46 protein-coding genes and 1 tRNA gene (1 of these 47 cut by a window edge) are annotated in these 49,239 nt (G+C 32.1%); 17 read left to right on the top strand and 30 right to left on the bottom strand.

Translation table 11 applies throughout. The annotated features are described in order from the left end of the window. From ACJJVO_RS00940 to ACJJVO_RS00905, 8 genes are all read left to right on the top strand, one after another. Positions 1-3,491: gliding motility-associated C-terminal domain-containing protein (locus ACJJVO_RS00940; protein WP_405569314.1), on the top strand; the 3,491-nt coding region annotated here is incomplete at its 5' end. A 28-nt stretch (positions 3,492-3,519) separates the two neighbouring features. Continuing rightward, positions 3,520-4,446, top strand: coding sequence for a type IX secretion system membrane protein PorP/SprF (locus ACJJVO_RS00935; RefSeq protein ID WP_405569311.1), 927 nt, complete (start codon positions 3,520-3,522; stop codon positions 4,444-4,446). 10 nt (positions 4,447-4,456) lie between these two features. After that, positions 4,457-6,442 (top strand): OmpA family protein, encoded by a 1,986-nt coding sequence (locus tag ACJJVO_RS00930; RefSeq protein WP_405569309.1) that lies wholly within the window; start codon positions 4,457-4,459, stop codon positions 6,440-6,442. Positions 6,443-6,547: 105 nt separating this feature from the next. Next, positions 6,548-7,072 (top strand): isopentenyl-diphosphate Delta-isomerase, encoded by a 525-nt coding sequence (gene idi / locus ACJJVO_RS00925; RefSeq protein ID WP_405569307.1) that lies wholly within the window; start codon positions 6,548-6,550, stop codon positions 7,070-7,072. Further along, entirely contained in the window at positions 7,072-7,482 is a 411-nt protein-coding gene (locus ACJJVO_RS00920) for a 6-pyruvoyl trahydropterin synthase family protein (RefSeq protein WP_405569304.1), read from the top strand. Before idi ends, ACJJVO_RS00920 begins: the two co-directional genes overlap by 1 nt. A 4-nt stretch (positions 7,483-7,486) precedes the next feature. Beyond that, complete coding sequence (locus ACJJVO_RS00915; RefSeq protein ID WP_405569318.1) at positions 7,487-8,458, top strand: type I phosphomannose isomerase catalytic subunit; 972 nt, start codon at positions 7,487-7,489, stop codon at positions 8,456-8,458. An 83-nt stretch (positions 8,459-8,541) separates the two neighbouring features. After that, positions 8,542-8,811: a hypothetical protein gene (locus tag ACJJVO_RS00910; protein ID WP_405569302.1), complete on the top strand. Its 270-nt coding sequence runs from the start codon at positions 8,542-8,544 to the stop codon at positions 8,809-8,811. Between the two features lie 71 nt (positions 8,812-8,882). Then, positions 8,883-8,956: transfer RNA gene (locus ACJJVO_RS00905), tRNA-Thr, on the top strand. Positions 8,957-9,039: 83 nt separating this feature from the next. Here the strand turns inward: ACJJVO_RS00905 and ACJJVO_RS00900 are convergent. The 8 genes from ACJJVO_RS00900 to ACJJVO_RS00865 all read right to left on the bottom strand — a co-directional run bounded on the left by ACJJVO_RS00900 (position 9,040) and on the right by ACJJVO_RS00865 (position 14,730). Next, on the bottom strand, positions 9,040-9,747 hold the full coding sequence (locus ACJJVO_RS00900; RefSeq protein WP_405569300.1) for a DUF4369 domain-containing protein: 708 nt from the start codon (positions 9,745-9,747) through the stop codon (positions 9,040-9,042). A gap of 51 nt (positions 9,748-9,798) precedes the next feature. After that, the gene (locus tag ACJJVO_RS00895; protein WP_405569315.1) at positions 9,799-11,013 is read right to left on the bottom strand and encodes a DUF819 domain-containing protein; all 1,215 of its coding nucleotides are present in this window, start codon (positions 11,011-11,013) and stop codon (positions 9,799-9,801) included. A 560-nt stretch (positions 11,014-11,573) separates the two neighbouring features. After that, a complete protein-coding gene (locus ACJJVO_RS00890; RefSeq protein ID WP_405569297.1) occupies positions 11,574-11,753 on the bottom strand; it encodes an Arc family DNA-binding protein in 180 nt (59 codons plus the stop codon). Continuing rightward, the gene (locus ACJJVO_RS00885) at positions 11,746-12,255 is read right to left on the bottom strand and encodes a hypothetical protein (RefSeq protein ID WP_405569294.1); all 510 of its coding nucleotides are present in this window, start codon (positions 12,253-12,255) and stop codon (positions 11,746-11,748) included. Before ACJJVO_RS00885 ends, ACJJVO_RS00890 begins: the two co-directional genes overlap by 8 nt. Further along, positions 12,255-12,413, bottom strand: coding sequence for a DUF4177 domain-containing protein (locus tag ACJJVO_RS00880; protein ID WP_405569291.1), 159 nt, complete (start codon positions 12,411-12,413; stop codon positions 12,255-12,257). Before ACJJVO_RS00880 ends, ACJJVO_RS00885 begins: the two co-directional genes overlap by 1 nt. Continuing rightward, a complete protein-coding gene (locus ACJJVO_RS00875) occupies positions 12,413-12,586 on the bottom strand; it encodes a hypothetical protein (RefSeq protein ID WP_405569289.1) in 174 nt (57 codons plus the stop codon). Before ACJJVO_RS00875 ends, ACJJVO_RS00880 begins: the two co-directional genes overlap by 1 nt. Position 12,587: 1 nt before the next feature. Beyond that, the gene (locus tag ACJJVO_RS00870) at positions 12,588-13,448 is read right to left on the bottom strand and encodes an SPFH domain-containing protein (protein ID WP_405569287.1); all 861 of its coding nucleotides are present in this window, start codon (positions 13,446-13,448) and stop codon (positions 12,588-12,590) included. A gap of 355 nt (positions 13,449-13,803) precedes the next feature. Next, entirely contained in the window at positions 13,804-14,730 is a 927-nt protein-coding gene (locus tag ACJJVO_RS00865) for an alpha/beta hydrolase family protein (protein ID WP_405569284.1), read from the bottom strand. 530 nt (positions 14,731-15,260) lie between these two features. On the opposite strand from ACJJVO_RS00865, the gene ACJJVO_RS00860 reads away from it, so the two are divergent. Then, positions 15,261-15,941, top strand: coding sequence for a M15 family metallopeptidase (locus ACJJVO_RS00860; RefSeq protein ID WP_405569282.1), 681 nt, complete (start codon positions 15,261-15,263; stop codon positions 15,939-15,941). Between the two features lies 1 nt (position 15,942). Here ACJJVO_RS00860 and ACJJVO_RS00855 read toward each other — a convergent pair whose 3' ends face one another. The 4 genes from ACJJVO_RS00855 to ACJJVO_RS00840 form a co-directional block, all read right to left on the bottom strand. After that, entirely contained in the window at positions 15,943-17,112 is a 1,170-nt protein-coding gene (locus ACJJVO_RS00855; RefSeq protein WP_405569280.1) for a nitrate/nitrite transporter, read from the bottom strand. Between the two features lie 7 nt (positions 17,113-17,119). Further along, a complete protein-coding gene (locus ACJJVO_RS00850; protein ID WP_405569277.1) occupies positions 17,120-17,470 on the bottom strand; it encodes a MauE/DoxX family redox-associated membrane protein in 351 nt (116 codons plus the stop codon). Continuing rightward, entirely contained in the window at positions 17,463-18,440 is a 978-nt protein-coding gene (locus ACJJVO_RS00845; RefSeq protein ID WP_405569275.1) for a hypothetical protein, read from the bottom strand. Before ACJJVO_RS00845 ends, ACJJVO_RS00850 begins: the two co-directional genes overlap by 8 nt. A 106-nt stretch (positions 18,441-18,546) precedes the next feature. Beyond that, positions 18,547-18,891 carry a DUF6249 domain-containing protein gene (locus ACJJVO_RS00840; RefSeq protein ID WP_405569273.1) on the bottom strand — a complete coding sequence of 115 codons (345 nt, stop codon included), beginning with the start codon at positions 18,889-18,891 and terminating at the stop codon, positions 18,547-18,549. A gap of 140 nt (positions 18,892-19,031) precedes the next feature. On the opposite strand from ACJJVO_RS00840, the gene ACJJVO_RS00835 reads away from it, so the two are divergent. Together ACJJVO_RS00835 and ACJJVO_RS00830 are read left to right on the top strand one after the other, a co-directional pair. Continuing rightward, a complete protein-coding gene (locus ACJJVO_RS00835; RefSeq protein ID WP_405569270.1) occupies positions 19,032-19,619 on the top strand; it encodes an RNA polymerase sigma factor in 588 nt (195 codons plus the stop codon). Next, positions 19,603-20,007 carry a hypothetical protein gene (locus ACJJVO_RS00830; protein WP_405569267.1) on the top strand — a complete coding sequence of 135 codons (405 nt, stop codon included), beginning with the start codon at positions 19,603-19,605 and terminating at the stop codon, positions 20,005-20,007. Before ACJJVO_RS00835 ends, ACJJVO_RS00830 begins: the two co-directional genes overlap by 17 nt. Here ACJJVO_RS00830 and ACJJVO_RS00825 read toward each other — a convergent pair. After that, entirely contained in the window at positions 20,004-21,320 is a 1,317-nt protein-coding gene (locus tag ACJJVO_RS00825) for a hypothetical protein (RefSeq protein WP_405569266.1), read from the bottom strand. The genes ACJJVO_RS00830 and ACJJVO_RS00825 overlap by 4 nt on opposite strands. Before the next feature lie 129 nt (positions 21,321-21,449). Here ACJJVO_RS00825 and ACJJVO_RS00820 point away from each other — a divergent pair, with 129 nt between their 5' ends. Genes ACJJVO_RS00820 through ACJJVO_RS00810 form a run of 3 tightly spaced genes read left to right on the top strand, consistent with a single transcriptional unit; the run spans position 21,450 to position 23,632 of the window. After that, on the top strand, positions 21,450-21,995 hold the full coding sequence (locus ACJJVO_RS00820) for an RNA polymerase sigma factor (protein WP_405569263.1): 546 nt from the start codon (positions 21,450-21,452) through the stop codon (positions 21,993-21,995). Next, positions 21,979-22,491 carry a hypothetical protein gene (locus ACJJVO_RS00815; protein ID WP_405569260.1) on the top strand — a complete coding sequence of 171 codons (513 nt, stop codon included), beginning with the start codon at positions 21,979-21,981 and terminating at the stop codon, positions 22,489-22,491. Before ACJJVO_RS00820 ends, ACJJVO_RS00815 begins: the two co-directional genes overlap by 17 nt. Continuing rightward, positions 22,475-23,632, top strand: a complete 1,158-nt coding sequence (locus tag ACJJVO_RS00810; RefSeq protein WP_405569258.1) for a hypothetical protein — start codon at positions 22,475-22,477, stop codon at positions 23,630-23,632. Before ACJJVO_RS00815 ends, ACJJVO_RS00810 begins: the two co-directional genes overlap by 17 nt. Before the next feature lie 72 nt (positions 23,633-23,704). On the opposite strand, the gene ACJJVO_RS00805 is transcribed toward ACJJVO_RS00810, so the two are convergent. The 9 genes from ACJJVO_RS00805 to htpG all read right to left on the bottom strand — a co-directional run bounded on the left by ACJJVO_RS00805 (position 23,705) and on the right by htpG (position 36,592). Beyond that, entirely contained in the window at positions 23,705-24,940 is a 1,236-nt protein-coding gene (locus tag ACJJVO_RS00805; RefSeq protein WP_405569255.1) for a DEAD/DEAH box helicase, read from the bottom strand. Between the two features lie 192 nt (positions 24,941-25,132). Further along, complete coding sequence (gene rlmF, locus ACJJVO_RS00800; protein ID WP_405569254.1) at positions 25,133-26,089, bottom strand: 23S rRNA (adenine(1618)-N(6))-methyltransferase RlmF; 957 nt, start codon at positions 26,087-26,089, stop codon at positions 25,133-25,135. Between the two features lie 204 nt (positions 26,090-26,293). Beyond that, complete coding sequence (locus ACJJVO_RS00795; protein WP_405569251.1) at positions 26,294-29,746, bottom strand: pyruvate carboxylase; 3,453 nt, start codon at positions 29,744-29,746, stop codon at positions 26,294-26,296. Between the two features lie 230 nt (positions 29,747-29,976). Beyond that, on the bottom strand, positions 29,977-30,612 hold the full coding sequence (locus tag ACJJVO_RS00790) for an MOSC domain-containing protein (protein WP_405569245.1): 636 nt from the start codon (positions 30,610-30,612) through the stop codon (positions 29,977-29,979). Between the two features lie 3 nt (positions 30,613-30,615). After that, positions 30,616-31,164 (bottom strand): hypothetical protein, encoded by a 549-nt coding sequence (locus tag ACJJVO_RS00785; protein ID WP_405569243.1) that lies wholly within the window; start codon positions 31,162-31,164, stop codon positions 30,616-30,618. Between the two features lie 148 nt (positions 31,165-31,312). Next, positions 31,313-31,894 carry a Crp/Fnr family transcriptional regulator gene (locus ACJJVO_RS00780; protein WP_405569241.1) on the bottom strand — a complete coding sequence of 194 codons (582 nt, stop codon included), beginning with the start codon at positions 31,892-31,894 and terminating at the stop codon, positions 31,313-31,315. A gap of 144 nt (positions 31,895-32,038) precedes the next feature. Then, positions 32,039-32,773 (bottom strand): hypothetical protein, encoded by a 735-nt coding sequence (locus tag ACJJVO_RS00775; protein WP_405569239.1) that lies wholly within the window; start codon positions 32,771-32,773, stop codon positions 32,039-32,041. A gap of 85 nt (positions 32,774-32,858) precedes the next feature. Continuing rightward, positions 32,859-34,514 carry a serine hydrolase gene (locus ACJJVO_RS00770; RefSeq protein WP_405569236.1) on the bottom strand — a complete coding sequence of 552 codons (1,656 nt, stop codon included), beginning with the start codon at positions 34,512-34,514 and terminating at the stop codon, positions 32,859-32,861. A gap of 167 nt (positions 34,515-34,681) precedes the next feature. Beyond that, on the bottom strand, positions 34,682-36,592 hold the full coding sequence (gene htpG, locus ACJJVO_RS00765) for a molecular chaperone HtpG (RefSeq protein WP_405569233.1): 1,911 nt from the start codon (positions 36,590-36,592) through the stop codon (positions 34,682-34,684). Between the two features lie 206 nt (positions 36,593-36,798). Here htpG and ACJJVO_RS00760 point away from each other — a divergent pair, with 206 nt between their 5' ends. The 3 genes from ACJJVO_RS00760 (at position 36,799) to ACJJVO_RS00750 (ending at position 39,580) form a co-directional block, all read left to right on the top strand. After that, complete coding sequence (locus ACJJVO_RS00760; RefSeq protein WP_405569230.1) at positions 36,799-37,809, top strand: 3-oxoacyl-ACP synthase III family protein; 1,011 nt, start codon at positions 36,799-36,801, stop codon at positions 37,807-37,809. A gap of 127 nt (positions 37,810-37,936) precedes the next feature. After that, on the top strand, positions 37,937-39,235 hold the full coding sequence (locus tag ACJJVO_RS00755) for an amidohydrolase family protein (protein WP_405569227.1): 1,299 nt from the start codon (positions 37,937-37,939) through the stop codon (positions 39,233-39,235). Positions 39,236-39,271: 36 nt separating this feature from the next. Beyond that, the gene (locus ACJJVO_RS00750; protein WP_405569224.1) at positions 39,272-39,580 is read left to right on the top strand and encodes a hypothetical protein; all 309 of its coding nucleotides are present in this window, start codon (positions 39,272-39,274) and stop codon (positions 39,578-39,580) included. Positions 39,581-39,698: 118 nt separating this feature from the next. Here the strand turns inward: ACJJVO_RS00750 and ACJJVO_RS00745 are convergent, their stop codons facing one another. From ACJJVO_RS00745 to ACJJVO_RS00710, 8 genes are all read right to left on the bottom strand, one after another. After that, entirely contained in the window at positions 39,699-41,684 is a 1,986-nt protein-coding gene (locus ACJJVO_RS00745; RefSeq protein ID WP_405569222.1) for a DUF349 domain-containing protein, read from the bottom strand. An 81-nt stretch (positions 41,685-41,765) separates the two neighbouring features. After that, positions 41,766-42,527: a shikimate dehydrogenase family protein gene (locus ACJJVO_RS00740; protein WP_405569220.1), complete on the bottom strand. Its 762-nt coding sequence runs from the start codon at positions 42,525-42,527 to the stop codon at positions 41,766-41,768. Continuing rightward, positions 42,496-43,515, bottom strand: coding sequence for a DUF368 domain-containing protein (locus ACJJVO_RS00735; protein WP_405569218.1), 1,020 nt, complete (start codon positions 43,513-43,515; stop codon positions 42,496-42,498). The genes ACJJVO_RS00740 and ACJJVO_RS00735 overlap by 32 nt, the downstream gene beginning before the upstream one ends. Next, the gene (locus ACJJVO_RS00730) at positions 43,515-44,483 is read right to left on the bottom strand and encodes a DUF368 domain-containing protein (protein ID WP_405569216.1); all 969 of its coding nucleotides are present in this window, start codon (positions 44,481-44,483) and stop codon (positions 43,515-43,517) included. Before ACJJVO_RS00730 ends, ACJJVO_RS00735 begins: the two co-directional genes overlap by 1 nt. Positions 44,484-44,520: 37 nt before the next feature. Further along, a complete protein-coding gene (locus ACJJVO_RS00725) occupies positions 44,521-45,927 on the bottom strand; it encodes a tetratricopeptide repeat protein (RefSeq protein ID WP_405569213.1) in 1,407 nt (468 codons plus the stop codon). Positions 45,928-46,088: 161 nt separating this feature from the next. Further along, a complete protein-coding gene (locus tag ACJJVO_RS00720; protein WP_405569211.1) occupies positions 46,089-47,264 on the bottom strand; it encodes an aspartate aminotransferase family protein in 1,176 nt (391 codons plus the stop codon). Continuing rightward, complete coding sequence (locus ACJJVO_RS00715; protein ID WP_405569209.1) at positions 47,265-49,067, bottom strand: OstA-like protein; 1,803 nt, start codon at positions 49,065-49,067, stop codon at positions 47,265-47,267. 79 nt (positions 49,068-49,146) lie between these two features. Then, positions 49,147-49,239: the end of an outer membrane protein gene (locus tag ACJJVO_RS00710; protein WP_405569207.1), read on the bottom strand. Its footprint extends 489 nt past the window's final position; 93 of the gene's 582 nt are visible here — the last part of the coding sequence; its start codon lies beyond the right edge, outside the window; it ends in the stop codon at positions 49,147-49,149.

Raw genomic sequence — 49,239 nt, 5'->3', positions numbered from 1 at the left:
TAACGTTATTAAGTGGACCAACATTAACAAGTTCGAGTTCAGGTAGTAGTGCAGCCAGTTTATTAGTTGGAGGTAGCTTAACGTATACGGCGACATATGTATTAGATCAAGACGATATTGATGCAGGTGGAGTAAGTAACACAGCGACAGCCACAGGAGACAGTCCAACAGGAACAGATGATGTAACTGATGTGAGTGATGATGGAGATGATGCTGATGGTAACACGACAGACGATCCAACAGAAACCACTATAACAGAAGCACCAAGTATCGAAGCCGTTAAGACCGTAGTGATTACGAACGATGTTTTACCAGTAGGTGTAAGTTTAGGAGATACAATGACGTATACAATTACCGTAATTAATACAGGAAATGTAACGTTAGACAATGTGGTTCTTACTGATACATTCTTAGACGCTGAAGGGAATGCTTTAACATTATTAACAGGTCCAACCTTTGATAGTGCAGACCAAGGTAGTTCGGTAGGTTCTTTATTAGTGGGAGAAACGGCAACTTACACAGCAACTTATATTATAGAGCAAGATGCCATAGACGCAGGAGGCTTTAGCAACAGTGTTGTAGCTAGTGGAGACAGTCCAGACGATACAACTGTAAGTGATACTAGTGATGATGATGATGATACAGATGGTAACACAGAAGATGATGCAACTGAAACGACTATTTCTGAAGACCCAAGTATTGAAGCAGTAAAAACAGTAGCGATTACAAATGATGTTCTACCAACGGGAGCAAGTTTAGGTGATACAATGACCTATACTATAACTGTAGAGAACACTGGTAATGTAACTTTAGATGGAGTCGCAATAGTAGATACGTTCTTAGATGCCAATGGTAATGCTTTAACATTATTAACAGGTCCAACTTTTGATAGTGCAGACCAAGGTAGTTCGGTCGGTTCTTTAATAGCAGGAGAAACGGCAACTTACACAGCAACTTATGTTATAGAGCAAGATGCCATAGATGCAGGAGGCTTTAGTAATAGTGTTGTAGCGAGTGGAGACAGTCCAGACGATACAACTGTAAATGATACCAGTGATGATGGTGATGATACAGATGGTAACACAGAAGATGATGCAACTGAAACGACTATTTCTGAAGACCCAAGTATTGAAACAGTAAAAACAGTAGCGATTACAAATGATGTTCTGCCAACGGGAGCAAGTTTAGGTGATACAATGACCTATACTATAACTGTAGAGAACACTGGTAATGTAACTTTAGATGGAGTCGCAATAGTAGATACGTTCTTAGATGCCAATGGTAATGCTTTAACATTATTAACAGGTCCAACTTTTGATAGTGCAGACCAAGGTAGTTCGGTCGGTTCTTTAATAGCAGGAGAAACGGCAACTTACACAGCAACTTATGTTATAGAGCAAGATGCCATAGATGCAGGAGGCTTTAGTAATAGTGTTGTAGCGAGTGGAGACAGTCCAGACGATACAACTGTAAGTGATACCAGTGATGATGATGATGATACAGATGGTAACACAGAAGATGATGCAACTGAAACGACTATTTCTGAAGACCCAAGTATCGAAGCCGTTAAGACCGTAGTGATTACGAACGATGTTTTACCAGCAGGTGTAAGTTTAGGAGATACGATGATCTATACTATAACTGTAGAGAATACCGGAAATGTAACTCTAGATGGAGTCTCTATAGCAGATACATTCTTAGACGCTGATGGGAATGCTTTAACATTATTAACAGGTCCAACCTTTGATAGTGCAGACCAAGGTAGTTTGGTCGGTTCTTTATTAGTAGGAGAAACGGCAACTTACACAGCAACTTATGTTATAGAGCAAGATGCCATAGATGCAGGAGGCTTTAGTAATAGTGTTGTAGCGAGTGGAGACAGTCCAGACGATACAACTGTAAGTGATACCAGTGATGATGATGATGATACAGATGGTAACACAGAAGATGATGCAACTGAAACGACTATTTCTGAAGACCCAAGTATTGAAACAGTAAAAACAGTAGCGATTACAAGTGATGTTCTACCAGCAGGAGCAAGTTTAGGTGATACAATGACGTATACTATTACTGTAATTAATACAGGAAATGTAACGTTAGACAATGTGGTTCTTACAGACACATTCTTAGACGCTGATGGTAATGTGCTAACTTTATTAACAGGTCCAACCTTTGATAGTGCAGACCAAGGTAGCTCAGAAGGATTGTTATTAGTTGGAGAGACAGCAACATACTTAGCAACTTATGTTATAGAGCAAGATGCCATTGACGCAGGAGGCTTTAGCAATAGTGTTGTAGCGAGTGGAGACAGTCCAGATGACACTACAGTAGTTGATACAAGTGACGACGGAGATGATGCAGATGGTGACACAGAAGATGATGCAACAGTAACAACAATTGATCCAGATCCTAGAATTAGTTTAATTAAAACAATATTGCCTTTAGAAGACACAAATGGTGACGGTATTGTTGGTGGAATTGATGATGTTATTACATATGTTTTTGATGTAGAGAATATTGGTAATTTAACATTAACAGATATTGTAGTGCAAGATGACCTTCCAGGTTTAAACTTAACAGGAGGTCCAATTTCACTGCTTATTCCAGGGGACTCAGATAACATAACTTATTCTGCGACATATCTAATTACTCAAGCAGATATAGATTTAGGTTTTGTTGTAAATTCTGCTTCTGTTAGTAGTGAGAAACTTGATGGAGATCCTAATGATACTTCAGATGATATTACTGATATTAGTGATGATCCAAATGATAATGAAGATGTAGATGACAATGGTGATGGAAACCCAGATGATCCAACAATAGTTTATGTGACTTCAATTTTTGATTTAGAAATAACTAAAGTAGTAGATGAACTTAATCCAGTTATTGGTGATCAGGTTACATTTACTATTGAAGTGGCAAATATTGGTAATGTTACGGCAACAGATATTATTGTCGATGAGCAAATACCAAGTGGTTATTCATTTATTTCAGCTCTTACAACGGTGGGAATATATTCTGATATTAACGGAGAATGGACAATACCTCAATTGAATCCAGATCAAGTTGAGATTCTTGAAATTACGGTTGAAGTTTTAGGGTTTGGTGATTATTTAAATACAGCATATATTGATAATTCAGTTGGAGGAACAGATATTGATACAAGTAATAACGAAGATGATGCCACGGTTGAACCAATATGTTTAACTATTTATAACGAGTTCTCACCAGATGGAAATGGTGTTAATGAAACTTTTATGATTGATTGTATAGAACAATATCCAAACAATAAATTAGAAGTTTATAATAGATGGGGAAATATTGTTTACAGTACCAAAGGATATCTTAATAATTGGAATGGCACGTCTAATGGAAGAGCAGTTATTAATCAATCTGATGATTTACCAGTTGGAACCTATTATTATGTTTTAGACTTAGGTGATGGATCAGACCCATTAGTAGGATGGTTATATATAAATAGAAATAACTAATAAATACTGAATTATAAAATATATTAAAATGATACATAAATCATCACTAATAAAAGGATTAATAGTTATAGTATTTATACTGGTTAGTACTATTAGTTTCGCACAACAAGATCCTCAATACACACACTACATGTTTAATACATTAAGTGTCAATCCTGCTTATGCTGGTCAGAGAGAGACTTTGAGTGTTGTTGGTCTACATAGATCACAGTGGGTTGGTATTAATGGAGCACCACAAACACAATCTTTAAGTATTCATGGTCCATTACGTAACGAACGTATAGGTCTAGGGCTAAATATTGTAAATGATGCTTTAGGGCCAGCAAGTGAATCATTTGTGGACGCTAACTTTTCATATACCATACCTTTAAATGCAGATGATTTAAAATTGTCATTTGGTGCAAAAGGAGGATTTCATATGTTAGATACCGATTGGAGCAAAGGTCGTTTTAGAGATACAGATCCAGCCTTTGAAAATGATTTGAATTTAATATCACCAATGGTAGGAGCAGGTTTATACATGCATACTAGAAAATGGTATTTAGGATTAGCTGTGCCTAATTTTATAGAGACCAAACATTATGATGATTATGAAGAATCTGTGGCTACAGAACGTATGCACTTTTATCTAATTGGTGGTTATGTATTCAACATTAGTGAAACAACAGAAGTAAAACCTGCTTTTTTACTTAAAGGAGTTTCTGGAGCGCCAATAATAGCAGATGTATCAGCTAATTTTTGGTTTCAGAAGAAAGTAACGTTAGGTTTGGCTTGGAGATGGGATGACTCTGTTAGTGCTTTGGCTGGTTTTCAAATAACACCAGGCATGTTTGTTGGTTATAGTTATGATATGACAACAACAGGTTTAAGTAACTATAATAATGGCTCACACGAATTAACATTAAGATTTGAAGTTAAAAGATTAGGTAGAATATTATCACCTCGTTTCTTCTAAAACTAGAATTATGAAAACACTATCGAAATACATATTATTAACAATCGTACTTGTATTTTCTGCAAATTCATTTGCTCAGAACGGAAAAATTCAAAGTGTAAAAAATGACTATAGAAATTTTGCTTATGTAAAAACAAGTGAGGTTTTATTAGAAGTCGCTAACAAAGGTTATAAATCGGCAGATTTATTTCAAAAATTAGCGAATTCATTTTACTTTCAGAATAAAATGGAAGAGGCTGCCAAGTGGTATGGTGAATTAATGGAACTCAATGAGGTTATAGATCCAGAATACTATTTTAGATACGCGTTGGCGCTGAAGGGGATTAAAGACTATGAGAATTCTGATAAATGGATGGAGAAATTCAATACTTTAAAGCCAAATGACTTAAGAGGAAAGGCTTTTTTATCTAAAGTAGATTACAAGTCTGCGATTGATGAATTAAGTAGAGAAGATATAGAAATTGTTAATTTAGATATCAATACCGAATTGTCTGATTTTGGTACTACAGAATATGAAAATGGAATTGTCTTTGCCTCAGCCAGAAGTGGAGGACGTAAATACAGATGGAATGAAGAGCCTTATTTAGACTTGTTTTCGGCTGAAAAAATAGATAGTGTGTCTTTCGGTGACGTTAAAAGTATAGGTGAAAAGGTAAATACAAAATTTCACGAATCTAGCGCTGTATTTTCACCAAATGGAAAATATATGTTCTTTACTAGAAATAATTATTTTAAGGCGAGATATAAGGAAGATGAAACAGGTATTAATAGATTACAATTATATAGAGCTACTTTAAATGAAGATGGCGAATGGGACGATTTACATAAAATTCACTTTAATAGTATAGACTATAGTGTAGCACACCCAGCACTTAACTTAACAGGTACAAAACTTTATTTTGCATCAGATATGCCAGGAACATTTGGTCAATCAGATATTTTTGTAGTAGATGTAAATGATGACGGAACTTTAGGTGAACCAGAAAACTTAGGCAGTTCAATTAACACAGAAGGTCAAGAGTCATTCCCATTTGTTAATACAAATGGTGATTTATATTATTCTTCTACAGGGTTTCCTGGTTTAGGTGGTTTAGATGTCTTTGTCTCAAAAGAATTAGATCCTAAAGTAACAACTGGTTCTAGTCGTAATTTTCCTATTGAAAATATTGGTAAACCTGTTAATAGTGAATGGGACGACTTTGGATATTATGAAAATTTAGTGACCAAAAGAGTTTATTTCAGCTCAAATAGAGAAGGCGGTAAAGGCAGTGATGATATCTATACTTTTGAAATTACAGAATTAAAATTATTGGTAGAAGGTATTGTTCAAGATAAGAATACATTAGAATTAATGCCAGATTCAACCGTTATTTTATTCGATAAAGACGGTAATGAGATCGAACGAGTTACAGTAGGTGAAGATGGTTATTTTAAATTTGATGTAGAACCTAAGAAAGAATACTTAATAAGAGTTATAAAGGATAAGTATACATCAGATGAAATACGTATAACAACTCCTAACAAAAAACAAGAGCTTAAGGTTGAACTATTAATAGAGCAAGATGAGCAGCAAATAGAACCTTGTGATGATTTAGCAAAAGTATTAGATATTCCTATTATCTATTTCGATTTTGATAAATCTCAAATTAGATATGATGCTGAAATAGAATTACAAAAAGTATTGGCTGTATTAACAAAATACCCAACAATGCATATTGATATTCGTAGTCATACAGATTGTAGAGGTACAGCGTCTTATAACGAAAAGCTTTCAGAGAGAAGAGCGCAGTCTACTCGTAAGTACTTAATTAATAAAGGTGTTGCTGCAGAGCGTTTAACAGCTAAAGGATACGGAGAATCAAGATTGGTAAACGATTGTGGTTGTGAACCATCTAATGAATCCAGTTGTTCAGAAGAAGAGCATCAATTAAACAGACGTAGCGAATTTATTATTACAAGCATAAATGGTAAAACTTGTGATGAAGATAAAGAGTAATCACAAACATTACATATAACCCTAAATAGCCGTTTGATTTTTAAACGGCTATTTTTTTATGAAATCATTCACTTTTTTTTAAGCATAAGGTGTTAATTTAGCAAAATGACAGAAGAACAAGTTATCTTAGTAGATGAAAACGATAACCAAATAGGTTTAATGCCTAAAATGGAAGCGCACGAGAAAGCACTTTTGCATCGCGCATTTTCCGTATTTGTTTTTAATGATAGTAACGAACTAATGTTACAGCAACGTGCAGCACATAAGTACCATTCGCCAAAATTGTGGACCAATACATGTTGCAGTCATCAACGAGATGGTGAAACTAATTTGCAAGCCGGTAAGCGACGTTTGCAAGAAGAAATGGGCTTTGTTACGGATTTGATTGAAAAGACAGCATTTATTTATAAAGCTCCTTTTGATAATGGATTAACTGAGCACGAGTACGACCATATTATGGTTGGTTATTATAACGATGTTCCTAAGATTAATGAAGAAGAAGTAGCTGATTGGAAGTGGATGAATTTAGAAGATGTAAAATCTGATATTGCCCAGAATCCTCAGTTGTATACAGCATGGTTTAAAATAATTTTTGAAAAATTTTACGAATTTATAAACGTTAATAAGTAATGAAAGTTACCGTCCATAGAAAAGCACATTTTAACGCAGCACATAGGCTTTACAAAAAAGACTGGAGTTTTGAGAAGAATGAGGCCGTTTTCGGACTGTGTAATAATCCCAATTTTCATGGTCATAATTATGAGTTAATTGCAAGTGTTACTGGTGAAATTGATCCTGAAACAGGTTATGTAATTGATGTAAAAATTTTAAAAGACATTATTAAAGCCGAAGTTGAAGATGCCTTTGATCATAAGAATTTAAATGTGGAAGTTCCCGAGTTTAAAGATCTAAATCCTACTGCAGAAAATATTGCGGTCGTTATCTATAATAAGATAAAACCAAAGTTAGATCCAAAATTTCAACTCGAAATCACACTTTACGAAACGCCACGAAACTTTGTAACTTATTCTGGAGATTAATATGATGAAAAAAGCTCTATATCCTTTAGTGTTTCAACCTATTTTAAAAGAAAAAATTTGGGGAGGTGAGAAGCTAAATAAACACTTCAATAAACCATCTCATTCTAAAAAACTTGGTGAGAGTTGGGAGGTTAGTACAGTGCCTAATGATGTTTCTATAGTTGCTAATGGTGACTTAAAAGGTGAATCGTTACAAGATTTAGTTAATGATTATTCATCGGAACTTTTAGGTGAAAAAAATTGGAAACGTTTTGGTAATGCATTTCCTTTGCTTATTAAATTTATTGATGCTAAAGAAGATTTGAGCATTCAGTTACATCCTAATGATGAGTTGGCGAAAAAACGCCATAATTCATTTGGTAAAACTGAAATGTGGTATGTAATGCAAGCAGACAAGGATGCTAATTTAATTGTAGGGTTTAATGGCGACATAGACAAAGCAACTTATTTAAAGCATTTAGAAAATAATACACTTACAGAAATTTTAAATTTTGATAAGGTAAAGGAAGGAGATACCTATTTTATTGAAGCAGGAAGAGTGCATGCTATTGGTGCTGGTGTATTATTAGCAGAAATTCAGCAAACCAGTGATGTAACATATCGTGTTTATGATTGGGATAGGACAGATGCCGATGGTAACATGCGAGAGTTACATAACGATATTGCAATTGATGCTTTTAATTTTGAAATGCCAAATGATTTTAAAATTGACTATAAAAAGCAGAAGAATGCATCTAACAAAATAGTAAGTTGTCCTTTTTTTACTACAAATTTTATCGAAATTAATTCTGAAATACATAAAGAGAACACATACGATTCATTTATAATCTATATGTGTGTGGATGGAAATGTTGAAATATTAACAAATGGTTCAAGTACAATGATCTCTAAAGGTGAGACTATTTTGATTCCTGCTAATATTAAAGATTTTAAATTAAAATCTAGTTACGGAAGGCTGCTAGAGGTCTATGTTTAGAGCTAGAAATAAAAAGTCAATAAGACAGCGTTATATAACTAAAAGGATTTAGTACTTTTGCGGTTATTAAAAACATAATTATCATGTCAAATAAAAGAGAATTAAAAAAGGATATTAACTACGTATTAGGAGATATCATTGAAGCGGTTTACGTTTGGGAATTAGCAAATGCTGAAAAACCAACAAAAGAGAGTGAAGCTATTATTGATGAAGCTATCACAACGTTTGATGAGTTAATTACTCGTGTTAATGATAGAGGTGCAGAAAATAAGAAAGCGCACTTTAAAGCTATTAACAGTGATCTTGAATCTAAAGGTAGAGGTCTTATTGAAAAAATCAACAAATTAAAATAAATTGATTTGCAAATTTAAAAATCTATTTTAAATTTGCAGCTGCTTACCAAAATTAGGTAAGCTTCTTTTTTGCCGATGTAGCTCAGCTGGCTAGAGCAGCTGATTTGTAATCAGCAGGTCGTGGGTTCGAGTCCCTCCATCGGCTCTTAAAAAATAAAAATCCAATCATTGATATGATTGGATTTTTTTGTTTTTAAAATTAACTTAATCAGTCAAAATTATTATGGTTTAATTCTTATTTCTATTAGCTACAACTTCACCTAATTTTTTACCATAAAAAGACTCCTTAATTTCAGCAGTTAGACTATTATAAATAGAATCAATATATACTGTATTTGCATATCGCGCTTCATACATGGCTAAATATGGTGCCACTTCACTGTCCTTGTTATTTATTGCAAATTGAATGGTGTAAGCATATTTACGTTTTATAAGTTGATCTGAAATTTTACCTAAAGAATCAACAGCAATACTATCGTTATCTCTTTGAGCTAAATAACGTTCTTCAATTACATCTAGACTCTTATTGTTGTATTGCGACATGATTTCTAAATATTCATCTAATAACGCTTGTTGTTTAGAGCCTTTAATTTCTGAATCAAAATTAAAGTTTTTTAATGTTGTATTAATTTCAGTTACGCCTTTATCAGCAAAAAACGGAATGTAATGTTCCTCTCCATCATTTTTAAAGAGTTTTAAATAGAGAAGAATAGGTTCGTCTAAATTGGTATGTAAATTAAAATCGGATTGACCAGTAATAGCCATAGAGTCTAAATCTATAATACTAGAATCTCCATCCTTTTGCAGATATACTACTCCTTTTTTTAAACCTTTAACTGTACCTTTTAAAGTAAAGTTGGTATCGTTGTCTTTGCCACAAGAAACCACAATTAATAAAAGAATAATTAGGCTTAAAGCTTTGTTTAATTTTGTCATGAGTTGCTTAATAATTAGGTGCGCAAATATCTTATAATAGTTTTAAAAATACTAACCTCCTGCAGCTATTTTCATGAGCTCAGTACAAAGAATTGCTCCGTATGTCCCAACCACATATCCAAATACTGCTAATAAAGCACCTACGGTAGCTAAAGATGGGTGAAAGGCAGCTGCAACTACAGGTGCTGATGCTGCACCACCAACATTGGCTTGACTTCCCACTGCTAAAAAGAAGAATGGCGCTTTTATTAGTTTGGCGATTAATATTAATAAAATAGCATGAATAGTCATCCATACCAAACCGATTAATATAAGGCCTGGATTTTCAAATATTTTACCTAAATCCATTTTCATACCAATTGTAGCTACAAGCATATATATAAATACGCTTCCAATTTTACTTGCTCCAGCTCCTTCATAATTTTTTGCTTTAGTAAACGATAATAGGACACCTATTAGTGTTGCAATGGAAATAAGCCAAAAGAAACCACTTCCAAAAGAAGACAAGGGACTTTTAGGGTTACTTACAGCTTCAAAATTGTTGGTTAAAAATACTGAAATATTATCTGCTCCATAATGGGCAATTCCGACAGCACCAAAAGCAATAGCTAGAATTACTATAATATCTGTTAAGCTTGGGTTTCTTGTTATTTTATCACTAAAAGCTTGTACTTTATTTTGAAGTTGGTCAATCGCAGTGTTATCTGCTTTTAACCATTTATCTATCTTTTTGCGTTTACCAATCCCTAATAATATTATAGCCATCCAAATATTTGCTACTACAATATCAACTAAAACCATTCCTCCATAAAGCTCTTGGTTGAATTCATAAATTTCTAACATAGCTGCTTGATTTGCACCTCCACCAATCCAACTACCTGCTAGAGTTGCTAATCCTCTCCAAGTGGCATCAAATCCTGCTCCTCCTACCGTTTCTGGTGAAAAAGATGAAATTAGTAGAATTGCAATTGGACCTCCAATTACAATTCCTATTGTGCCCGTAAAGAACATAACTAGTGCTTTCCATCCTAAATTAAAAATTGCCTTTAAGTCGATGCTTAAAGTTAAAAGTACAAGTGAAGCTGGTAATAAATAACGACTAGCAATAAAATAGGTTTCTGAAATTTTGTCAGAAATTAAGCCAAATGAATTAAATATAGCAGGAATTAAATAGCACATTAATAAAGCAGGAACTATACGATAGAATTTATTCCAAAATCCAGTTTTTTTAGATTCCGTAAAAAATACAAACCCTAAAGCTATCATAAGCAAACCAAATACAATTGCGTCATTTTTAAATAAAACCCATTGATTGGCTGTTGCTTTTTCAATTTTCTGCTTTTTTAAGAGTTGTGCTTTACCTTCTAAAAAAAAATCTGTAGTGATTAGCTTAAATATCTTTTTGTCTTTAAAACGAATGTCAGTATTCATTTTTATATCGAACAACGAAGCTTTTTTTTCAAAACTAATTTCTGAATCGCTCTGGTATTCAATGCTATGAATATTATTGTTTTCGGAATAATTGAAAGTTCCTATTGCTATTTTTTTATTCGGTATAAATTGGACAACTTGTGCTAAATCGTCTGTGATACTGAATTGAATTTTAAAAGTATTAAAGCTAATAGAATCAATTTTTACTGGAATCGTAAACTCTTCAGAATGACTTGAATTTGGTTTTTCAAAAGTTAATGTTTGTGAAAAGGAAAAATTGATACATAATAAGAACAAGATAAGTACAAGAGATTTTTTTAAAATTGATTTCATATTCTAACTTTATTTAATCGCAAAATACAAAAATTATAAACTAAAAAAGTGACCGTTTCCGATCACTTTTTATCTATGGGTTTGTCCTTTGGTTTTGGTTGCCTATTGTGTTCTTTAAGATATTGCATAAGCATCCATTCTATCTGGCCATTGGTACTGCGAAATTCATCTGAAGCCCATTTTTCAATGGCTTTCAGCATATCTTCATTCATTCGTAATGCAAAGGCTTTCTTTTTAGACATTAGCAATAATTTTTGTTTTATAAGTTGCTATAATATTTTTTGCTTCTTCTTGTTTTTGTGTTCCTATTAAAAGCTTTTTACCGTTTTTTAAGATCAGTTGAATGCCAATATCACCAGATACGTTTATTGCTTTTCCTTTAGCTTTATTCCAGAGTAAACCACCTTTTAATCCCCAACCACCATATTCACCAAGTGGATCATAAGTTCTTACGTAAGCGTTGTTAATTTCATTCCATTTTATGATTTTTAAGCTCCAATGAAAAGGGAAAAACTGGTAATGAATCCCTTTTTCATCAATACGTGTTGTAAGTTTAAAGAGAAAGATAAAACTAGAAGCAAATAGAATAAGAAAAATTAAACCTATTAATTCTAATCTCGAAAAGCCATCAGGATTTTCTGTGTATTCTTTTACATAAATACTTATAGGAACAATTGCACTTACTACCATAAGCAAAATTAGCCATACTTGGTTAAAACGTTGTTCTTCTTTAAAAATTCTCATTATCTATTTTTATCGCGTTCAAGAACTACAGTTGCCCAATTCACAGCAATTTGATTTACAGTCCATCCTTCTCGTGCGTATTGATTGAGTAAATCTTCAAAATTTTGAACCCGGTTTCTAAACCCTAATTTAGGGATGATTACTTTGTATTCCTTCATTATTTATCTGTCTTAAAAATTGAAAAAGCTAAAACAACACCGATTAATGTCCCTGTAATTGAACCATATATTAGACTTGTTGCTATAGTATTTGTTATGGCGCCAATTGTAGTACCTATACTACTGCCTATCGCTGTTGCAATTGCAATACTAGAAATTTGTTTTTGATTCATTTTAATGATTTAAAGTCCCTGCGTTTAAAACAGGTGATGCATCTTTATCACCACACAATACAACCATTAGGTTACTTACCATAGCGGCTTTTCGCTCTTCATCTAAATCTACAACTTGTTTTTTACTGAGTTGATCAATAGCCATTTCTACCATGCTAACAGCACCTTCTACAATTTTATGTCTTGCAGCAACTATTGCTGTCGCTTGTTGGCGTTTTAACATGGCATTGGCGATTTCTTGTGCGTATGCTAAGTAGCCAATTCGTGCTTCTAAAACTTCTATACCAGCAATAGATAAGCGTTCGTCAATTTCTTTTTCTAAAGCTTCACTGACTTCATTAACACTAGATCTAAGTGTTATGTCTTCTACATGGCCTTCATCTGCAAAATTATCATAAGGATACATGCTAGCTAATTTACGCACAGCTGCATCAGTTTGTACACGTACAAAATTCTCGTAATTATCAACATCAAAAGCGGCTTTATATGTGTCTTGTACACGCCAAACTAAGATAGTACTTATCATAATTGGGTTACCTAGTTTATCATTCACCTTTAAGCGTTCACTATCAAAATTACTAGCTCTTAAAGATATTTTCTTCTTAGTATAAAAAGGATTTACCCAATAGAAACCATTCTTTTTTACAGTACCAACATATTTTCCAAATAAAAGTAAAACTCTTGAGCCGTTAGGTTGTACCATTAAAAACCCAAAGGCTAAAACTAATGCTATTACAATACCAAAGACAGACCAACCTGTTTCTGTAATAGGAATAAGTGCAATACTTCCAAAGAATAGTATTATAAATAAAAATAACATTAAGTAGCCATTTGCCGGAACGATAATTTTTTCTTCTTTCATGATGTGTTAGTTTAATTGGTTAATAATTAATATTAATCAATATGATATTAAAATGATATCATAAAGATATAACTTATTATATAAGTACACAAATAATATTTTTTGTTACAGTAATACTAAAAGATTTATAAAATAAAGTTTGGCACAGGGTTTGCATACTAATAATTGTAATGATTATTACAACTGTTATCAACAGATAGCAGCACTACAAAGTAGTAACATTACGTTGGTTGGTTAGTTAGAAAAAGCATCTCGTGGTTGGGATGCTTTTCATTTTTAAAAAAAGAAGAATAATAAAAAAAGCATCTCGTTTTGAGATGCTTTTTTTATGCTTTATTTAAATTGTTCGATTACATTAAGACTTTATAAAATCAGTAACTGTTTTAATAAGTTGCGGAGAGATAGGTCTAAATGATTCATTATAGGATTTTGAATTTTCTAAATCATCTCCTTCAATTTCAAAAAGAACATGATTCATGTTTTCAATAATAACCAATTGAGATGTAGGATTGGCTTCCTTTAATACTTCGGCTTCTTTTACCGAAACCTGAAGATCTTTTGTACCGTTAACAATAAGTACAGGCATTTTTAATTCCTTTATTATTTTTGTTGGATAATAGGTCATCCAATTAATCATAAAATCTTGAATGTCTGGACCAAACAAAGAGCCTAATGCAGCCGGATAATCCGTTGTGGATTCACCTGTCTTTAAAATATTAACAACACGTTCTGTTTCTTCACCTAGCATTGGTGCCATTTTGGTAACTTGTTCTATTAGCACATCACCAATATTATTGCCTGCGCCTGCAAGTGAAATAAATCCGTCCGCTTTATCCTTGGCAGATAGCATACCGATTAAGCTACCTTGACTATGACCAATTACATATATTTTACCATATTTTTTTTTCGCTTTAAAAAATGAGATTATATCTGATGCATCACTTACAAAATCATCGAACAAAATATCTTTGTCTACCTTATTTTGAAGTATTTGTTTTACAATACGCTTATCATATCTAAAAGTAGCAATTCCATTTTCAGTAAGACCTAGAGCCAACTTTTTTAAGGAATTGTTTTTAAGGAAATTTTGATTTCCATTTCTATTAGTGGGTCCAGAGCCTGCAATTATAATAGCTAAATTCGGTTTTTTACCTTCAATTGGTGTAAGTAAAGTACCATCTATCCATTGGGTTATGGATACTTCCTCTTCTGTATAGGACGTTTCTTGGCTATAACTAAAAGAGCTCATTAGGCATAATGCAAAAATTACAAGTGATTTCATTTATAAATGGTTTTAGTCCGTTTAATATAAATTCTACGATAGAAAATTCTAAAGTTAAATTATATTGAATTGATTCTTGATTTTTAATCGAAATTAAAACAAATTTTTGATTTTGGATTGGTCATTTTATATTATTTGACGGTGTATTTTATCGGTGAAATGCACTATTTCATCTTTAAATGTTAAAATTTAATGTATTTAATCGATTAAATGTGTTTTTTAGCGTTGTAATTAAAATTGAATTATATATTTGACTCGTACTAAAATTTAGTTTTTAGTTCAATGGATTAATTAATTAATATTTGCCTTATGTTGTGTTTAATTAGAGACCCTAAATCTACCAGCATATAAAAGCAAATAAACGAAAACCGAGATTGAGGGATCTCGGTTTTTTGTTTTTATAACCGTCTGCCAATCGCTTTATTTTAATCCTTAACCAACTTTATTTCATTATTTTTTTAGGGTCTATATTTTTTATTCTATTAGAAAATCAGTTGTAATTCTATTTTTTCTGTAATTTAGTATTCGATATGAATTATAAAACACTCTTATATTTAGCGAGCTTTCTCTTTATCTGGTTGGGATTTCCACAAAAGCAGACTTTACCTGATGGTTTTGTGTATGTCAAATCTGTGATTCCGGATTTGGATGTGGAATTACGTTATTTTTCTCAAAATAATTTTGTCGGTGACACCATTGATGGCTACAAAGCTAATCGCTTAATATTAACTAAAGAAACAGCAGAAAAGTTGAAATTGGTTCAAAACGAATTACAATCTCAAAATCTATGTTTAAAGGTGTATGATGGATATAGACCACAACCTGCTGTAAATCATTTTATGCGTTGGGCAAAAGATTTAAATGACACTATTAATAAACAGCAATTCTATCCAGAAGTAAACAAACGAAATTTGTTTAAGGCTGGTTATATAGCATCGCGTTCTGGCCATAGTAGAGGAAGTACCATAGATTTGACTATAACAAATGGTGAAACAGGTGAGCCTTTAGATATGGGAAGTCCTTACGATTTTTTTGGAGAGTCTTCTTGGGTTGCTTATGATGCCTTAACGGAACAACAGAAGAAAAATAGACAGTTATTACAAACGGTAATGTTAAAACATAATTTTAGAAACTACCCAAAAGAGTGGTGGCATTTTACATTACGTTGGGAGCCATTTCCTAAGACTTATTTTGATTTTGATGTGGAGTAATCTAACGTTTTTTTAAATACATTAATCCCAAAATAGGTCCTAATCCTAAAATCATAAACACAAATATAGAAAGGTTATAATTTGCAATTAAAGCGCCTAGTAATTGAATGCTTATAATTGTTAATGAGAAACCTATACAATTAACAATGGTTAGAGCTGTGCCAATGGATTGCACTTCGCAATTTTGGGCAACCATAGTAGAAAAAAGAGGTGAATCTGCTATCACAGCCATTCCCCAAATTATTAGTAATGTGATAAAAATGGGAGTAGAACTGATCATAAAAAATATTGGAGAAAGTAGACAGCAAAGACCAGATATGGTTAATGCTAAAAAAGCCGTTTTTTTTATGCCTAATTTACGTGAGATAAAACCACCCAAAATACAAGAGACAGTTCCTGAAGCAATAATGATAAAAGAGAATAACGGAATATGTATTGTTACATTATGAAGTTTTTGATATAACATTAATATTACAGGCACAAATGTCCAAAAAGCATATAATTCCCACATATGTCCAAAATAACCAAAGGCTGAAGCTCGGAAATTCGAATTTTTAAAAACCTTAAAAATTTTAGATTTATCAAACTTTTCTGCACGCTTTTGGTAAGGTCCATTAGGTACAAATAGTAAAATTAAAAAGCCACCTATTGAAGCTAAAATAGATGTTGTCCAGATCACAACTTGCCAATTAATATTAAACTCAAAAGATTGAATAAGATAAGGAAAGGCAGTGCCTAAGACTAAAGCTGCAATTAAAAAACTTAGTGATTTGCCTAAGCCTTTTTCAAAATAATCTGCGGCAATTTTCATTCCTACTGGGTAAATGCCAGCTAAACTAAATCCGGTGAGAAACCTAAAACCTAATAACGTATAAATGTTATTGTTAGAATATAGCATACCAAGATTAAATATAGCACCTAAACTAGCACAAATAAAAAATACACGAGAAGGTGAAAACCGATCGCTTAGTGATAAGATGGCAAAAACAAACGTACCAATAATAAATCCAAATTGCACTGAAGAGCTTATATAGCCAAGTGATTCTGAACTTAGATTAAAAAATGCAATTAACTCATTAATAATAGAGTTACCTGCAAACCATAAAGATGTGCAACAAAATTGAGAAAAGATGATTATGGGTAAAATCCATGTCGTTGTTTTAGCTTTCAAAAGACCTCTAGTTTAAATAGGTCCAAGCCCAATATATTAATCCAAATTGGAGCGGAATCCGCAATATTAATATCCATTTCGGAATTCCAACAGATGCTTTCTCACCTGAAAGCATATAGAAGTGTACTAATAAAAATACAAGAAGCATAGCAACAATTCCATAAATGGCGAAGTTTTTAGTCAATGGTATACATAATGCAATACCTAAAGCAATTTCTGCAAGACCACTTACATAAACCAACGCTTTATGGTTGGGTAAATATTTGGGCATAATACGCATATAGGTTTTGGGTTTAACAAAGTGCATTAGTCTAGCAATAATGTACATGGCTGCCATTCCTATTATGGAATTATTCATCTTTATACGTTTTATAGGTCAATCCAATACCATAATTAAATAGATTTTTATCTAGTAAACTTGATTTAAATTGATTGCCTTTATCAAATTTCACCCAATTATTTCCATTGATAAATACACGTTTTATAAAGGTGTTTTTTGTTTCCATTTGATCTGTAAAAGGTAATAATGGTCTAAAATTGGTTGGTATTTTTACAACGTCTCCTTGTCTAGATTTTATTTCTTTATATTTTTTATTTGGTAATAATTTGCCGTCATCATTAGTATAGCCTAATACCTGAAGGGATACAAAAAAGCCGTTTTCAGGAATAAAAATGTTATAATCTTCAACATTTAAAGTATAGGCATCTCCATCTTTTTCAGTGGCTCTAAAAACAGTCGTTTCATAAGTTAAAACCTTACCAGGTTTACCATTATCATTTTCGTAGAATTTTACTTTAAATAGGGTAGAGAACTTTTTTTTATCACTGTTAGAACGGTTTCTTTTATTCCAATCTTTAGATTCTAAGGCTATTGGAAATAATACTTCGGAAAGTTGTTGGTCTTTTGTTGTTGTTTTAGGAAAATAAACGGCAATCTCAGATTCTATAGTAGGTAACCAACATTTATAATAATCGTCATCTAAATAAGGTTTCAGTTTTTCTTCTTTAAATTTTCGATTTATGTTATTCGCAATTATAACAGCATCTAACTGATGTGCTTCTGGTTGCATTACTAATTGTGAAGGTAAATCTCTAGTGGCTACATTTAAATCTTTAAACCCTAAAGCAGATATAAACAATGAGTCAATATCTGGATATAGTTTTTTTGTAAAAATAAATTGCCCTTCATCATCTGCAAAAAGACCGTTACCATTACCAAAAGAGATGGTAGCGTAACTTACAGGATAAGATGTAATACTATCTTTAATAGTAGTTTGAGCAAAGCTCATTTGTGAAATAAACAGAAGGGTGAAAAGAATTTTATACATGAATAGGTTTTAAAGATTTTAAAGATACATCATTTAAACGCATAAAAAAATGCCTCAATCTTACTTTAGATGAGGCATTCTAATTTTGATTAATTGATAAAGTTGATTATTCTTTATCTAGGTTTTTTGTCATATTATAACCAATAAATAAGCCAATGCCAGCCATTGTAAAAGTGACTCCAGGATAAATTGCATCAGGAACCACAGCCAACGTTTTCTCTAGTATGGAAGCGATAAGCAAACCAAGTCCAATTCCCATTAATAATAACGCTAAATTTAGTAAAATAACTTTCCAGATTGGCGATTTTGAATGTCCTCTCATAAATATTGAGGCATCTGCACCTTTTTCAATAAGTGCTAAACGTTCTCTGTTTCTAGTAGAAAGGAATAAATAGAATATTCCGAAAATGACTAAAAACATGCTAATTGGTATTAAAATTTCTCCACCCATAATGTTTGTTTTTTAATTGATTAATTTTATTTGTTACATACCTTATGACGATAAGTATTAATTGGAGGTTACACTTTTATCAAAAAAAATAATTTTTAATAACTGTAACCTTATATAACCATATGTCGTCTTAAATAAAAATGACCACCAACGACGACCAAAAACTAATCGAGGCAATAAGCCAAGGAGACACTAAAGCTTACGCGCAATTAGTGAATCGGTATAAGGACCTAGTTTTTACTTTGGCATTGCGTATGTTAAAGCATAGGGAAGAAGCAGAGGAGGTGGCACAAGATACTTTTGTTAAAGTATTTAGATCTTTAAATCGGTTTAAGGGTGATTCAAAATTCTCTACATGGATTTATAAAGTTACTTATAATACATGTTTAGATCGTATAAAAAAGAACAAGAAGCATTATAATGATGTGGCAATTGATACGTTTACTCTCAATAAATTAGTAACTATTGATAATGCTTTAGATAATTTAATTAAAGAAGAAAAGAGCGTTGTAATAAAACAATGTATCAATAAATTACCAGAAGATAGTAGTGCGTTGTTAACCTTGTTTTATTTTGAAGAATTAACTTTAGAAGAAATAGCTAAGATTATTAATATTGAAACTAACACGGTAAAAGTGAAGCTTTTTAGAGCACGCAAAAAGTTAGCTGTTATTTTAGAACAGTATTTAGAACCCAAAAACAATTGGAACTATGGAAAAGGAAAATAAAGAATTAAAAGCACTTATAGATAAAATAATGTCTAATGAGCGTTTAGAAAAGCCTTCTCTAGATTTTACAGATAACATAATGTCTAAAGTTGAAGTTATTTCTAAATCAGCACCAATAGTTTATAAGCCGTTAATACCAACTTATGTTTGGGTAGCCGTAATAGGTGCTTTTTTATTATTAGTAAGTTATGTTTACTTTAAGGAACCTGCAACGAGTAATGTGTGGTTAGATCGTTTTAACCTTATAAAAAACACTAAAAATCCTTTAGGAACTCTAACGTTGAATTTTTCTAAAATATTAACCTATGCTGTTGTGTTGTTTGCAGTAATGTTAAGCATTCAAATACCATTGTTAAAACAATATTTTAATAAGCGGATGGCGGTTTAATTAGGGTAATACCAAAAAGGAATAGAAGCTTCCGTTTTAGTTATGGTGTCAGCTTCTTTTATTTCTTTCCGTTTTACATGTATTAAATGTTTGCCTTCATTTAGGGTTTTTATACCAATATAAGTTTCAAACCCATTTTGTTTTTTTGTGGTTTTACCCAATACAAAATCGGTTTTATATAATGTAGAATCAATTTCAACGGAATAGATGGTGTTAAATGTGTCTAAATAGTCTCTTTTTAATTTATTATTAATGGAGTTTGTACTTATGGAGCTTATTTCTGATCTAATACCTCTACTATCTTCTTCAGGTTCTAAACTCGGATTAAATAGGTAAATTTCATCTTCAATAAATTTATCAAAAACAATAAATACTTTAATATATGGGTCATTAATAACTTTACTATTTATAGCAATATTATTTATAAAATCAGAATCATTAATAAGCATGTCTTCATAATTTGATGAATTAGCGACATAATTTGCAGAGGGTTCAATAAAATTAAAATAATTAGATTTATTGTAATATAAAGATGTCATCCATATCAATGAAATATAGATGGGAACTAAAAATAAACTTAAGCGTTTTCCAAATTTGTTATCAAGAAAATTATAGACCAACGGTCGGTATAAAAAAGAAAGTGTAATAATGCTAAAACACCAGTAAAAAGGGAAATACACTTTACTAATCCATTTTTTCTTTTTTAAAAAACCTAGTGTAATAAAATCTATAAACGTAAGCACCATGCCAACAACTACAAATACTAAAAGTGCAACGCCAATATAAGTTGAAACCTCCTTAAAAGTATGGTCATTTAAAAATAAAGTAATTATTAAAGCAATTGCACCAACGATTAGCACAAGAGCAAGTACATAAAAAATGAGTAAAAACGTAACAGCAAAAATGATGCTACAGTAATTTTCTAATCTCGCAATATATTTATCAAAAGAGCCAACTTTATTTTTTAAATAGTTGTGAAATCGTGTGCTATAATTTAAAGTATCATAATCAATGTCTCCAGAAACATAACGCAAACCTAAAGCACCAATCCATAAGCCTCGTAAAAGTACATGCAGAAGTAAGTTGAAAATTAAAATGGAACAAGCGGAAAGTGCCACAAGCAAAATCAACAAAAAAAATAGATTATTATCGCTTTGAGCTTGATGATAAGCCATTTTTAACTCTAAAGCAGGATAAGCAGAGAATAATCCAAAAATGGCAAAACCCGATATTAGCAATTCTAATTGCCAGCTTTCTTCCTGTAAGCGATCTAATAATTTTTTAAACGCAGGTTTATTATATTCTTCACTCATCTTTTATTGGGTGGATTGAAATTCAGGTTAAAATTAGACATATTCAATTAAAATCAAGCTTTTTTATCATATTTTGAAACCCTTTTCAAATTCTCTCGTTATTATAAATAGAAACCGCTAACCAACCCAATGCATAAATTAGAGACTCATCTTATTAAGCTTTGCAAAAAAGGAAATGAAGTTGCGCAAATGCAAGTTTATAATAAGTATAGTCAAGCTATGTTTACCATTGCTTGTCGTTATCTCAGCGAAGAAGATGCCAAAGACGTGATGCAAGAAGGCTTTTTAAAAGCATTTAAAAATCTTGAATCTTATAAACCAGAAGCTACTTTTGGTGCTTGGTTAAAACGTATTATCATTAACCAATGTTTAGACGTTTTAAAGAAGAATAAACTAGAGTTTGAAGCTGTGGAAGTTTCAGAATTGCAAATTACAAATGAAGACAATTGGCAATTTGATAATGCCATAAGTAAACAAGAGATTCTATTTGCAATAGAACAGTTAAACGAAAAGCATAAAATTGTAGTGAAGCTCTATTTAATTGAAGGCTACGACCACCAAGAGATTTCAGAGATATTAGAAATACCTATAAAAACATCTCGAACTCATTTAAGAAGAGGAAAATTGAAGCTACAAGACCTATTAAAAACAAAGTATAATGAAGCAAGATATTAGAAACTTATTTAAAGAGGAAGATGGCTTAAAAACGCTTCCAGAAAATCATAACGCTGAGTTTTTAGAAAAGCTTAGAACCGAGTCTAAGAAAGAATCCTCGTTTTCTTGGTTAAAAATTGCAGCAGTTGTAGTAATTGCTATAAGCGTTGGTTTTGGTGTATTCTATAATCAGCCAGAAGAAGTTAAAGTTTCACCAATGGTGGCGCAAATTGAAGCCGTTGAAGCCGAGTATCTTCAAAATATAGAAGAAGAATGGAAGAATTTTATAACCATTGCAAATGACGACGTTTTAGTAGAACGTTTTAGAATAAAGCTAAAAGAACTAGATTCAGATTATCAAGCTATTTCTATTCAGTTTAAAAATGACACCAATAATATATTAGTGATAGAAGCTTTGGTAGAAAATCTTCAAACACGCCTTCAAATTTTAAAAGACATTCAAAATCACATCAAAATATTAAATCAAAAAAACGAACACCATGCAAACACCATTTAAAATCTTAGCTCTGATGCTCATCACATCATTGCAAGTGCAATCTCAAATTAGAGATATTTATAAAGAAAGCTTTGATGCTACAAATCTGAAAAATTTAGTTCTAGATTTAGAAGGAACTTACGTAGAAATAGAAGCCTCAGAAGATAATAAAGTCCATTTTAATTATACCATTGAATTTGAAAACTACTCTAGTAAAGAAATTGAAAACATCTTAATAGCAGTTAAACCTGGATCACAAATTATAAATGATAAATTAGAGTTTAAAAGCAAGGGAAGTAATATATCTAGTGATGTCACTTATTCTATAGAAACACTTTATGGAATAACCTTTGAAGGTGATTATATTAATTTTAAAGAGCCAACCACAAGACAGTTTAGAAAATCAAAGCAATATTTTTTAGATATTAATAGTAGCTCTAGAGGAAAAAGTTTAAAAGAGTATTTAAAGAATTTAAGAGAGGTTGATGATAAAGGAGAAAAAAGAAAAATAAATTCTAAAAACGTAAAAATATTAAGAACTAAATTCACTATTAAAATGCCTTCTCATTTGAATTTAAGGCTAATGGCTGTAAATTCTAATATGACATTTAAACTAGATTTAGAAAGTCAATTAAATGTCAATGCAAGAAATACAAGTTTAAAATTTCAGAGTAATAATAATCCGTTAAATAATTTTGACATTGTGAATGGTAGCTTTAGATGCAACATTTTAAATGGTGGAGCTTATAAATTTAATCATGTAGATGAAGTGCAAATCGCTGAGGTAAAAAACTTGACTATTGATGGAGAGTTCTCAACAACAAAGATTGGAGAAATAGGAAAGAATGTGAAAATAGTAGATTTTAACGGGAAATTTTGGCTTCATAATTTCTCACAAGATTTTAAAAGTTTTCAAATGGATACAGAGTATTCTGAAATCAACATTTTCTATCCTGAAGACATAAAATTTCATCTTGAAACTTATGGTCATGATACCGTTTATTATGAAGGTGATAATATTACTAAAATCACACCAAACCGTAAAAATGAATATTCAAAAATGATGGTTATAGGCGAGGAATCAAATCCAAATAAAATTCGGATTAATACAGCGCATGGAATTATTAGATTTGGTAGCGACTTTATTGAGTTAGGAGAGTAAAATTAAGATTAAAAAAAAACAAAAAGCAATTAGGTTAACTAAGTGTTTTTTGTTTTTTTGCTAACAGCTAACCTAATACCATCGTTTCTTCTTTTTCTTAGAAGCTTCACTTTTACGACCTTTTTTATACTTACTACCTTGCTTTTTATGCACAATTGGCTTCGCTTTTGGGTCTAAAGGATAAGGATGTTCTGTTTCTACAGGAATTTGAACATTAATAGCATTCTGTATCGTTTTTACATAATTTTTTTCATCAGCAGAACACATGGCATATGCTTTACCAGTTTTGCCTGCTCTTCCTGTTCTTCCAATTCTATGAACATAAGTTTCTGGTACATTTGGCATATCAAAATTTAGAACATTGTCTAATTCGTTAATGTCAATACCACGAGCAGCAACATCTGTTGCAATTAAAACTTTAACATAACCGTTTTTAAATTTATTAAGAGCCGTTTGGCGTTCACTTTGTGGCTTGTCTCCGTGAATGCTATTTACAGAAAAGCCATTTTTTAATAGTGTCTCTTCAAGTTTATCTACTCCGTATTTGGTACGTCTAAAAATAAGAACGTTACCTGCAATAGTGTTTCTTAATAAATGTAGACACAATTCAATCTTACTTTGCTTTGGTACATAATACAACACTTGGCTTACGTCTTTAGCTACAGATTTTGTTGGAGTAACGTCTATACGTTCAGGATCTTTAAGTATGGTATTGGCTAATTCTTCAATTTTATAAGGAATCGTTGCAGAGAATAATAAGCTTTGTTTCTCTTTTGGGCAAAGACGTTCAATCTTTTTTATGTCATCTATAAAACCCATGTCTAGCATTAAATCTGCTTCATCTAACACTAAAGTTTCAATATAATCAAGATTTATATAATCTTGTTTGTGTAAATCGAGTAGGCGACCAGGAGTAGCGACTAATATATCAACCCCTTTTTTTAGCATATCAATTTGTGGTTCAATAGATGTACCACCAAAAACAACAAGAGAGGTTAAATTTGTAAACTCTGCATAGGTTTTAAAATTCTGTTGTATTTGTACCGCTAATTCTCTTGTAGGACTAACAATTAGAGCTCTTATTTTTTTGCCTTTCCTTGGTCCATCTTGTTTATCGTAGAGCTTTTGTAAAATAGGTAAAGCAAATGCTGCTGTTTTACCAGTACCAGTTTGTGCAGATACAATAACATCTTTGCCTTCTAATACAAGCGGAATTGTACGTTGTTGTACCAAAGTAGGTTCTGCATAACCAGAAGCTTCAGCAGCTTTTAGTAAGGGTTTTATTAAGCTTAAGTCTTTAAATGACATAGGTTTTGTGTTTGTTGCAAAGTTAAAATAATTGTTAATTGAAACTTTGATATAAAAATATTAAAATTACAAACCACGTCTGTTTGAGTGATTTGTGAAGTATGAGCAAATAATATCGAGAACTATAGCAATTCAATTACTTTTCTTTGCATTCTTTAAAAAAAGAGGAATACTCAAAGTAACGCTACTTTGCTACCAACGTTCCTTAATCCATTGGTGTTGTTCTTGTTCTGTTAAAAAGGTCCAAGCGATAAATCTACTGATTTTATGACCTTGTCCCATTTCAATAGTTTTTACAGCAGTGGCATTAACTTTTTCTAAAATTTTATAAGTAGGTTTAAGAGTGATTTCTTTCGAAATTAAGCTTGTAAACCAAAAGCATTGTTTGCCAAAATGCTTACTTTCATAAATCATGTCTTTTACAAAACGTGCTTCACCACCTTTGGTCCATAATTCGTTTTGTTGTCCGCCGAAATTGAGAAGTGCTTTACTAGGACGTTTTCCTTTTAGGTTTTTTAGCTTTTTTAAACTTGCTTTTTGAGCATCGTCTAATGAAGCATGAAACGGAGGATTACAAATGGTAAAATCTACTTTTTCTTCAGGTTTTAAAATGTCATAAAAAAAGTTGTTCGCTTTCTCTTGACGTCTAATTTCTATGGTCGATCTTAATTTATAATTTTTTTGTTCTATAGCTTTAGCAGATATAATAGCGGCTTCATCAGTATCACTGCCTATAAAAGACCAACCATACTCATGCTGTCCAATTATTGGATAAATACAATTAGCACCAACACCAATATCTAAGCCTTTAATGTGATTTCCTTTTGGAATCTCAGCACCAGTTCCTTTTAATAGGTCAGCAATATTGTGAATGTAATCTGCACGACCAGGAATGGGTGGACACAAATAATGTTCAGGAATATCCCAATACTCTAATCCATAATGATGAATTAATAAGGCCTTATTTAAAGCTTTTACAGCTTTAGGATTAAAAAAATCGATAGAATCATCACCATATTTATTTGGTGCCACATAAGCGCCTAACTCTGGTGAGCTTTTTATAAGCGCATCAAAATTGTAGCGTGATCTATGTTGACTCCTTGGGTGAAGTTCTGATTTTATTTGAGGATGTGATTTTTTCTTTTCCAATGCTTAAAAATTTAATGAGGCAAAGGTAACGTAAAACTAATTGGATAATAGCTATTAAAACCTATCAATACTATGCGCACTAACATTGTTACATCTGTTAAATATTTCGAAGTGAATTTTACGAATTAACACAACGAAATAAGCAATAATAATGCTACAAAAAAAATGCGTTCTATAAATGCTTTAATATTATTTTAATGAAAATTATTCCATTGTTATTACTAAATCATTTTGTTTCACCATACTACCTTCAGTTAAAGTCACCGATTTTATTTTACCAGCTTTATGGGCTGTTACTGTGGTTTCCATTTTCATAGCTTCAATTACAAATAAAGGATCGTTTTCTTTGATGGTCGTTCCTTTTTTTACTAAAATCTTATATAATGAGCCTTGCAAAGGAGCACCAATTTGGTTAGTGTCTTCAGCATCAATTTTTACATTTTCAACTTTTTTAATGTTTAGAGATGTATCAAAAATTTCAACAAAACGGTTTTCACCATTTACTTTAAAGAATACAGTTCTTACACCTTGATCATTAGGAATACTGACTGAAAGTAATTTTACAATAATCGTTTTTCCAGGTTCAAGAGTAATGTTTGTTTCCTCTTGAAGCTTCATACCAAAAAAGAAATCTTTAGTTGGTATAAGTGCTATATTTCCGTAAAGTTTATAGTTTTCATGTGCTTTTTCAAATACTTTTGGATATAACATATAGGAAAGAAAATCTTCCATCTCAATGGCTCTTGTAAAGCCTTGTTGAAACTTCTTTTTAAAAGCAGCAAATTCTTTTGTGAAATCAACAGGTTTTAAATGAGCGTTTGGTCTGTCTGTATACGCTTCTTTATTTTTTAATATGATTTTTTGAAGCTTTTTAGGAAAGCCTCCAGTGGGTTGTCCTAAATCTCCCTTAAAGAAATTGATTACTGATTCTGGAAACGAAATCGTTTCACCACGTTCCATTACATCTTCAGGTGTTAAATTATTAGTCACCATAAAAATGGCCATATCACCAACTACCTTAGAGCTTGGTGTCACTTTTATTAAGTTACCAAACATTGTATTCACTTGTGCGTACATTTTTTTTACGTCATCAAAACGGTCTCCTAAACCTAAAGCAATGGCTTGAGGTCTTAAGTTTGAATATTGACCACCTGGAATTTCGTGCTGATAGACTTCTGCAGTTCCTGCTTTTAAACCCGATTCAAACGGATAGTACATTTCGCGTGTGTCTTCCCAGAAGTTTGAAAATTGATTTAATGAATTCATGTCAAAATCTTGTGCACGCTCTTGTCCTTTCATCATTTCAATAACAGAGTTAAAGTTGGGTTGTGATGTAAGTCCTGAAAGCCCTCCAAGAGCAACATCTACAACATCAACTCCAGCTTCTATCGCTTTTAAATAGGTTGTGGTCTGTAATGAAGAAGTGTCATGTGTGTGTAAATGAATAGGAATATTTACAGTGTCTTTTAGTGCAGAAACCAACTCCGTAGCTGCATAAGGTTTTAATAAACCTGCCATATCTTTTATAGCGATCATATGTGCTCCTGCATTTTCTAAATCTTTAGCAAGTTGTGTATAGTATTTTAAATTGTATTTGGTTTGTTTAGGATCTAAAATGTCACCAGTATAACTAATAGCAGCTTGGGCAATACCTCCCGTTTTATTGCGAACATAGTTTATGCTTGGTTCCATAGCTTTCACCCAATTTAGAGAATCGAAAATTCTGAAAATATCAACACCATTTTCCCAAGATTTCTCAACAAATTTTTCAATTAAGTTATCTGGATATGCTTTATAACCCACAGCATTAGAACCACGGAGTAACATTTGAAATAGAATATTTGGAACCGCTTTACGTAATTCTCTTAATCGTGTCCAAGGACTTTCGTGTAGAAAGCGCAAACAAACATCAAAAGTGGCTCCTCCCCAAACCTCCATACTAAACGTATTAGGATGATTTTTGGCAAAACTTTCTGCAACTTTAAGCATGTCGTAGCTTCGCATGCGTGTTGCCAAAAGTGACTGATGCGCATCTCGCATAGTTGTATCAGTGTAATGTATCTTTTTATCTTCCTTTAACCATTGGCAAAAAGCTTCGGGACCAAGTTCTGTTAATAAATCTTTGGTGCCTTTTGGAAATGAAGCTGAACGATTAAATTTTGGGACTTTAGCATTTCTAAATATTTTAGTAGAATCAATGTTTTTAACATCTGAATTTCCATTAACAATAACTTCAGCAAGAAAATTAACGGCTTTAGATGTTCGATCTTGTGGTAATTTTATTTGGAATAGAGCAGGAGTATTTTCAATAAAATTCACTGTTACTTTACCATCTCTAAAGGTTTCATGTTGGATGACATTTTGAAGAAAATGAATGTTAGTTTTTACTCCTCTAATTCTAAATTCTTTTAAAGCTCTTGTCATTTTTCTAACAGCTCCATCTAAGGTTCTTCCGTGTGCTGAAACTTTTACAAGCATAGAATCAAAAAACGGACTCACATTATAACCTTGATAAATACTACCAGCATCTAAACGAATGCCCATTCCTGATGCACTTCGGTACGTTGTAATGTTTCCGTAATCTGGTGTGAAATTATTTTCAGGATCTTCGGTTGTTAATCTACATTGTAATGCAAATCCATAGGTTTTTATAGACTCTTGTTCGTATATTTTTATTTGTTGATCAGATAATTTATAACCACCAGCAATAAAAATTTGTGTTTTTACCAAGTCAATTCCAGTCACCATTTCTGTTACCGTATGTTCTACTTGAATACGTGGATTTACTTCAATAAAATAGATGTTGTCTTGCTGATCTACTAAAAACTCTACGGTTCCAATATTATTATAATGCACTTCAGAAGTGATAGCAATTGCATAATTATATAAGGCTTCTTTTACTTTGTTAGATACATTATAAGAAGGTGCAACTTCAACCACTTTTTGATGACGACGTTGTACAGAACAATCGCGCTCAAATAAATGACGAATATTACCATGTCTGTCGGCAACAATTTGTACTTCAATGTGTTTTGGGTTTTCTACATATTTTTCTAAAAACATGGTGCCATCACCAAAAGCATTTAAGGCCTCGTTACTTGCGGCTTCAAAATTTTGCTCTAAATCTTCGTTGTTTCTTACCACACGCATGCCTCGTCCACCACCTCCAGATGCTGCTTTTAACATTAAAGGATAACCGATAGTGTTGGCTTCAGAAATAGCAATTTTTAAAGATGTTAAGCTTTTTTTATTACTTTCAATAATTGGTACATTACATTTTACAGCAATTTTTTTGGCAGTAATTTTATCTCCCAAGGCATCCATAACTTCTGGATCTGGACCAATAAAAACAATATTGTTTTCGGCACAACGTCTCGCAAATTCTGAGTTTTCAGATAAAAAACCATAACCAGGATGTATGGCATCTACATTTTTTTCTTTTGCCAAAGCCACAATTTCTTCAATATCTAAATACGGTTTTAGAGGATCATTGTCTTCACCAATTTGATACGATTCATCTGCCTTATTTCTGTGTTGAGAATAGCGATCTTCATAGGTGTAAATAGCAACTGTAGAAATGTTAAGCTCTGTACATGCTCTTAATACTCTTATAGCAATTTCACTTCGGTTGGCAACAAGAATTTTTTTGATTTTCATGGTAGATTAAATATGTAGATATTAATAAATTGAATTTTTAGTGACTATAATTCTATATTATGTATCAAATATATAAAAGAGTTACGATAACGTTTTCGTAAAAATCATATAATTTTTAAAAACCTGTATTTTAAGTACTTGTGTATTTGTTGTGTGGTAAGATAAAATCTATGATCTGTTGCTTTTTTCAAAAAAATCCGATGAATAAATGGGATTAGATTTTGAATGATTTAACGTAGAAAAAAGTTTAAGCGTTTTCTTATGCGTTGAGGTAGCGCATCATTATGAAGTAGTAATTTTATATGCGCTTTGTTTTTATTTTCAGCATATAGTAATTCGAAAAAATGAAAAATAGAGACACTATCTTTTGCGGGTTCTATCAACTTAAATGTATCTCCAGTTTTTACAATGCCTTCTTCTAAAACTCTAACATAAGTACCTGAGTGGCCATGGTCTATAAATTGCTTTAAAACGTCTTTGTCTTCAAATTTATAAGCAAATTTAAAACAAGGTTCTCTGGGTTGGGTAATTTGTACTAGAGCATTACCTAGTTTATAAATATCACCAATGAAGAGCTGTTTTTCATCTAATCCTTCAATAGTAATATTTTCGCCAAGCATACCATAAGACCAATCTAAATTAGGATATAATGCTTGCCAAAACGGATACTGGTTTGCTGAGAATAAATAACAAGCTTTAAATTCTCCACCATGTACTTTTCTATCTGAAACTTCATCTCCTCTTACGTCTTCTTTTCCTAAATATATTGGGACGTCCGTTGGTTTTTTATAGATGCCTGTTGTGATTTCTTCTCCTTTCCAAATAAATTTGGTTGGTTGTGCAATATTGGTTGAGATTACATTCATAGTTTAGCGTTTAATCGATTTCCAATATGGTAACAAATTCATTTGAAATTTTCGGTATTTCTCAGGCATTTCAGTTAGAGGTTCTTCAGTAAAAGTGAAAGGTTTGTTGGCTTCAAAATTCCAATAACGTTCGCTTAATATGCCATCTGTAGATTTGGTATGAGCCTTAGGGAAGTTGGTCATAGAGAACTTACCATCGCTGTTTTTATTGATTCCAAAAGTTTTTAAATCATTAGCAGTAGTGTAAGTTAGGGTCAATTTTAAGTTAAGTGTTTGGGTGTCTTCAGAAATAAAGAAGCATTTTTCTTTTTTTGAAAAATTTGCAAATTCTGAACTCCAAGGATAGTTGGGTTGGGTGATTTTTTCTAATTCATTCATCACGTTTAAACTATCGCTTTCATTTTGGATGATTGAAATTAAATTCTCTTGTAAAACAGTAATGGTTTTAGCTTCAGGATCTACTGTTACTGTTGCTTTTTCAGCTATAATATTACTTTGGTTAATTCCGAAAAAAGTCCCAATAACAAAAAACAATATTTTAATTTCTTCCATAAGCTAATATAAATAAAAAAGCGCAGGTTAATAAACCTGCGCTTTTTAGCTATTAATCTTAGGGAAAATAAGGAATATTTTACCTTGTTAGGGGTACAAAAATAAAATATTAATTGAATAAAAAAATTGATGTATGATAATAAATGCATTAATGAGCTAATTCTTTTCTAATTCTACTTAGGCTCTCAGTAGTAATTCCTAGATAAGAGGCTATATGATAGTTTTTTACGCTCTGCTCTATGTTTGGGTACGTTGTTATAAAATTAATATAACGTTCTGCGGCAGTCAGTGAAAGGTTTGCAATAATCCTTTTTTGAAAGGAAGCGAATGCTTTTTCTAATTTTAGTCTAAAGAAGTGCTCTATTTTTGGAACTTGATCATATAAAAATTCCTTTTGCTCATTTGTTATTTTATAAAGTATAGCATCTTGTATAACTTCTACAGTCATTATAGCTTTCTCAGAAGAGAAGAATGCCGTGTAATCACTAATCCACCAATCTTTAACTCCGAATTGAACAGTGAATTCTTTACCCAATTTGTTGATGCGATAAGATCTTAAACAACCTTCCATAATGAAGTATTGCGTATTTACTGTTTCCCCTTCTTCTATTAAAACAGCACCTTTATTAAATTTTACCTTTTTAAAGGCATTATTAATAAGCTCAATTTCTTTTTCTGAGAAATCGAGGTCTTTAAATATTTGCTTTATGTAGGTATTATCGCTATCCATAGATTGATGGATTAAAAGTTACATAAAACCTTTTAAGTGAGTGTATTAATTCGGTGTAATAGGTATAAAATGGTTAATCGGCTAATTTAGAAAACTAAAAAACCACTTCAAATTATTGAAGTGGTTTCTATTTATCTTAAGCTATTATTTAGATAGTGTACTAGGATTATGTTGAATTATTGGAACCACGTTTTTTAATTTAGCAAAAGCCAAACTAAATTTTCCTTCTCTAATATCATCTAGTAGCCATTTGCCATTTGTGTATTCTAATATCCAGATTTTCTCTTCATCTCCATATTCATTTTTTCCTTCAATAATTTGATTTGTTGTTCTATCTTTTAAATAATCTTTAATATTCGCTGTAATTACAAATGCGATTTTAGAACCTTCTAAATTTTCATCGTCAGTTATTTCTATGTAAAGTGGTTTAATACTATTAATCTTATCTAATTTACATACATTTTTAAGATTCTCTTGCTTCCATTTATCTAAGTAAACCGCTTGCTGGTTTTGTCTGTACCAATGATTTACATATTCAGAAACTTCAGCCATATCCTCTCTTTCCCAGGCAAGATAGACACGTGTAAAGATATTGTTTACATTTTTTTCGAGATTTAACCACATAAAATCTTTGTTTCTTAACCCTAGCTCATTAAGCTGTTTTTTAGATTTTTTAATGGCAAAAAACTCTACAGTATATGTGTAAGCGATTAACGGAAAGAGCACAATAAACAGTGCAAATAATATTAATTTTCCCCACCACGTTTTAAATAAACCTTTGGCTATGGTTCCACCAGGTCCAGCATAAACAGGATCTATGTAAAATAAGAATCCAATAATAAGTATGGTTAAGATTATTTTTTTATACTGTGGTTTCATAAGCGATAAGTTTAGTTTGTCTAAAAATAAAGAACCACTTTGAATTAACAAAGTGGTTTAAATTATTAATTATGAGTATAACAGCTTATTCAACTTTTTTAGCAACGGTCTCTTGTCCTCCTTGATACAAAGTGAAACTTTCTACTTCACCTAAAGCATTTTTATTAAACGTTACTTTAAGTGGAGTTACTTTTGCGAAAAACGTAGTTTCATCTGCAGCGAAAATTTCAAACTTTCCTTGTCCAGTGGCTTGTCCAAAAATTTGATTGCCTTCTACAGTAACGTCAACATTAAAATTTGGAGCTAATTCATATTTTCCGATATAGTGTTTTAAAATATCATTAGATAATGTGATTTCTTTTCGGGCTTCTGGCATGGGTTTGTTAACTTCTTTACCAATGCTTTCTTTGTTAGCGGTGAATATAGCTTGGCGTTTTCCGTCGGCAGATTCTGAAAACAGGTATTCAGTACCGCTTTCTTTAAACATAAAGCGGTTTTCTGATAATGGAAAAATTGCAAAAATAGTATTGGTTTCAGACTCTCGCATACTATTTAGTTGACCATCTTTAATAAAAATATGTCTAATCGCTCCATCTTCAAATTCATAAGCACCAACCCATTGTTTCATTTTATCTTCAGAAAGCGTTACCACATCATTCATTGTTGGAAACGGTTTTCCTATAGCTGTAGCAGCAAGATTTCTTGTTACTGCGCCTATGTCATTACAACTACAATTGCTTAAGCCTATAACATAGACATCTTCATCAATAAGGTAAATGCCATTTGTAGATGTGCCAAAAATACCTCCACTATGTGTATAACCTTTTGAGCCTTTGAGATCCATTTCTCCAAGTCCATAACCGTAAGGAATATGTTCTCCATTATTAAGTTTAGACCCATTAATAGCTTTGTCTAAAGAATTAGATGTTATTAGGGTGTTATTTGTTAAAGCATTTTGCCATTTTAACATATCGTCAATGGTTGAGGTTAGTGCACCTGCAGCATGAGGTAATGTCATACTCAAGTAGCTTGCATTAACGTAACCAGAGTCATCTTCTTCGTAAGCTTCAACTCTGTTTTTAATTAATTCTTTGTTATTACCATAACTTGAACTCTTCATGCCTAGACGGTCAAACATATGCTTTTCAATATAGTTTTCGTAGGTGTCACCAGAAAGTACTTCTATTATTTTACCAAGCAGTACATAGCCAGAATTGTTATATCTAAATTCTTCACCAGGATCGAAATCCATAGGTTCGTTTTTAAAATAATCTATTAATTCATCTAATGTTTTATCATTTCTAGCTACTTCTACTAAGTTACCTATACCTGTATAACTTTTTATACCAGACGTATGATTTAACAAATGGTGCACTGTTATGGTTTTTCCATGTGTAGGATAATCTGGAATAAACTTAGTAATAGGATCATTTAAACTCAATTTACCTTGCTCTTCTAACATTAAAATAGCAACTGCTGTAAATTGTTTGGTGATAGAGGCAAGCATAAATACATTCTCTGGTATCATATCTACATCTAATTCTAGACTAGATTTACCTACAGCTTTTCTGTAAATGGTTTTTCCGTTTTTTGCGACTAAAATAGTTGCTCCTGGTGCATCTGCATTATGGTAATGTTGAGCTACAATGGCATCAAATTGTTGGGTTAGATTTTGAGCCGAAATAGTTGTTGTAAATAGAATACTCAGTAGAAATAGAGTAGAGGAATAAAATGTTTTCATAATGTTTTTTGATTGATTATAATAGTAAGACGATAATTGTTGCTGAAAAGTTACAAAAAAACCACTAAGCTTTTGGCTAAGTGGTTTTTATATAGTAATTAGAATACAATATTTCGGCTACACTAGGTATGTGAAATGTTGCTTTCTAGCATGCAAATTCAATTATGTTACTTAATCATCTCGTAACTACGCTTAATAAAATTCGTTAACTCTTCACCTTTTAATAGGCCTTGAGATAAACGTGCTAAATCTAAACTTTGCGTAATTAAACGTTCTTGTTTCTTCTTAGTTTTTGTTTCTAAAATTTCACCAACTAATGCAGAATTTGTGTTAACGATGAGGTTGTACATTTCTGGCATATTACCAAACATGTGCATTCCGCCTCCACCAGTTTGTTGCATCTCTTTCATTCTACGCATAAATTCTGGTTGCGTAATAATAAATGGAGAGGCATCACTATCCATAGCTTCTAATTGTACAGCGAACTTTTCAGAAGGTATCACTTCTTTTAAAAGTGTATCTAATTCTGTTTGTTGTTCTTCTGATAATTTAGAAATGACGTTTTCATCTTTCTTAATTAAGTTATCAATATGATCACCATCCACTCTAGCAAAAGAAATATTTTCTTTAGTAGATTCTAATTTCTGAATTAAATGCGATACAATAGGTGAATCTAATAATAACACTTCATAACCTTTAGCTTTTGCAGCTTCAATGTAGCTATGTTGTTGGTCTTTGTTAGAAGCATAAAGAATCACTAATTTACCATCCTTATCCGTTTGATTTGCTTTTATTTTATTGAAAAGCTCTTCGTAGGTATAGAATTTTCCATCAACTGTTGGGTATAATGCAAAAGCATCTGCTTTCTCAAAGAATTTCTCTTCAGATAGCATACCGTATTCAATAACTATTTTGATGTCATCCCATTTCTTTTCAAAATCTTCACGATTAGCATTAAATAATGATTTCAACTTATCAGCCACCTTACGAGTAATGTAAGATGAAATTTTCTTCACAGCTCCATCAGCTTGTAAGTAAGAACGTGAAACGTTTAAAGGAATATCTGGAGAATCAATTACACCACGTAACATGGTTAAAAATTCTGGCACAATCCCTTCTACATTATCAGTTACATATACTTGGTTTTGGTACAGTTGAATCTTATCCTTCTGCATGTTCATATCATTTGTCATCTTAGGGAAATACAAGATTCCAGTTAAGTTGAACGGATAATCTACATTTAAATGAATATGGAAAAGAGGCTCGTCAAATTGCATTGGGTACAATTCTCTGTAGAAATCTTTATAATCTTTATCTTCTAAATCAGCTGGTTGTTTTGTCCAAGCCGGATTTGGATTATTGATAATATTATCTACAATAATTTTTTTCTGAGGCTCTGTAATTTCTTTACCTTCAGCATCAGTTGTAGTAGCCGGAGTAAAATCTGGATCGTCTATTTCCTTAGTTCCAAATTTAATAGGAATAGGCATAAACTTGTTATACTTATTCAATAACTCACTGATTCTAGATTCTTCTAAAAACTCAGTAGAATCTTCTGCAATATGAAGAATGATTTCTGTTCCTCTGTCTGCTTTGTCAGAAGGTTCTAAGGTGAATTCTGGTGATCCATCACATGTCCAATGTGCAGCTTCAGCACCTGTGTGCGACTTTGTAATGATTTCAACTTTTTCAGCAACCATAAAAGCAGAATAGAAACCAAGACCAAAATGTCCAATGATTCCTGAATCTTTTGCAGAATCCTTATACTTGTCTAAAAATTCTTCAGCACCAGAAAACGCAACTTGGTTAATGTATTTTTCAACCTCTTCGGCTGTCATCCCTAAACCTTGGTCAATGATGTGAAGTTTTTTTCCTTCTTTGTCAATCTTTACTTCAATTATTGGGTTTCCGTATTCAGCTTTAGATTCGCCAATTTGAGTAAGGTGTTTTAATTTTAGTGTGGCATCTGTACCATTACTAATAAGCTCACGTAAAAATATTTCGTGATCGCTGTATAAGAACTTTTTAATTAACGGAAAGATATTCTCTACCGATACATTAATACTTCCTTTTGTCATGATATATAGTTTTTTGTATTATTAATTTGAATGATTATCTATAGTCAAATAAAATACCAAGACGTAAAATGTGACAAACTGACACAAGTACTATGCATGCATAACGAATATAAATTCTAATAAAAAGATATTGTATCTTAAAGATTAACTTCGCAAGAGGTAATTAATATGTTTTCCGATGTCTCGGAAACTAAAATAGATTTTCGATGTACAATTCAAAAATAATAGGCTTAGGGAAATACGTACCAGATAATGTGGTAACCAATGATGATTTATCTAAATTCATGGATACCAATGATGAATGGATACAAGAACGAACTGGTATAAAAGAGCGTCGTTGGGCAATAAAGGGTAGTGAAGACACTACAGCAGGCATGGGAGTAAAAGCTGCAAAGCAAGCTATTGAACGTGCTGGAATAGACAAAGATGATATTGACTTTATCGTTTTTGCTACGTTGAGTCCAGATATGTATTTTCCTGGTCCAGGTGTGCAAGTACAACATGCATTAGATATAAAAACGGTTGGAGCTTTAGATGTACGTAACCAATGTTCTGGTTTTGTATATGCAATGTCTGTAGCAGATAACTTTATTAAAACAGGAATGTATAAAAATATCCTTGTTATAGGAAGTGAATTACATTCTCATGGTATGGATAAAACCACACGTGGTAGAGGTGTTACAGTTATTTTTGGTGATGGAGCAGGCGCAGCAGTTTTAACAAGAGAAGAAGATAACTCTAAAGGTGTTTTATCTACGCATTTGCACTCACAAGGTGAACATGCAGAAGAATTGGTATTGATAGCACCAGGTATGGGTAAACGTTGGGTAAGCGATATTCTTGCAGATAATGATCCTGATGATGTGAGTTACTTTCCGCATATGAATGGTCAATTTGTATTTAAAAATGCAGTGGTACGTTTTAGCGAAGTGATAATGGAAGGTTTGATGAAAAATAAGCTTGAGGTTTCCGATATCGATATGCTAATTCCACATCAAGCCAATTTACGAATTTCACAATTTATACAACGTAAGTTTAAATTATCTGACGATCAGGTATTTAATAATATACAGAAGTATGGCAATACTACAGCTGCCTCTATTCCAATTGCGTTAACTGAAGCGTGGGAAGAAGGAAAAATAAAAGAAGGAGATACTGTTGTATTAGCTGCTTTTGGAAGTGGATTTACTTGGGGAAGTGTGATTATGAAGTGGTAAACAAATCCTTTTGAAAAACGGGATCTTATGAATTACTTGAAGAATATATTGTTGAACTACGAAAATGATTTTTCAAATGTTCAACAGTATGCTTTTGATTAATAATAATAACTAAACTTCATTCTCAATGCACAAACTACTCGTCCTTTTACTCATAGTTATTTGTTCTCTATCAAGAGTATTCGCCCAACAAAATGAAGTTTATATCAAAGCTGGTCTTTTATACGACAGTGAACAAAATGTCCTTTTAAAAAACAAAGCTATTCATGTTAAGGGTAATAAAATAGTAGCTGTAGGAACATATAATACAATTCCTAATAATGCTGAAATTATAGATTTAACAGCATACACTGTTCTGCCTGGATTAATAGATGCACATACACATGTGCTTTTTTCTCAAGACGCATCCGAAGATTTTTCCGAACATAGCATTCACTCATTAACCATGGAAAGTGATGCCATAAGAACACTTAGAGGATCAAAAAGAGCGAAATCTTATTTAGATGTTGGAATTACAAGTGTAAAAGATCTTGGTAATTCTGGACTATTTTTAGATGTTGCTTTGCGTGATGCCATTAATGAAGGCACTATTGAAGGACCACGTATTTTTGCATCAGGACCAATTATGGCAGCTACAGGAGGACAAATTTATGATGTATCTCCAAAACACCAAAACCTCATAGATTTAGAATACAGAATTATAAATGGAGTAGAAGATGCTAAAATTGCTGTTAGAGAACATGTGAATCAAAACGTAGATGTTATTAAGATTTGCGCAGATAATATTCCTAATAATACACATTTATCTATTGATGAAATGAAATCAATTGTACAGACCGCAGATTCATATGGTCTAAGTGTGGTTGCACATTCCATAACTAATCAATCAGCATGGAATGCCATACAAGCAGGTGTAGATGGGATTGAACATGGTTTTAAATTGGCAGATTCAACATTAACTTTAATGGCTAAAAAAAAGGTGTTTTTGGTACCAACTGAAAATAGTAGAACTTATATGGAAACCTATAGTAAACTTGCAGGTTATGATAGCGATGATTTAGATTGGATAGATAATTATTTAGTTAGGATGAAAAACAGACTTACTAGAGCCGTCCAAAAAGGAGTTACAATTGTAGCAGGTTCTGATAACTATACAAATATCGGAGGCACTCGTGGTGCATCTTCAAAAGATATGTTTCGTGCTTATTTTGAAGCAGGTATTAAGCCTCTAGATATTCTACAATCTGCAACGTACACTTCTGCGCTTAGTTTAAATAAGGAAAATGAAATAGGAGTTATTAAGTCTGGTGCAAAAGCAGATATTATTGCTGTAAAAGGACATATAACTACTGATTTTGTAAATACTATAGAGCAAGTGGTATTAGTGATGAAAGATGGTAAGGTTTACTTGAGTAATCTTAATTAAACTAGTGATATTTTAAAAATGAATTTTACAATTGAAATGAAACAAGTTCGAAATTTTTCACATATTGTTTTATTTTTATGTTGTACACATTTAGTAACCGGTTGTAAAAATTATTACAATGAGACTATAGATTGGATGGATGATCTTGAACCTAATTCTATGATAGAAACTGTAAAAGAAAGTCAGCCAAAATTTATCCAAATAAATTGGAATGATCCTGAAAAGGTTGGAAATGAGAATAGGTATTATATACAAGAAATAAAAGGAAGCTATGACCCTTTAGGTATGTCTCATATCCTTGTTTTTATTGATGGGAAATTTGACAGAAGAGAATCTCATAAGTAGGTTATTTTAGTATTTACAATAAATAGTTAGACAAAAAAAAGCCCAAACAAAATTTTTGTTTGGGCTTTTTTAGTAATTAATTATGTGATTTTATTTTAAGTGTATTGCACTAAAAAAATTAAGAATACATGCCACGTACTTTTGTCAATTTAGCTTTCCAAATATCTAAGTCCTTTTTATGGTTTGCGATGTTTTTGTGTACATCTTTAACTAAAGGATTATCAGATTTTACATTAGAGAAAAACTGTAAATTGTTTTCTAATTGATTGATTTCAGATTTAATTTCGTCAATACGTTTTTTTATGAAATTGTACTCATTGTCTAATAATCTTGTATCATCAGGATTGGCTAAATTTTCAAGTTTGCTATCAAACTTAATCATTTCTAATTTGGCCTTATCCATTTTAAGCTTATCAAAAGTATCATCAATAGCTTTGTAGAATTTACCGTCAATATAGCGTTTGTTTTGTGGTACATGACCTAACTCTTTCCACTCAGAAATCTTAGCTTTTAAAATTTCAATATCTGCTTTTGGATCTTCGCTAAGTTCCATAGCTTTTAAAGTATCAAGAAGTTTTACTTTTTTATCAAACGCATCAAATAAATGTTGGTCTTCTGCTTTGCGTGCCGCATGCATTTTGTCAAAATAGTGATTACAAGCTCCTTTAAATTGCTTCCATATTTTATCACTATCACGTCTTGGTACATGACCGATTTTTTTCCACTCGTTCTGAATTTTTTTCATTAATGGAGTTACGGTAGCAAAATCCTCACTGTCTTTATTATCCTCAGCAATTTGAATTAAATCTTTTTTCTTTTTAAGATTATCGTATTGGTCTTTCTTTAAATCTTTATAAAAACTATTCTTTCCTCGATTAAAAGTTCTAACAGCTTCTTTAAATTTTGCCCATGTTGCTTCGTTAACTTTTAGAGGTACTTTTCCGGCTTTAAAAAAGGCATCTCTTAAAACTTCAATGTCTTTAATTTTTTTCTGCCATGCACTATGCGAATTACCTTTGTCTTCTGCAACAGCATTTATTAGTGCAATAATTTCTTCTTTGCGCTCTAGATTTTTTTCGTGCGCCTTATCCATATCAGCATAGTATGCCTGACGTTTGTCGTGAATCGTTTTTGTTGCCTTACTAAAACGATCCCAAATTTCTTCTCTATGCTCTTTACCAACAGGTCCAAGGTCTTCTTTCCATAGTTTATGTAAAACTTGTAACTCTCTAAATGAACGGTTGGTGTTTTCATCTTGTGCTAATTCCTCAGCACGTTCTATGATTTTTAATTTCTGATCGTAATTGTGTTTAAAATCCATATCTCTCAAATCATTATTGAGATGTAGAAAATCGTAAAAACGTTCTACATGGTGGTGATATGTATTCCAAGCATTATTGTATTTATCTCTAGGAATTGGCCCAGCATTTCGCCATTTTTCTTGCAGTTCTTTGAAGTTTTTATAGGTGGTGCCCATATTTTCTTCTACACTAAGCAATCCTTTAATATCTTCTATTATTTGTAATCTATCTTCAAGGTTTTGCTTCAGGTTTTGTTCACGTTCCTTGTAATAAGCGCCAATAGATTGTTTGTAGTCTTTATAAAGTGAATTGAATAATTTTTTGGTGTCATTAGTGTAATAAAAATCTATTTCATTACCTCCATCTGCAATAAACTCTTCTTTCTTTTCATCTAGAAGTTCACTGTATTTAGCATTGAATTCCGCTTTTATTTCATTAACATGTTTAGAAATCGTCTGAATTTTATGATGCTTTAAAAGGCGGTTTAATTCCGTAGCCAATTCATCCATAGTCATGGCATGGTAATCTTTTTCCTCTACCTCGTGACGTTCTGCATTAGATTCGTCTTCTGCATCTTCTGCATTAGAAGCATCTATCTCATCTACATGATTATCGCCAGCGACTTCTGTTACCCCTTCAGTTTCGTTTTTAATCTCAACGTCCTCAACTGCATCTGTCTTTTCAACATTAGTTGTTTCGATTTCAGTTTCAACAATTGGAGTTGTTTCTTGTGTTGGAGTAGTTTCCGTTGTTTCTACTTCTTTTTTTCCATCTGCATCTTGCAGGTTATCATTCTCAGACATAAGTCAATGTTTTATATATATGAGGTTAAAGATACTAACAGTTGTTAGAACTACAAAGGAAATACATCTAGAGGTTATATTTTATGACTTATGCCATATTTCCCAAGATTTTTCGGCTTGTAATCGTAACATTTCTAAACCATTAATAATTGTGGCACCATTGTTAAACCCATGGTTTAAAAATTTGGTTCTTTCGGGATTGTAGATAAGATCGTACAAAATATGCTTTTCGCTTATAGCAGTATAAGGGATATTAGGGCACATTTCAACATTTGGAAACGTACCAATAGGAGTGCAATTGATAATTATGGTGTAATCTGAAATGATTTTTTCAGTTAGATCTGAATATAAAAAGGTCACTCCTTCCTTTTTTGTTCGCGATACAAAATCATATTTTATTTTTAGTTTCTTAAGTGCATAAGCAATGGCTTTAGATGCACCTCCTGTACCTAATATTAAAGCTTTTTTGTGATGCGATTTTAAATGTGGTTTTAAAGAGTTTTTAAAGCCGTAATAATCGGTATTGTAACCAATAAGTTCGTTGTTTTTTGAAAACCGAATGGTGTTTACTGCTCCAATTTCTTTTGCAGTTTTATTCAATTTGTCTAATAAAGGAATGACTTGCTCTTTGTAAGGAATAGTGACATTAATTCCTTTTAAGTTTGGCGTGTTTTCAATAATTGCTGTAAGGTCATCAATAGATGGTAAATCGAAGTTAACATAAGAATGCGGTAAATCTTCGTTTTTAAATTTTTTAGCAAAGTAACCTCTTGAAAAAGAGTAGGAGATGTCTCGTCCTAAAAGCCCGAATTTATATTTTTGTTTGTCTTGTGCGTTGTCCATACCATTCTAATCCTAAAACTATGAGGATTCCTAAGGCAATATAAGCAATTGCTATATAAGTTTCACTGTTCAGCTCAGGTAAAAACCGTTGATAATTGGTAATGATTTGTTTTCCTGTAGAATCTAAAATATGTGAACCTTGAGAATTGGTTTTGTAAATGGTTTCTTTCCAGGGCCATACCACACCAAGTGATCCTATAATAAAACCCATTATCGTTGCTAGCGTAATATTCTTATAATGCTTTAGAATGTAGCTTAACAAATGAGAAAACGTGACTAAGCCTGTAACGGAACCTAATGTGAATACCACTAAAACTTTTAAAAGTCTAATGCGTATTTGGTTATGGATAAATTCAAAATTACCACTTAAAACATCGAACATAGTGTCGTAAAGTGCGTTGACGGAATCTACCAAAAGTAGAACATAGTTACCTAATAGAATAAGAATAAATGAACCTGAAAATCCGGGTAAAGTCATACCAGAAACACTAATAATTCCGCAAAAGAATACAAAAATGAGGTTGTCATTTTCTGTAGCAGGATCTAAAAAGCTTATGCTAATACCTATTATTGCACCAATGGCTAAAGCGAGTATTGTTGTTCTATTCCATTCTTTAAAATCTTTACTAATGTAGTAAATAGAACCAAGGATCATCCCAAAAAACGTACTCCAAACATAAAGTTCATAGTGTACAATGAGAAAATCAAGTATTTTAGAAATACTGAAGTAGCTCACTATCATTCCTAAGAATAGTAGACTTAAAAACTTACCATTGATGTAACGGTAGAAGCTTTTAAACCTTCCATTAACTAATAGTTTAAATGCTTTTTTATTAACGCGTTGTAAAGAGTAAATAAATTCTTCGTAGAAACCAGCAACAAAAGCAACTACACCTCCAGAAACACCTGGAACTTTGTTAGCAGCTCCCATGGCCAAACCTTTAATGACCAAAAATATGCGATCTTTAAGGGTTCTTGTACTTTGCATTACACCTCAGTTTTTTTATTTCCTAAAGTTTCTAAAACAAGAATTGCAGCAAAACCAATTACAATAAAAACAATGGACATTACTATTTCATTATCTCCAGCGTAAGAAGATGGTAAAATACTTTTGTCGAGTAAGGTGACAACTTCACCTTCAGAATTTACACGTGTTTTTAAGACTTCTTTCCAAGGCCATATTTTGTTAAGTGAGCCAATCATAAAACCTGTTAAGATGGCAAGCGTTAAATTTTTATGATGTTTAAACATCCAATTTAAGGCTTTTGAAAACACTTTGAGTCCAATTACAGCACCAACAGCAAGTAGTACAAATTTTAAAAAGGCATCTTTAAAAAGTGCCATATCACCATTAAGTAAACCATCTCTTAAGTTATTTATAGTATCAATAGCGGTTTGGTAAGCTCCAAGAATAAGTAAGATAAATGCTCCCGAAACGCCAGGTAAAATCATTGCTATTATAGCAACAAAGCCACAAAATAATAGGTAAAATGGACTATCTGGTGAAGCAAATGGTTCTGCAAGTGTGATGTAAAAAGATAAAACGGAAGTAATAATAATGGCAATTATTAGTTTAACTGACCATCCTTTAATTTGCTTAGCGATATATAGAATACTCGCTAAAACAAGCCCAAAGAAGAAGGACCAAAGTAAAATAGGTTCGTTATGTAATAACCATTTTATCAATTTTGCTAATGATAAAATGCTAATAGCAATTCCTGAAAATAAGGCTAGTAAAAAATTACCGTTAATGGAATTCCAAGCGGTTTTAAATCCCGATTGTTTCCATACCTTAAAAACGTTGAGATTTACCTTGTCTATGCTTTCAATAAGTTCTTCGTAAATACCAGATATAAAGGCAATGGTTCCACCAGAAACTCCAGGAACTACATCTGCGGCTCCCATGGCAATACCTTTAAAAGTAATCGCTAAATAATCTAAAAATCGTCTTTGCATTTTATGTCTAAATAAGGCTGCTAAGGTATGATTTTTTTTAGTTCGATGCCTTTTTGGCTTCCGAAATTATGGCTTTAATTATAGGTCTTTCTGTGAGTTGAGGAAATAATTCTGAAATTATAAAGCTATAATCAATATTAAGGCGTGTTGCATTTTTTAGATGAAAACGACCTTCTTCAGTTTGATGTAACATAAAGTAAAGACCAGCTAAACGATATTCGACTTCTGCGTTTTCTGGATAAAATTCTATAGTCTGCAATAAATTAAAAATGGCAGCTTGGTATTCTCCAAGGGTAACTAAAATATCTGTTCTGTTTAACCAAGTATCTAATTCGTAATTACCTAGTTCTATTGCTCGTTTATAACCTTGTTCTGCTTCTTCAAGAAAATTTAAACGCTTATTTATTGTTGCATATAATTTCCAATACAGCACATTGTCTCCATCAATAGCAACGGCTTTTTTAATGTAATCTAGCGCGTTTTGGTAGTCTAAACGCTTCATATAATATTTAGTGATGGCTAGCCAACCCTTATCTAATAAAGGATCTTCATCAATGGTTTTTTTGAAAAACTGAATGGCTAAATCATCTTGACCTAATTTTGAATAACACTGACCAATTCGTAAAAGAGCAAATGATGTTGGGTCGTCTAAGGCTAATGATATTTTGTAATTTTCAATGGCTTCTTCGTGATTTTTTAATTTTTCTAAAACTTTACCTTTTTCAAGATATGCTCCTACAAAGGTATCGTCAGAGATAATTGCAAAATCGAAAGCTGCACTTGCTTTAGCATATTCTTTAACCGCAAAATATTGTCTGCCTAATTGATGCCAAGCTACTTCGCAATATGGATTGGTATCTAAGAATATATTTAAATACTCAATAGCTTCCTCATTTAAGTTTAAAAAATCGTAGCAGTAAATTATATTATGTAGTGCAGAATAGTCTGTTGTGTCACTCTCTAAGCATTTTTTGAAGTATATGATGGCCTTATCAAATTGATCTAGAAATAAATATTCCATACCTACTAATGCATACAAATCTGCATCATCTTCTGGAGTTTTAGACATATCTATTGCAATAAGCAATGTGTCTATTGCTTTTTGATGTTCATCTTGTTTAGATAAAACATTAGCTTTTTGAATGAAAATCTCTTCGTTAGTTGGTTCTAAATTATGAAGTTGGTCGAGTAAATCATCAGCTTCAGCAAACTTGTTTTCAATTACTAAAATTTCAACTTGAAATAATCTTAAATTTATTGAAGTAGGGTGTTGTTCTAGTCCTAATTTTATGGCACGCTTAGATAGGGCAATTTTGCCATTTTCTAAATAATGATGAATTATATTTTCGAACTCATTTGAGTCAAAGAACAAAATATCATTGGTCTTTAACATCGATTCAAATCGGGTAAGTGGAAAATTTTCGTCTTCGTGACTGTACTGCATAAAATGATTAATAGTTCACTGAAATAAAATTACAGTTATACTTTGCGCTAGATGGATTTTTAAACTAATGTTTTTAACAAAGTAGTTAACATTAAATGGTTTGTGTAGTTAGGGTGATTTAAAACACTGGTTTTTAGTGTGTTTTACTGTTTGTTGAGTGCTTAGATTTTGTCTAGTATTGAGGTGATTACAAGGCAACCTTTAATTATTTCTTCGTTTGAAATGGTTAAAGGAGGTGTAATTCGGATAGCTTTTGGTTCAAAAAGTAACCAAAAAAGTATTAATCCTTGGTCTTGAGCTTCCAAAATAACCTGATTAGTAAGCGTTGCATTTTCGGTGAAAGCGGCTAGCATTAATCCTCGACCTCTAATTTCTTTAATGTGTTTGTGTTGCAGATGTTTCCGAATTAGCAGTTCTTTTTCTAAAGCTTCGGCCATGAGAGTAGATGTCGTAATTTCTTCTAAAGTTGCCAAAGCGGCAGCTGCAATTACTGGGTTACCTCCAAAGGTTGTAATGTGTCCAAGTTTGGGATTATCACTTAATGTGGTCATCATTTCATTAGAAGCGGTAAAAGCTCCTATGGGTAAACCTCCTCCTAATCCTTTACCTGTAACTACAACATCTGGTTGGCAATTATAATTTTCAAACCCAAATAGTTTACCTGTTCTACCAATGCCTGGTTGAATTTCATCTAAAATAAAAACGGCTCCAACGTCATTACAGCGACGTTGTACTTTGTTTAAATAGTTGTTGGTAGGTTCAATAAAACCAGCTCCTCCTTGGATGGTTTCTAAAATAACACCAGCTGTTTTTTCTGTAATTTGAAGTAAATCACTTTCCGAATTGAATTCAATATGTTTTATATCTGGTATTAATGGAAGAAACGGTTGTTTGCGCTCTTCATAATCCATAAGACTCAATGACCCTAAGGTGTTACCGTGATAAGCATTTTTTGCAGCAATAATTTCTGAACGACCAGTGTAGCGTCTTGCTAATTTTAAACTGCCTTCAATAGCTTCTGTTCCAGAATTAACTAAATATGTTGATTCTAATGGTTTTGGTAAATGTTTGGCTAAAAGTTTAGCTAAGTCTACAGCCGGTTTTTGAATATACTCACCATAAACCATAACATGCATAAACTTGTCTAATTGGTCTTTTATAGCACCTACTACTTTTGGATTAGAATGCCCTAAACTACAAGCAGATACTCCTGCAACAAAATCAAGATAAGCTTTACCGTGACTATCGTATATGTAAGAGCCTTTTGCATGACTGATTTCCATCGCTAAAGGATGAGGTGTGGTTTGAGCTTGATATTTAAAGAAGTCCGTTTTCAATTATTGACCTGCTTTTTTTGTTTTAACTTTTAACGAGTCACTTGGTTTTAAGTTTTGCTGTAGCGGTAAAACTGGAGTTTTTTTAGGTAGATTCCTAGCGGCTTTGTTTGTTTTGTTCGGTGTTGCTTTACCAGCGACTTCAACACGTTTGGTAACGTCACTATCCAGGAATTCTTCAGGTGGTACATAATCTTCTAAGCCCTTAATGATAGGTAAATCTAAAGGCGGATCATCTTTAAATAAATCTTCAACAGATGATGGTCTTTCTTCGCCTCTCCAATCGAAACCTCTTAATTTTTTTCCACTATTAGGAAAATCGGCTTCAGGAAAAATATTACCATCAATTTGGTTGATAAATCTTACTTCATCTACGACTTGTTCAATAATTTTAACGTTAATACTACCTGATTTTGATTTCTGAATACCTATTAATTCATTATCGTCGTTTCTTAAATAACGTATGGTTTCGGCATTTTTAATAACATCAACATTATACAGTTCATTGTCTTTAAATAAACCAATTAAACGTTGACCTTTTATTTGGTTAAAGGCATCTTTGCTTATAGTATCCTTACTTATTAAAAATGCATTTTCAAATACTTTTAAGGAATCGAGCTGCTCTGTTTTAGCATTAGAAATCAAATGAATAGTATCTCCTGACATTTGGTTGTCAATATTCCAAAGAACGGGTTTTCTTTTCAGGGCAAAAGCATCTTCAGAACTAAAGCGACTTAAATTAATGAGCTCTGTTAAACCTAGTTTATGATCAACATGAATGGAATCTGATTTACCTGCCATATCACTTTTATATAATCTGGCATTGTAATAAGCACGAGTAATACGATGTTCTGGCTTGCCAGTTACCATTATAGTATCTGAATGCATATATATCGAATCTTTTTCTTGTACTGTAATTGCTAAGGCACGTTTGGTAATATACATGGAGTCCTTTGCACGCCAAACTTCCGCATAGTGTCCTTTTACAATGCTTTTGTTTAAAGTATCTGTAACTGTAATATTATTGGTTGCAGAGGCAAAATTTTTATTACGGTCAAAATATAAACTGTCACCTTCAACAGTTCTATAATCGTAATCTATTTTTGCATTTCTCTGAAAATTACCGATATCGTTATTAGTGTCATAAAAACCGCGTTCGCAATAGACTTTATTTGTTTCTCCTGTTATTGTTGAAGGTCCAAAAAGATAAGCGTGTCCATTTTCTGTAAAGAAATCTAGTCGGTCTGTGTTAAGTGTGTAATCTGGATTAACAAGTACTACATCTTTTACAAATTGATACTTGCTTGTGTTCATGTAATAACGACCAATTTGACTGGTAATTGTTCCTGAAGAATCTCTTACAACAGTACCACCTGTGTTATAATAAGCTTGCTGTTTAATTCTATCAAAATGAAGTGTATCCGTTTTTAATGTGGATTGAGGCTCTGTTAAAACGACATCTCCACTTGCAAATGCTAACTGGGTTTTACCACTGTACTCTAAATATTTTGCCACCATTTGTATGGTGTCACCTTGTTTCATTACAACATTGCTGTACGCTTCTATAAAATCTTGGTCTTGATAATACACTGCTTTATCACACCATAAGTTAACTCCTTTGTGAATAAAATGAACTTGTTGAGATTTGTCTCTAAGAAATACATTAGCTCCATCTTCAATTTTAGGATCAGTATAACTTATAGGAGCGTGCTCAATAGTAATCTTTTGTTTTTCTTGACCAAAACTGAAGTTAACAATAGTAAAACAAACAAGAAATAATAGATTTTTAAAATGTTTCAAAGACATATGTTTTTTACAAAATAACACTTATTAGATTTGCTTTAGTGTCTGTTAACGTTTTTTTTAACAGATAATTAGGTTTAAATTAAAATCTATAGCCTAATCCGATTTTGAGAATATTGATGTTTTTGTTGTAGGTGATATCTGGTATATCATTATCTACACCAATGTTTATGAA

Source organism: Winogradskyella sp. Asnod2-B02-A, from assembly GCF_045063645.1.
Lineage (GTDB): Bacteria > Bacteroidota > Bacteroidia > Flavobacteriales > Flavobacteriaceae > Winogradskyella.
Note: the sequence above shows the minus strand (reverse complement) of the source record. Positions and strands in the feature narration are given on the sequence as shown.

Coding starts and splice junctions, on each gene's coding strand:
- ACJJVO_RS00935 (WP_405569311.1), top strand. CDS start 3,520: ATGATACATAAATCATCACTAATAAAAGGATTAATAGTTATAGTATTT.
- idi (WP_405569307.1), top strand. CDS start 6,548: ATGACAGAAGAACAAGTTATCTTAGTAGATGAAAACGATAACCAAATA.
- ACJJVO_RS00860 (WP_405569282.1), top strand. CDS start 15,261: ATGAATTATAAAACACTCTTATATTTAGCGAGCTTTCTCTTTATCTGG.
- ACJJVO_RS00830 (WP_405569267.1), top strand. CDS start 19,603: ATGGAAAAGGAAAATAAAGAATTAAAAGCACTTATAGATAAAATAATG.
- ACJJVO_RS00815 (WP_405569260.1), top strand. CDS start 21,979: ATGAAGCAAGATATTAGAAACTTATTTAAAGAGGAAGATGGCTTAAAA.
- ACJJVO_RS00810 (WP_405569258.1), top strand. CDS start 22,475: ATGCAAACACCATTTAAAATCTTAGCTCTGATGCTCATCACATCATTG.
- htpG (WP_405569233.1), bottom strand. CDS start 36,592: ATGACAAAAGGAAGTATTAATGTATCGGTAGAGAATATCTTTCCGTTA.
- ACJJVO_RS00840 (WP_405569273.1), bottom strand. CDS start 18,891: ATGGGTGGAGAAATTTTAATACCAATTAGCATGTTTTTAGTCATTTTC.
- ACJJVO_RS00880 (WP_405569291.1), bottom strand. CDS start 12,413: ATGAAGGAATACAAAGTAATCATCCCTAAATTAGGGTTTAGAAACCGG.
- ACJJVO_RS00805 (WP_405569255.1), bottom strand. CDS start 24,940: ATGTCATTTAAAGACTTAAGCTTAATAAAACCCTTACTAAAAGCTGCT.
- ACJJVO_RS00835 (WP_405569270.1), top strand. CDS start 19,032: ATGACCACCAACGACGACCAAAAACTAATCGAGGCAATAAGCCAAGGA.
- ACJJVO_RS00930 (WP_405569309.1), top strand. CDS start 4,457: ATGAAAACACTATCGAAATACATATTATTAACAATCGTACTTGTATTT.
- ACJJVO_RS00760 (WP_405569230.1), top strand. CDS start 36,799: ATGTACAATTCAAAAATAATAGGCTTAGGGAAATACGTACCAGATAAT.
- ACJJVO_RS00775 (WP_405569239.1), bottom strand. CDS start 32,773: ATGAAACCACAGTATAAAAAAATAATCTTAACCATACTTATTATTGGA.
- ACJJVO_RS00730 (WP_405569216.1), bottom strand. CDS start 44,483: ATGCAAAGACGATTTTTAGATTATTTAGCGATTACTTTTAAAGGTATT.
- ACJJVO_RS00745 (WP_405569222.1), bottom strand. CDS start 41,684: ATGTCTGAGAATGATAACCTGCAAGATGCAGATGGAAAAAAAGAAGTA.
- ACJJVO_RS00875 (WP_405569289.1), bottom strand. CDS start 12,586: ATGAATCAAAAACAAATTTCTAGTATTGCAATTGCAACAGCGATAGGC.
- ACJJVO_RS00795 (WP_405569251.1), bottom strand. CDS start 29,746: ATGAAAATCAAAAAAATTCTTGTTGCCAACCGAAGTGAAATTGCTATA.
- ACJJVO_RS00790 (WP_405569245.1), bottom strand. CDS start 30,612: ATGAATGTAATCTCAACCAATATTGCACAACCAACCAAATTTATTTGG.
- ACJJVO_RS00850 (WP_405569277.1), bottom strand. CDS start 17,470: ATGAATAATTCCATAATAGGAATGGCAGCCATGTACATTATTGCTAGA.
- ACJJVO_RS00725 (WP_405569213.1), bottom strand. CDS start 45,927: ATGCAGTACAGTCACGAAGACGAAAATTTTCCACTTACCCGATTTGAA.
- ACJJVO_RS00845 (WP_405569275.1), bottom strand. CDS start 18,440: ATGTATAAAATTCTTTTCACCCTTCTGTTTATTTCACAAATGAGCTTT.
- ACJJVO_RS00900 (WP_405569300.1), bottom strand. CDS start 9,747: ATGACAAAATTAAACAAAGCTTTAAGCCTAATTATTCTTTTATTAATT.
- ACJJVO_RS00715 (WP_405569209.1), bottom strand. CDS start 49,067: ATGTCTTTGAAACATTTTAAAAATCTATTATTTCTTGTTTGTTTTACT.
- ACJJVO_RS00780 (WP_405569241.1), bottom strand. CDS start 31,894: ATGGATAGCGATAATACCTACATAAAGCAAATATTTAAAGACCTCGAT.
- ACJJVO_RS00820 (WP_405569263.1), top strand. CDS start 21,450: ATGCATAAATTAGAGACTCATCTTATTAAGCTTTGCAAAAAAGGAAAT.
- ACJJVO_RS00865 (WP_405569284.1), bottom strand. CDS start 14,730: ATGAAATCACTTGTAATTTTTGCATTATGCCTAATGAGCTCTTTTAGT.
- ACJJVO_RS00910 (WP_405569302.1), top strand. CDS start 8,542: ATGTCAAATAAAAGAGAATTAAAAAAGGATATTAACTACGTATTAGGA.
- ACJJVO_RS00890 (WP_405569297.1), bottom strand. CDS start 11,753: ATGTCTAAAAAGAAAGCCTTTGCATTACGAATGAATGAAGATATGCTG.
- ACJJVO_RS00735 (WP_405569218.1), bottom strand. CDS start 43,515: ATGCAAAGTACAAGAACCCTTAAAGATCGCATATTTTTGGTCATTAAA.
- ACJJVO_RS00895 (WP_405569315.1), bottom strand. CDS start 11,013: ATGATAGCTTTAGGGTTTGTATTTTTTACGGAATCTAAAAAAACTGGA.
- ACJJVO_RS00750 (WP_405569224.1), top strand. CDS start 39,272: ATGAAACAAGTTCGAAATTTTTCACATATTGTTTTATTTTTATGTTGT.
- ACJJVO_RS00755 (WP_405569227.1), top strand. CDS start 37,937: ATGCACAAACTACTCGTCCTTTTACTCATAGTTATTTGTTCTCTATCA.
- ACJJVO_RS00915 (WP_405569318.1), top strand. CDS start 7,487: ATGAAAAAAGCTCTATATCCTTTAGTGTTTCAACCTATTTTAAAAGAA.
- ACJJVO_RS00870 (WP_405569287.1), bottom strand. CDS start 13,448: ATGAAAGAAGAAAAAATTATCGTTCCGGCAAATGGCTACTTAATGTTA.
- ACJJVO_RS00825 (WP_405569266.1), bottom strand. CDS start 21,320: ATGAGTGAAGAATATAATAAACCTGCGTTTAAAAAATTATTAGATCGC.
- ACJJVO_RS00740 (WP_405569220.1), bottom strand. CDS start 42,527: ATGGACAACGCACAAGACAAACAAAAATATAAATTCGGGCTTTTAGGA.
- ACJJVO_RS00785 (WP_405569243.1), bottom strand. CDS start 31,164: ATGGAAGAAATTAAAATATTGTTTTTTGTTATTGGGACTTTTTTCGGA.
- ACJJVO_RS00770 (WP_405569236.1), bottom strand. CDS start 34,514: ATGAAAACATTTTATTCCTCTACTCTATTTCTACTGAGTATTCTATTT.
- ACJJVO_RS00885 (WP_405569294.1), bottom strand. CDS start 12,255: ATGAGAATTTTTAAAGAAGAACAACGTTTTAACCAAGTATGGCTAATT.
- ACJJVO_RS00920 (WP_405569304.1), top strand. CDS start 7,072: ATGAAAGTTACCGTCCATAGAAAAGCACATTTTAACGCAGCACATAGG.